This is a genomic window from Colwellia sp., from assembly GCF_013215345.1.
Classification (GTDB): Bacteria; Pseudomonadota; Gammaproteobacteria; order Enterobacterales; family Alteromonadaceae; genus Colwellia.
This window is the reverse complement of sequence record NZ_JABSOV010000023.1, coordinates 1-50,973: the sequence shown is the minus strand read 5'-3', so window position 1 is coordinate 50,973 and position 50,973 is coordinate 1. Positions and strand designations below refer to the sequence as shown.

Sequence of the window (50,973 nt, the reverse complement as noted above, 5' to 3'; positions counted from 1 at the left end):
CTTAACTCGGCAATACTCATTTAACTCAACTTCCGATAGTGTGGCGGTTTCCAGTACAACTGCAAACTTCTCCTCACTTGACCACTTATCTGACGAACTCTCTTTTGTCACGTTTAAACCCGAGGTATTAAATTGCTTTTGCCAACTATACAGGGTTGAGAGGTTAATGCCTTCTTGCTCTGCAAACTTACGGACTGACAAATCACTTTGACTGAGCTTGTTTAATATTGCTTCTTTAAATTGACTTGAATACCTTTGATAATCCACTCGCTTTAACTTACCGCCCTCTGTTTATTTATAAAATTAATTGAGGCGACAACAATCCTGACACAGGGGGCAAGCAAGCATTAGCACAAGCGATTAGACATCAACATGGTTTAGCTTTGTTATTTATTGATTTAGATAATTTCAAACCCATTAATGATAACTTCGGTCACGAAACAGGCGATGCATTACTACAAGAAGTATCCCATCAAATTAAACAATCATTGCGTAAGGAGGACATTGTTTGTCGTTTCGGTGGCGATGAATTTATTGTCTTATTGCCGGTTTTAGGCCAAAGAAAGAAAGCAGCGGTTATTGCAAGAAAAATTTTAGCCCGTTTTAAAGAGGTAGTTGAGATAACCGACCACCGAGTAACGGTTGGAGCAAGTATCGGTATAGCGAGTTATCCTGAAGATGGTAAAGATGACAAATCATTAATATCTCATGCAGACGATGCTATGTATAACGTAAAGAATTTAGGTGGTAATAATTACCTATTTCATTCTGGTAGGGAAAATCGTTGTGGTTAATCAGCTCGAGAATGAGAGTATGGGTGTCACTAAATCAAACACTTAACATGGTATATGAGAATTATGTTTCTCGTCAATTCTCACTCTAAATGTGAATTCAAAGTAATTGTTTGATCTATTTTAAGTACAATATTCTCGACAGATTAGCATAGTGTCCTCTGTACTTAATGGTTCTTGAGTTAAGCCACAGACAATACCTTCTGAGCTTTTTTGATTAAACTTGCAATTTCGACACACACCAAAAGCATTGCGTCCTGCTGTTCTTTGATAATTCCTCAGTATTTCAGACAGTAAGGTAGCGGTATTGCTCTGGTCTTTACCTGACAATTGAGTGACAGCTTCAGTAAACTTTTTCGGAGGACAAGTTTCGGCTAAAAAAATATTACCGACTTCTGTCACTTTTAAATGAGTTATGCGTTTATCACTTTTGTCTTTCTCTCTGACAATTAGTTTTTTACTTTCCAACACTTTAAGTGATTGTGAAACAGTGCCTTTGGTCAAGCCCAAAAACTCAGTAACGGCCAACGTTGTATCCGAATACCGATTGCAAGTAGACAGATAATAAAGAGCTTCTTGTTGAACCGGTTGTAAACCTAGGCTCAGCCCTTCTGCGCGAGTCTCTTGTCGAAGTAAATTAGCTAAGCGCTCGATTAAATTAAATAGTTCATCATTCATAGCTTAATAGTATCGAGTCAAAACATATTTGACAAGCATAGATTTAACATGTTTAAATAAATATAGTTTCGATACGAAACTATATTTATTTAAACATGTGGAGAATATGAATGAAAAACTCAAACCTAATTATAGCTACGGCATTAAGCACTGCATTATTTACTACCAGCGGGCTAGCCCATAATAAACACAGTGGCCATATACAGGCTCCTGTATCACCAGGCGTTGCCACTGAATTTGATATAGTACATGCAAAAGTCACTACGCAAGGTTCACACTTAATCTTCCAACAAGCGGTAAAAGGACAGGTAGGTGCAAAGCTGCCTGTAGCTAATGGAAAATTAGCTGGTGCTGATGTATTTAGCTATGTCTGGCCAACATCATTAAATAGTGCAGCGGTTGGTTTTGAGGCTGACCAAGGTATTTTAGCGTTAGCGTTAACGGTCCACCCAGACTTTGACGATACACCTTTATATGATGAAGATAATGATGGAAACAAAAGCAACGACGGTGATAAGTGGCATAGTCACTGGGTGGTATTAGTACCTGACAATGCTTGTGGCGAAGGAGCTTTGAAAGTTAAAGATATTGAAAAAGGTAGTTCACCAGCGCTTCCTAAAACATGGCCAAATTTGCCCATATTTATTGATAGCCCTGGCTTTGATTTTTCCTTAGAAGGTTCAGAAGTGTTAGTAAGGGTTCCTCTATCTGCTATTGGTTTTAGTGACAACTTCTCATTTGATGGGGTTACAGCAGGGTTGAAGATAAATCAGCAAGTACACGCACCATTGTTATGTGTAACGGATGTTTTTGACATTGCTTCAGGTGACTTAAGTTTACCCGGAAAAAGCCAATAATCACAAGTTGAATGAAAAGGAAATATTATGAAAATTCACGTTTATGACACTCATGTCTACACTGCTACTGGTGATTATGTTCATTTTGATGTTCTAGTTAATGATGAGAATATTAGTCAGGTAAAACAGTATGCTGAAGATTACTTAGCTACTTTTGGCATACAAAGTGAGAATATAGAGCAAAGTCGCTGCAATTTTTGTCATAGTGAAATAGCCAATCCAGTAGTTCAAAAAAACATAACAACTCAAGGGCACAGTATTATTCGACTTTGAATATTTATATCAAAAAGTGATTTATGATGAGAGGTGATTAATGAACAAGCGCATATCTTGTGACGCCCATGACTATTTTGAGATTGTATGTATGCGTCGTAGCCAAATTTTGGTTTCGACTAACAGCAACGAGAAATACCAAGGAATGGCGTTTGATATTAATGTTATTGAAGATAAAGAAGTTCTGCTGATCAAAGAGGATTACATAGTTCATTATGTGCTTTTAACCAAAATTAAAAAGTTACAAGCCGTAGACAGTAAAATAGAGCAGCATAACTTTTCTGTGGAATGGCCATAATCTTAAAAATTTAAGAACATGCCAAACATAGCTTAACTCAAGATGAGAATTTAACCCTAAATGAGAATATCGGCAATATTCTCATTCCCGACAAGATTAACCAGTTGAGCTATTAAAATAACTATAGTTATAACTTTTAGTGCAAAAACTTTACTATTTGGTATTGATCTTTCTATAAAAACTGTCAAAGTAAATGTGTTGCTTTATTCTCACTTTATATTATTTAACTATTTATTGAGATAAAAATAAACGACAGAGGTATGGTCAGGCTCCCCTCTTATAAAAAAACCGGCCTTACAATTCGGCTTAACTTGCTATTTCAGCTAAAAAGTTAACATAACAATATTAATAAAGGAGTAGCGCTTCAATGTGTTCGATCTTTGGTATATTAGATATAAAAACAGGTGCAGATGCACTTCGTCCTCAAGCGTTAGAATATTCTCGTCTTTTACGTCACCGTGGTCCTGATTGGTCAGGCATTTATCACAGCGAACATGCCATATTAGTGCATGAACGTTTATCCATTGTTGATACTGAGCATGGCGCTCAGCCACTATACAACAGCGATAAAAGCAATGTTCTAGCGGTTAACGGTGAAATTTATAACCACAAAGCATTAGCCAGTAACTTAACTGTTGATTACGATTTCCAAACAGCTTCTGATTGCGAAGTTATTTTACCTTTGTATGAAGAGTTTGGTGTTGAGTTTGTTGACAAACTACAAGGCATGTTTGCCTTTATTTTGTATAACGAAAAAGACAATTCTTATTTGATTGCCCGTGACCATATTGGCATTATCCCGCTTTACACTGGTTATGATAGCGATGGTAACTTTTATGTTGCCTCTGAAATGAAAGCCTTAATGCCTATTTGTAAAACTGTTGAAGAATTTCCCCCTGGGCATATCTTAGATAGCCGCGTTGGCAAGCTACAAAAATACTACAAACGCAACTGGCAAGACTATGCTGCAATTAAAGACAATACCACCAGTACCACTAAAATTCGTGAAGCATTAGAAGAGTCAGTAAAAAGTCACCTAATGACGGATGTGCCTTACGGCGTATTATTATCTGGTGGTTTAGATTCATCATTAATTTCTGCCATTACGCAAAAGTTTGCTGCCCGTAGAATTGAAGAAAACGATTTAAGCGAAGCTTGGTGGCCAAAAGTGCACTCTTTCGCTTGTGGTCTTGCCGGCTCTCCTGATTTAATTGCCGCAAAAACCGTTGCTGACAGCATTGGTACAATCCACCATAGTATTGTTTTTACTGAGCAAGAAGGTATCGATGCGCTTAAAGAAGTTATTTATCATTTAGAAACTTATGATGTAACTACTATTCGTGCTTCGACTCCTATGTATTTAATGGCCCGTAAAATTAAAGCTATGGGTATTAAAATGGTACTTTCAGGCGAAGGTGCTGATGAAATTTTTGGTGGCTATTTATACTTCCATAAAGCGCCAAACGCACAAGCCTTTCATGAAGAGCTAAACCGTAAACTCGATAGATTGCATAAATTTGATTGCTTACGTGCTAACAAGTCTATGTCTGCTTGGGGTATTGAAGCACGTGTACCCTTTTTAGATAAGAACTTTATGGATGTTGCCATGCGCATCAACCCTGAAGATAAACTGTGTGGCAATGGAAAAATGGAAAAAGCCATTTTACGTGAGTCTTTTGAAGGATATTTACCTAAAGAGATTTTATGGCGTCAGAAAGAGCAATTCTCTGATGGTGTTGGTTACTCTTGGATTGATGGTTTAAAAGCCCATGTTGCAGCGCTAGTGACTGATCAGCAGCTAGAAAGTGCTAGCTTTAGATTTCCGGTGAATACTCCTGATAATAAAGAAGGTTATTACTATCGTTGTATATTTGAAGAACGATTCCCATTAGCTTCGGCTGCGGATTGTGTTATGGGTGGCAAGTCTGTTGCTTGTAGTACCGAAGAAGCTTTAGCTTGGGATGAAAGCTTTCAAAACAATGCTGATCCATCGGGTCGTGCTGTATTAAGTGTTCATAACGAGAGTTATTAATACCCCCTGGTAACGAACTCGCCTAACGAGAAAAAGTAAAAGCCGATATTTTAAAAACATCGGCTTTTTTGATTGTCTGAACGAATTAACAACAGGTTATTAGCCAAGTGTTAACAAATTATAAAAGGGCTCAATTAACGCTTGATTCATTGTTAACTGAAAATACTTTTTTACCTGCTACCCATGTTTGTAACACCTGACTTTGCCATATTTGGCTTGCCGGCATAGTAAATATATCATTGGCCAGCAGAATGAAATCAGCTTTTTTACCTGTCTCTAAGCTGCCTATTAGCTTTTCTTGATGACCCGCATAAGCGGCATCGAGGGTAAAACTTCTCAACGCTTCAACAGGTGTCATTTTCTCATCCGCATACCAACCGCCTTGGGGTGAATTATTGTGATCTTGCCTAGTAATGGCTGCATGTAAACCATAAAACGGATTGGGCGACTCTACCGGAAAATCTGAGCCGGCAGCAATAATAGCGTTACTATCAAGTAACTTTCGCCATGCATATGCACCTAAAATACGTTGCTCGCCAAGACGAGTAACAGCCATGTTTTTATCGCTAGTGGCGTGTGTCGCTTGCATTGAGGCAATGACATTAAGTGAGGAAAAACGAGGGATATCTACTAAGCGCAGCACTTGTGCGTGCTCTATTCTATGGCGTAATAACTTAGTGTTACTTTTAGCAATGCTTTGCTGATAAAGATCCAATATCAATTTATTAGCATTATCACCAATGGCATGAGTGTTTACTTGAAAGCCAGCGTTCATGGCAAAGCTAATATAATGCTGTAAGGTTTTATTATCATGTAATAATAAACCTTTATGTCCCGCGTGATCGCTATAATCATCTATTAAAGACGCTCCTCTACTACCTAAAGCGCCATCCGCTTGAATTTTTACACTGTTAAAAATAAACATTTCATTGTCAGTTTTAAAAGGGCCATCGGCTAATTGTTGTTGCCAGTTTTCGCTGGGTAAATACAACATGCCATTAATACGAATAATCATATTATTTTCACTGGCCAGTTCTTTATATAAGTTAATATTCTTTTGATCTATGCCGGCATCATGGACACTTGTTAATCCCAAACTTGCCAATGAATACATTGCTTTTGTTAACGCTAGCTTATCTTCTGTACGTGATGGTTGAGCGATGCTTGCTGTAATTAATTCCATAGCATTATCAATGAAAATACCGGTAGGTTGGCCATTTTCATCTCTTATTATCTCCCCGCCAGCCGGAGATTGACTCGCTGAAGTTATTCCCGCTAACGCCATGGCTTTAGCGTTTGCCCAGCCAGCATGACCATCAACTCGTCTAAGCCATACCGGTTTGTCCGGAAAAGCTTTATCTAAACTTTTAGCATTAGGGTAAGCATTATTAGACCATTGCACCTGGTTCCAGCCCCGACCTAGAACCCAGCTCAATAATGGATTATCTTTGGCATAAACTATTGTACGGTTAACGGCATCATCTTCAGAAAACGTATTAACCAGATCAACGCGCAGCAAACTGTGTCCATAGCCGAGTACATGACCATGTGCATCAATTAATCCTGGCAGCATCGTTTTACCATGGCCATCAATAACCACCACATCATTCGCTAAATCAACGACTTCACCTGCTTGATATGTTTTATTGATGGTGTCATTAGTAAACGAGATGGCAGAAAATTTCATTAAGGTATCACCACTAAGGGTGTAACCGTTTACATTCTTTATTAAGGTTGTTTGCGCCATCAGCGGCGTAGTGATGAGTAGTGAAGTAATGGCACTAATAAATTGAAGTTTCTTCATGATATTTCTATTTTTATTCTTATTTAGGAAAGCTGGGAGCTAATTAACCTTATCATACCCCTGACAACATATAAAAAAAATGCTTAAGCCTCAAAATCCTATTAAAATATGTTTCCTTAAAAATATTAGAGCCCCTTTAAAAATTCCAAAAATGTAAGAAAAGCCATTAATATTACTTTAATAAGTCTATTTCTCTGGCCTAATTCAGCTGTAGGTTAACTAAGTTACTATCTATAAATAAACAGTAATTAACCCAAGTAACATTTAGCGACTTAACTTTACATAGTAACTTAGGGTAAAATAACATCCTAAATCACCACCCCCTTGGGCAATTAAAGGTTATCACGTGACAGAAAAACATCTTATTTGGGATTTACCCTTACGCATTTTTCATTGGAGCTTTGCCATCACTATTTTGGCTAGCTGGTATACCTCAGAGCAAGACGGAGAAATGGTTGAATTACATATGCAATTGGGTTTCGTTGCCTTAGCGTTAATTGCCTTTCGAATTTTATGGGGTGTTATTGGGCCAAAACATGCGAGATTTTCCCAGTTTATCCCCTCACCTAAAACTCTTATCAGCTATTTACACCCAGCAAAAGAGAATAAAAAAACCCCTGGGCATAATCCCTTAGGTGCATTGATGGTAGTAATGATGATTGTGTTAATCTCTTTACAAGCCATTAGCGGTTTATTTATCAATGATGATATATTTTCCTCAGGGCCATACTACGGCAGTATTGGTAATGATTTAGAGAAAGTAATGGCTTTTATCCATCACAACACCTTTGACTTTATGATCGCAGCTATTGCTTTACACATTGGCGCTATTACCTACTATTGGCGCATTAAAAAGCAAAACTTAGTTCTCCCCATGATCACCGGAAAAAAAGCCGCTGATCAGGTAAGCGCTGTTGATGCTATTCCACATTCCAAACTTATTCTTGGCTGTATTGTCGCCGTTTGTTGTGTTAGTTTTGTTTATTGGCTGGTGATCATTAATGCACCGGTACTTGAAGAGTTTTACTATTAAATTCTAGTTAAATACCAGTTGAATTATCGCTAAAGGCTTGCTTAAGACTATCGCAGGTAACTGTTTTAACAAAAAAGGTTAGCCGCTTGGCTAACCTTTTTTGGGTTTTTTACTATTTAAACTATTTACACCGTCCAGATTACATAGGCTTCTATAGCTTTATTTCATATCATTGTTAAAGAAAAATAAATTTAGAGTCATTAAAAGTAGTGGCGATATTCGAACTTGAACTCTTGAAAGCTACTGTTGGCATGATCCTTACTTTCAATACGATGAAATTCAGCAGAGACCCTCAAACTATCATTATCACCAAGTTGTATACTTTGTTTAAAACTCACTCGACTGCGTTGGGTTTGATCAAACAAAAACTGATAATGCTCGGCTTCAATCATCAAGGTGCTTTTAGACCAGTAATGTAAAAAACCTAACTGTACCCCTGGTGCAACGGCGGCAAAACTATCAAGCTTACGATTAAACTCTAACCTGCCCGTGGCAAAAGCAAAAAAATGGCTGTTAGCCTGTATTTGGTAACTAACACCGCCACCACCTGAGCCTTGAGTGATGAGCACTTCCTTATCAACTGTCCATTGTTGCTCTACACTGATATTGGCTTTCCATGACCAAGGAGAGAAATAGCTGTTCCTTGGTGATAAAGAAACAATATCAAGTAATTCTGCTTTCTCTAGTTTTATATCACCGCCTTCATAGGCTCTGATCATGATATTGACCATATTTAATGACATACCTTGGTAATAACCCGCAATAGGGTCAAGTAAGTCATGATAGCTACCTCGGTATTTCATCTCTACGAAAGATTTTTCTAGGTTTTGTCCAAAACTAACGCCGAGCATTGATGTTTTATGGCCAAGATCTGGCCTCAAAGGCTCTTCAATAGGAATGATTAACTTGGTTGGGTTTTCGCTTAGTCGTCTCAGTAATAAGAAGCTTCGGCGTGTAGTGTCTTTAGGGCGACCATTAAACGTATTTTGGTAACGTAAATACCGATAGGCACTATCAACAATAATTTGTTGCTGCTCAAGAGGAAGACTAATAAACGCTGGTATTGTTAATACCTTAATATCTTTAGATAAAGCCAGTGCCAAGGCATTTTCATTCTCGCTCAACATGGCTAACTGTGTTTTTAGCTCAGTTAAAATTGACGCTCGGTAATGAGTCTCTGCGATTAAGTCTGCATCTTGCACGACCCTAACAGTATCTAATGGCATTGCCGTTACCGGAAAATTATTCGCTAGATACAAGCCAGGTCTAGCAACATCAAGTAACTCCAGTAAACGAAAGGAGCAGTTTTCATCAAAAAAGTAATATTCAAAGTTGATACCTTGTAATTCCCATATATGGGCTAACATGGCATCAATTTCATGCTGGTTTAAATTTAATTTATATTCCCATAAGTCTCTGTTTTCCAGGCGGTTATACTCTTTAATTTTTTCAAAATAAGGATTAGCAGCAAAATTACCTGGGTAGCCCCCCGTTAATCCTTTGGCCGCATATAAAAAGCCGGCATCGCCTTCGGGTACGGTCGCACCAAAATTCAAGGCATAAGAAAGGTAAGTTGAGTCTTGCTCAACATTTTCAGGATCAAAACGGAAAAAAGTATGGCCATACATAGATGAGGGACTATTGAGTTGCGCTGATGCAAAAACCAATACCACACTGGTAGTGCTGAGTTTGTTGCGCCAGTCTCGATATTCCTGACAATAAAAGGGTTTAACTTCTTTGCTAAGACCTTTAATGTTTTCTAATAAAAATAGCGTTCTTGCCGGAAATTTACATTGAGTATCGTCTTGCTTTTTTAAAGCCGCAATAGTGGCTAATAATTCACTTTCCGGGTTTGTTGCGCCGTCAGTCGCTAAAAAGAAACTAGCGTCATCAACATAACTTTGAATATCACTGCCTTCTTTTTGTGTATTGATATGTAATAACGCACGCCATTGCTCAGTTTGTGCTAATTGAGAAATATTCGTTGGCTGCTGCGCAAACGCTTTTACAGTCAACATAAAAAATAAAGATAAAGATAATAGCGATGCTTTTAAGGTCATAGAGATTACTTGCTAGAAATGTAGTGGTATTAATGAAAGTTGAAAAATATAAATTAACTAATTAAAAAAGGCTACCTGAAGCAGCCTTTTATCATCAAAAGAGCTAGAAACTATACTGTATATTTAACTAACGTTTCGTCATTTTTCATTAAAGAGAACATTGAGCTAACTACATGCTCAGTGGTTACTTCTTCTGAAGGGAATAATGTATTGAAGTTGTTATGAAGTGTCGACTTGAATAAAGCACGGTCTGCTTCTGATACACCTAAAGAAACAGCAACGGCTGTTAATGCTTCACCATCACCACGAGCAACGTCTTCACTGAACTCATCCATAATCATGCTAACATCAATCATTTCCTTACCGCCGTAAGTCAATGTACCTTTAGTTGAACAACCGTTAGTACCGAATGTCATACCAAAAGTATTGTTACCAGTTGAGTTGTTTGTTGTTGCCGCTAAAACATGACTAGGAGTGCCTGTTTGACCAGCGAAAAGCATGTTGCCCCAACCACAAGATTGGCTACCCGGTGCATCTGCAAGTGCAGAAGTCGATACTAATAAAGCAGAAGCAATTAATAATTTTTTCATGATAAATCCCTATATTTTTGTTAAATGTTACTAACTGTTAAAATTAACCGTGGTAAGTTTAATACATGTGATCTTTTAATTCTAGCGATTAAGTCATTAATTACATGAGAAATTTATCAGTGACTATCTAGTTTCCTATTAGTTTTTAACCGTTAAAAATTTCTTGTTCACTGCTCAGTACTCCCTAATAATGGCCAACAAAAAAGCCCTTGCAGATGCAAAGGCTTTTAAAGGCAAAGTCATTTTAACGATAATGCTATAAATTAATCTTTCTTAAAATCGTTGTGACAACCACCACACGTTTTACCAACACCACCGATAGCTTTTTTAATGGCACTTTCATCGTTAGATTTTGCCGCAGCAATTAGCTTAGCAGACGCTAAGGTTAGCTTGTCGATATCTTTGTTGAAATGGTCAGTTTCTTGCCAAATTTTGGCTAAAGCTTCCGTTTTAACATCGAACTTTGAAGTATCAGTACGTGTGTAATCAGCAATCATCAAAGATAATTGGTTGATGCGAGTGGCATTTTTTTCAACAATTGTTGCATCAACTGGAGTTTTTCCTTTCGCCATAGCGCCCAATGGCCCCATGTTACTTCCCAATAGCTTAAAGATAGATTGGCGTAACTCGGTTGCATAGACAGCGTGTTTTTCAGAGCTTGCTGGTTGCGCCATAGCTGCAGTGGCGGCGACTAAACTCGTTGCAACGGTAATAGCTAATAAACTTTTTTTCAGGACATTCATCGATACTTCTCACTTACATAATTATTATTGTGATGATTTTTCTTTTGATGGTATTTACTCGGCTAGTGTAGCGTAACCGCACTGCTAGACAAGCAACACTTTGTAACAAAACACAAAATTAGAATACTACAAATGGCTACTTAGCATTTCATCACTTACAAGCCGTTAACTATATCTTTAACTAACGGTGGTCCTTGATAAATAAAGCCGGTATATACTTGTACTAAACTTGCGCCAGCAGCTAACTTTTCATTGGCATCTTCACTTGACGCTATGCCGCCAACACCAATAATTGGTAGTTTGTTATCAAGGGCTTCACTTAATATTTTGATAACCTGAGTACTTTTATCTTTTACCGGTTGACCGCTTAAGCCACCTTGCTCGCCGCCAAACTCAAGACCTTCAACGCCTTCTCGAGATAAAGTTGTATTGGTGGCAATAACACCATCAATACCATTATCAATTAAAGACTTAGCAATGGATTTAACTTCATCTTCATTTAAATCTGGCGCAATTTTAACCGTTAGAGGGATATACTTGCCGTACTTATCTGTAAGTATTTTCTGCTCAGCCTTTAAAGCAGACAATAAGTCATTTAAGGCATCACCGTATTGTAGCGAACGTAATCCTGGAGTATTAGGAGAAGATATATTCACCGTTATGTACGTTGCTAAATCGTAGACTTTACGCATGCAGTGTAGATAGTCATCTTTAGCATTTTCTTCTGGGGTATCTTTATTTTTACCAATATTAATACCTAAAACACCTTTAAAGTTAGCTGCTTGTACTTGTGATACTAAGTAATCAACACCTTTATTGTTAAAGCCCATACGATTTATAATCGCGTTAGCTTCAGGCAATCTAAAAATACGTGGTTTATCATTACCCGGTTGAGGACGAGGTGTTACCGTGCCAACTTCAACAAAACCAAAGCCCATAGCAGCGAAGGCATTGATACACTCACCATTTTTGTCAAGACCGGCAGCTAAACCAAGGGGGTTAGGGAATTTTATCCCCATAACGGTTACCGGTTTATCTTGTACTTGTTGTTTATAAAAAACATTAAGAGGTGATTTACCTGTGTTTTTTAAGCCCTTAATTGTCAACTCATGGATGGTTTCAGCGTCAAACTGAAAAAGAACTTTACGAATGGCTGGATAAAACATAATGCCTCGACTTGTAAATAATAAAAATAAAAAATCCCCGCTAGGCGAGGATTTTATCAGTTAAAGCGAGCATTACAATATGCTAGCTCTGTTTGACCAAAATAAACTTAGTTAACAGTTATTTTGGTTTTTATTTAGCTGAAACCGGTTGGCAATTTAGGCTCAATAACATTAATTCACGTAACGCTACTGAGAATTTAGCGAAGTCATGAGACTGGCCGACTTTAAAGTCAGCCAAAATGTGCTTCCAACGCTCAAGTGGTTGCTCATTTACGTCAATCCATTCAGTAAGCAGTTGCTCTAAGTCGGCAAACTGAGCGTCACATTGACAGCGTAATACCACTGACGTTAATGAACGTTGTTGCCAATCTAACTCTTCTCTAAATGAAGCTCGCGCAAGTGCTTGCCAGTGGTTTGCCACCGGTTGGCGAGTAATTTGGTCTAGGAACCAATGTAACTCTAAACGTGCACCCAATTTGAAGTATAAGTCTGCTGCTTGCTCAACTGTACAGTTATTTTCCTGAGCAACTTCAGCAATATCCATGGTCGAGAACAAAGTGCTTAACTGTGCTAGACGCGTAGCAACAACTTTAGGCACACCAGCCTCAACTAAATCAGCCGCAACACGCTCTAATCCTTCAACTTCAGTACCGATCATAAAGCTAAATAACTTTTCAGACAAAATGGTAAATGTTGGTTGATACAAGGCAATCGATTCTGCGATAGAAAGTGACTTGTTACGATGACGTAGGAACCAACGAGTTACGCGACGAACAGTTCTGCGGTATTGGAACAGCATTTCAGTTTGAATAGCGGTAGATATTTGATTATCTAACACCTCAATTTGCTGCCAAAAGTCACCTAGTTCAAACACTGCACTGGCAATAGTATAACAATTAGCAATCTCGGCAATACTGGCACCGGTTTCTTCTTGCATACGATTAACAAAGTTAAAGCCCATATCATTACCAATTTTATTGGCAAGTTTGGTGGCAATAATTTCTGCACGCAATGGATGCAATTGCATCTCGGCTTGATACTGCTCACGTAACTGACGTGGGAAAGCTTCAATTAATAAACTGTTGTGATAAGGGTTATCAGTAATTTCAACATGAACTAAATCATCTTTAAGTACCATTTTACTGTAAGCAAGTAATACCGAAAGTTCAGGACGAGTTAAGCCTTTACCTTGGGCTAACCTATCAGCAATTTCTTCGTCATCTGGAATGTATTCTAGAGCGCGATTCAATTTCCCAGCTCTTTCAAGCTCATGAATAAAGCGTACTTGCTCTTTTAGCTGATTAGCACCACGCATAGCGGTGATAGATAACGAATGTGTTTGGCGATAACAATCTTCAATAACAATATCACCGACTTCATCAGTCATATCATGAAGGAGTTTATTACGTTGCTTAATGGTTAAATCACCATTTTGCACCAAGGTATTTAGTAATATTTTAATGTTTACTTCATTATCTGAACAATCAACACCACCGGCATTATCAACAGCATCGGTATTAATACGACCACCGTTCGCTGCATATTCGATACGGCCGAGTTGAGTTAAGCCTAAGTTACCACCTTCGCCAACCACTTTAGCTTGCAGATCTACACCATTAATACGTAGGGTATCATTCGCTCTGTCACCTACTTCTAAATGTGTTTCTTTGCTACCTTTAACATAGGTACCTATACCACCATTCCAAAGTAAATCGACCTTCATACTTAAAATGGCTTGCATTAAGTCAGTAGGTGCCATGCTTTGTTTTTGCGTACCGATCATTTTTTTGATTTCAGGCGTGAGCTTGATGGATTTCACATGACGACTGAAAATACCGCCACCTTTTGAAATAAGCTCTTTATTGTAATCTTCCCAAGTACAACCGGGTAAATTAAATAAACGTTCACGCTCTACATAAGAACTAGCGGCTTCTGGACTAGGGTCAATAAAGATATGCATATGGTTAAACGCTGCTTGTAAGCGAATATGTTTTGACAACAGCATACCATTACCAAATACATCACCCGCCATATCACCAATAGCGATACAGGTAAAATCAGTATTTTGGCAATCAATATCCATTTCTCTGAAATGACGTTTAACTGACTCCCAAGCACCTTTAGCAGTAATACCCATGGCTTTATGGTCATAACCAACACTTCCGCCTGAAGCAAAAGCATCACCTAACCAGAAGTTGTATTCTTCAGATAAGGCGTTGGCAACATCAGAAAAAGTTGCCGTGCCTTTATCAGCAGCAACCACGAGATAAGCGTCATCATCATCAAAACGAACCACATCTTTAGGTGGTACAACTTCACCGGCAACAATGTTATCAGTAATGTCTAACAAGGCACGAATAAAGGTACGGTAACACTCTTTACCCGCTTCGAAGATTTCTTGACGTGAGCCATTAGGTAATTGTTTACAGACAAAACCACCTTTAGCGCCAACCGGAACAATAACGGTATTTTTAACTTGCTGTGCTTTAACTAAACCAAGGACTTCAGTACGGAAATCTTCACTTCTATCTGACCAACGTAAGCCGCCTCGAGCAACTTTACCGCCCCGTAAATGCACACCTTCAATTTGTGGTGAATAAACAAAGATTTCAAATTTTGGTACTGGCTGAGGCATTTCGCTTATTAGCTCAGGAAGGATTTTAAATGAAATGTATGATTTATCTCCTTTCACCGGGTCTGCTTGGAAATAGTTAGTACGGATAGTGGCATTAATCAATTCGACAAAACGGCGAATAATGCGGTCATCGTCTAGGTTAGCAACATCATCGAGTGAACTCTCAATTTCTGCTAACAGTTTATTGGTTGCTTTTTCTTTCGCAGATGCAGTTGATTTACTTTTTGGGTCAAAGCGTAAAACAAATAACTTAATCAGTAATTCAGCCATATCAGGATAGCGAGAGAAGGTGTTTTCAATATAACTCTGGCTAAAACGACCACCAATTTGGCGTTCATACTTAGCAAAAGCTCGTAAAATAGACACTGCACGACCTTCAATACCGGCACCTAAAATAAGACGGTTGAAACCATCGTCTTCTAAATCGCCATGCCATACTTTGGCAAAAGCATCTTGGAAAAGCGTTCTAACTTTGTAAACATCGAACTTACCTTCACCGGTAAGGAACATAGAAAAATCTAATATCCAGCTTGTTTCACCATCAGCCGTTTGGATAGCATAAGGTCTTTCGCCAATAACACGTAGACCAAAGTTCTCCAACATTGGCAATACATCACTTAAGTGAATAGGTTCGCCGGTATGAAATAATTTTAATCTAACAAAACGGCTATCCGGCTTCTCTTCAAGCGGTTGATAAAAAAGCATTTCCAAATCATTTTCTGCGGTGAGGTTTTCTAATTTTTCAATATCAACAATAGCAGAGCCTGGTAATACTTCATCTTTATAAGCTTGTGGAAATTTAACATATTTACGGCTCAGGGCTTTCGCTGCAGCTTCACCACGATTAGCTCCTAAAGCACTGACAAGTTTATCATCCCAATTACGGGCGGCTTCGTTCAAATTCTTTTCTATTTCTTTCACGTCTATATCTGCTTTAGTTGAGTTAACTCGAACAATGTAATGGGTTCTAGCATGAACCGACTCTGAGAAGAAAGTTGTAAATTCAACTTCTTCATTACTGTCAAACACTTCTTGAAGTAAGCTTTGCGTTTCCATACGTAATTTAGTGTTGTAGCGCTCTCTTGGTACATAAACCATACAAGAGTAGAAACGATCAAAAGCATCACGTCGAACAAACAAGCCAGTATAGTCACGTTCCTGCATCTGCAAAATGCCGGTAACATTGTGCAATAGCTCTTCTACCGAAGACTGTAAAATTTCGTCTCTTGGATAGGTTTCTAATATATTAATGAGCGTTTTGTAGTTGTGAGTACCTTTGGCAAAAGGAGACGCTTTACATACGGCCATCACTTTAGAGTTAATAAGCGGTAAGTCTAGTGCGCTATTGGTGTAATAAGCGGAGCCAAAAAGTCCAATAAAGCGTTCCTCACCAACGACATTGCCTTTATCATCGAAGCGTTTTACCCCAATGTAATCAAGTTGCGCAGGACGATGAACACGTGAGTTTGAGTTAGTTTTAGTTAAAATAAGGTGGTTTTGACCAAGTGCTACTTCTCGACCTGTTGCGCTAAGGCTTGATACAAGACGTGATTTATTTCCTGGTGAGTTTTTCATTAAACCAAGGCTAGATTCAACATTGGCTTCTAATGAAATATCGCCCTTAACGGCTTTTACGTCATATGAGCGGTAGCCCATTAAAGTAAAGTTATTAGCCGCCATCCAATTTAGAAAACTTAAAGTGTCTTCTTTATGCGCTTTGGTGCCAGGGTACTTAGCTTTTTTAACATCCCCAATAACCTTCTTTAAACAAGCTAACATCGGCTGCCAATCACTGACGGTTAATCGGATATCTTCAACTACAGAGAGTAAGGTGTTTTTAATGCTACTTAACTCTTCTTCGGTAGATTGACGATCAATTTCAATTAAAAATATGGTTTCTTCTGAACTGGCTTTTACAAGATTATCAACAATAGGTGCTAATTCGGTCACTTCCAATTTTTTATCGCGAGTTATTTTTAGTGGCGCATTTAACATCAAGTGTGGTGATAAACCTAAGCGGTTTAAAGCGATACGGATAGAGTCCACTAAAAATGGCATATCTTGAATAATCACTTCGATAATAGTATGGCTAGACTTCCAACCATTCTTACTTACCGAGGGATTAAAAACATGGATAACAGGTGCATCATCTTTATGCTCGTTAAGTGAACTCCACAAGCTTAATGCCGCACCATACATGTCACTCTCATTACGGTGATCGAGATCTAATGAGGACATGTTGCCGTAAAGTAATTGGGCAAACTTTTCCACTAAGGGAGCTGTTTTACCATCTACTTTCTGTTGAATAATTTTTGCTACATTGCTAAGAATAACCGAGGGTGAACCGTTTACTAACGCCATGGATGTTTCCTTTTCCTTTTAAAAAGAAAGCTTGAAATAATTACTTTTGGTTTTGATAAAGGCTATTACTGTTAAGTAAACAAGTTACTAGAATAGAATTTATGCTTTATTTTTTTATATTTTGTCTATCAGAATAGACTATACAGTGGATTTTATGAATAAACTTAGGCTATTGCGAGTGTTTTTTTGTATTTTATTCAAGAGGTGGATAAGTAAATGAACAGTTTATTTTACAGTTAACAGTGTTTATGCAGTAATGATAAATAGATACTGGTTAAACGGCTTTTTTATTGTTTATTTATGCAATATTCATTACCGTTAATTGTTTTATTTCAGCAAAAAAAAAGCACTTAATAATACAGTTTTGTATTTAATTAAGTGCTTAATGTCATCTTTAATATAGAGCTATTATTCTAAACCTAACATGAACAATGAATTGTTCCGTAAAAGTTTAGCTTTTAGTTTGAGTTTTTATCGTTATTTTTATTTGACCATAAAAAGGCTGACAGTGCCGGTAAAATAATAATAGCCGCCAACATATTAACCAAGAACATGAAGGTTAGTAATATGCCCATATCTACTTGGAATTTTAAATCCGAGAAGAACCATGTGGAAACGCCTATCGCTAACGTTAAGCCTGTGATTAGCACAGCACTGCCTCGCTCTTTTAATGCCGCTAAATAAGCATCATGAACATTCATGCCCTCTTTAAGCTTAGTACTCATGGTAGAGAGTATGTAAATACCATAATCAACACCAATACCAACCCCTAAGGCAATAACGGGCAGTGTGGATACCGTTAAACCGATATCAAGTACTGTCATCAACCACTGAGCTAATGTAGAGACAACATATAAAGGCACAACCACAACTATTGTTGCTCTAATGCTTCTAAAACTAAGTAAACATAACGCTATTACCGCACCATAAACATAAAGCATCATAGGTAATTGTGCTTCTGCTACCGCTTCATTCGTGGCTGCCATAACCCCGACAGGGCCAGAAGCTAGCTTAAATTGAACTTGTTCGTTGCCTAATTCTTTAGCTGCTGCTTTCACCGCAACAATAACCGTATTGATGGTGTTTGCTTTGTGATCTTCTAGGAATAAAATCACCGGCATAACACTACAGTCATGATTTAACAGGCCACTTGAAGATGGTACCCGTGCAATCGACTGTACTAATGTATGTTGATTACGTGGAATAACTCGCCACTTAGGATTGCCTTCGTTATAACCGGCATTCACTAATTTAGATATAGACGCTAAGCTTACCGCAGATTGCACACCGGCAACGTTTTCCATCTGCCACTGGAACCTATCGATCGTAGCCATGGTATCGTAGTAGGTACAGGCATTTTCAGTTGTTTCGATAATAACAGACATATAATCGACACTGATTGCATACCTATCGGTAATTAAGAAAGTATCTTGGTTATAACGCGATGATTCATGTAGCGCAGGAGCACCAGCGTGTAATTCGCCAATTTTTAATGCTTGCCCTTGATAAAACCCTACCGCAAATAAAATAGCCGTAAGCACTAATATCACTCTTGCCGGACCTTTAGTGGCAAAACTAGCCATGAATGTCCAAACAGCACTTTCTTCAGTTAACTGCCCTACTTTTGCCGTCGTTCTTATTTTGGTATAAGAAAGCAATACTGGCAGTAGGATAAGGTTAGTTAAAATGATCATCGCCACGCCAATAGAAGCGGTAATAGCTAACTCTTTAATAATGCCAATGTCAATGGATAATAAGGTTAAAAAGCCAACAGTGTCAGAAACTAAGGCAACACCGCCTGGGATCAATAAGGCTCTAAAACTTGCTTGTGCAGCTGATGCCGGTGTTAAGCCAATAGCGACTTTTTTAACGACCGAGTTTATCATCTGTACACCATGACTAACGCCAATAGCAAACACCAAAAAGGGAATCAAGATAGACATAGGGTCAAGACCAAAACCCAGAGTTGACAACATGCCCATTTGCCAGACAACCGCTACTAACGAACACAGAATAGGTAGAATTGTTAAACGAACTGAATGACAGAATATGTATACCATCACCGCAGTAATACCAATGGCAAGCGCGAAGAATAACACCACACCTTTCGCACCTTCGGCAACATCACCAACCATTTTTGCAAAACCAATGATATGAACCGTTATATTATCGCGCTCAAACTCTTGACGAATTTCTTGTTCGAGCTGGCCCGCTATTTCTAGGGTATCTAACTTCTCACCAGTATCGGGGTTAATGTCTAATAAAGCCGCCTTAACCATGGCACAGCTGTAGTCATCGGCAACAATACTGCCTACTATGCCGGCTTTTTCAATATTAGCTTTAACAACAGCTAAACCTTGAGTTGTTGGTTGAAAGTCAGCGGGAATAACGGGGCCGCCAGCAAAACCATCTTCAACCACTTCAACAAAGCGTGTACTTGGTGAAAACAGTGATTTCACTTGAATTCTATCAACACCAGGGATGAAGAATAGTTTGTCATGCACACCTTTTAAGGCATCAAAAAAACCAGGATTAAAAATATCACCACTACTATCACAAACCGAGATGAGTATAGTATTCGCGCCACCAAAATTCGCCCTATGCTTTAGATAGGTTTTCATGTAGCTATGATTTAGCGGTATGTTTTTGGTAAACGAGGCATCAAGCCTAATTTGTGTCGCTTGAAAAAGAAAAAATGCACTGGTGATGATGAATAACATTAACACCAGGAATTTATGACGAAATAGGCTTACTTCAATACGACTAGCCAGAGAAATTTTCATAGTGATACATTCCGAACTTTATTATATTTAATGATTAAATTGCTTTTAAACGATTGTGTTTGTTAATTGCTCGGTAAACTCAATACCTTAATACCAACATCTGAAACGGCCAATAAACGCCCTTTAAACCATACACCAGCAATTAAGGTTTTACCGTCTTGTTGAGGTCTTTGGCTGAAGCTTTCACCATCATCGCTACTAACCAGTAACATGCCATTATTCCCTAAAACAAATATGCGTTCATCATCAGCAAAAACAATATCATTGAGCAATGCCGTGGTGTTTGTGGCTATTTCTTGCCATTGCTGGCCGTTTTTTATACTACGAAACACATGTCCACGTAAACCAGCAACTAAAATGTTACCACTTTGTGTTCTAGCCAATGAGAAAAATGAGCCCTGATAAAAACCATCAAATTTCTGCCAAGTAAGACCAAAGTCATTGCTTTTAGCAAGCAAGCCAGTTTCACCTAGCAGGAATAAAGTCCGTCCATCTTGCACTAACCCGTTGAAGTGCGGCAAAATGAAAGCTATTTCATCTAGGTATGCTTCTTCATCTTCGGCTTTGAGTTCTTTAATGTAGTCGACATCGTCGGCTAAGAGAAACTCTTGATGAAATTCACTGTGCCAAGTTGTACCGCCATCATTGCTGCGAAAAACTTGTCCATAGGCCCCTACAGCAAGGCCTTGTTGGGCATTCTTAAAATAAATATCAAGCAAGGGTTTTTCAAGTTCTGGTAAATATTGTTGCACTTGCCAGTTAAGGCCGCCATCTTGACTATGTAATATAGTGGCATCGTGACCAACAGCCCAACCTAAGTGCTCATTTAAAAAATAGACGCTGGTTAATGTTGCCTGGACTGGCACATTGGCTTGCTGCCAATTTTCACCATCATTTGACAACAAAATATGTCCATGTTGGCCAACAGCAACTAATTTATCTTGGCCGATGGGGGAAATATCTAATAATAATGATTTACTGGCTAAAGCCGATTCGGTTGCAGACGCTAAGGTAGCAGAAGTTACAGCTGAGTCTGCAGCACGAACGGAGGAAAGGGAAATAATAGAAATAACTGCAAAAGCAACTAATAAACGCATAACAACACTCTTTCTTTTTGATTTCTGAAAATAAAAATAGTAATAAAAATAAAGGTAAACTTAACTAAATTAAACTATGAACTAAGTAAAGTATGTACTAAACAAACACTTAATACAGCGCTAAAAAAAACGGCTAACATCTGTCAGCCGTTTCCATATTACTGATTATCTACGACCTTCTCGTCTTAGGGCCGCGGGAGTAAAATCTCGCTCATTTAGTTTAGTTGAGAAATCATACATCTTCGTTTCGTTATCTAAGCCAATGGCAATATAACGACGCGACTGCAGATCATGATAAACATCAAGTGTTGACCAAAGTGTCGGTACATCATAATAGTTAATAGCATGGGCTACAGCTACGCGATAAAGCTCATCACGATTATCATAAATATCAGTCACCGCTATTTGCCAGCTATCTTCATCGATATAAAAGACACGCTTTTTATAGATATGACGAGTATTTTCTTTAAGGTTAGCTTCTACCACCCAAACACGATGTTTTTCATAACGCACTAGGTCTGGGTTGATATGACCTGGCTGTATAATATCTTCATATTTAAGTTCATCACTATGAAGACGGTAGTCATTATAAGGGATCAACAATTCTTGCTTGCCTTTTAATGTCCAGTTATAGCGATTTGGCGCGCCATTATACATATCAAAATCATCAGTAGTTCTTAAACCATCTGCTGCTGTTCCAGGTGCATCATAAGCAACATTTGGCGCACGACGAACACGACGTTGACCGGTATTGTAAGTCCAAGCCTGACGAGGTGTTTTCACCTGGTCCATGGTCTCATGTACTAACAATGCAGTACCGGCTAAACGTGCTGGCTCGGTCACTTTCTGTTTAAATTTAAATAAAATATTAGTATTTTCTAGTTCCTCAGGTGAGGCGCCCTTAATACTGTAAGGTAATAATAATGTTTCTTTTAAACCAATATAAGTAAAGTTACCTGATGCAGTAGGTGCCGCTTGACCTCCAGAACGGGTGACTGATTCACCACGATAACGCAGGGTATGGTTCCAAATCGCTTCTAAACCATTGGCTGGCATAGGAAAAGGAATACCAACAGCAGCCCCTTGAATACCATTACCTTCTTTAACCAGCTCTGCACGTGAAGCATTAATACGCACAGCCTGATAAACATGTTCAGGGTAAGAAGCACTACGACGTGTTTGATAAATATTCATTTTATAAGTATCAGGATAGGTCTCAAATAACTTGATTTGACCTGGTGTTAACAGCCCTTTGTACTCAGCAACATTACTTGCAGTAATGGTGAATTCTATTTTATCATTAGGAAAAGGATCAATATGGTGATCACCAACCGTATATCCCGCAGGAGCTTTAGTAATACCGCCAGTCCACTTAGGAATTGAACCGTCTTTATTCGCTGCACGAGTTGCACCAACTGGCGTTAATTCCGATGACAATTTTGCCACTTGATCGCTAGGTACTTTAGCTAAAGCACCTGTTGATATGACCATAGAGATGGTCAATGATAATAATGTGACTTTATTCATGTTATTTCTCATGATTACTGCCTTAAATTAGATTGAATAACTTACGCTGAAAGATACATAGTCACGATCTTCCATCTGGTTGGTAGTGCCGACACCACCGAAGAAACTGTTGTAGTTTATATCTGCTGACCATTTACTTTGGTAATCAAATTTCAAACCTAAAGACATTGATTTTCGGTCTTCAATAAACATAAACAGTGGATCTGGTGTAATACCTTTAACATCATGAGCAAAGACAATACGTGGCGACATATTGATACCAGCAAAAACATTGGTATAGTCCATTTTAACTACCGCACGATAGCCCCAAGCAAATTCTGTTGGGAATGGGTTAGTTTCAGTACCACCTTGTAATACCTGCATAAGACCACCGGTGCTACCACTTCGCGCAGTACCTGGACCATTTAAACGTAATTCACTTTGCTCAGGCATATCATTAATATTGATGCCACCAATTTCAATTAGACCAACAAATTGACTTGCACCTAAAGTAGGACCAAACAAATGTGTTAAGGTCGCTTGTGCTTGCACGGTATCGGATAAAATATATCCTTGTGATGTTTGACCTGGTTGGTATGGCGTGCCATCAGCTTGTACCATTTGCGAGACACCGTCTAAAGCGGCATATGCTGGGCTACCTGTATTAGCAAGTTGCTGTGGTACCGCTGCAAAAAGCAATTCAACATCGTCAATTTGCATTGGTTCATCTTGACGATAGCTCACTTCACCAGCAAAGGCAGTCGTGCCGATAGTGGTGTTAAAGCTCATCGCATACATTTTGATGTCTTCTGGATAATCCAGTTCAACACGAGAAAAAGTATTTAATTCAGTATAATTATCTTCGGTAATTTCATTAACCGCTAAATAACCAATATCCCCCGCGACAGCACCAAAATCTGCGGTGACGCCTGAAAATATTGGACGACGGCTATGATAATTTACATGATACAAACTAATTTCAGTATCATTCAGTTCAGGAATAAACCAAGATAAACGCAAACCATATTGGCCACCATCATCTGGTTCATTTTCAGCTTTAGAGCCTGGCGCTCGGAGCGTCATGCTGCTAGCATAAGCTGAATACATTGCTCCAGCTTGAGCTTGAGCCGTAGCAAGCGCTTCAGGATCACCGCTAGCTGCAGCTGCTCTGACCATATCACCGATATCATTTAAGCCACCTATTAGGTAATCTAAATTCACATCAGGATTACCGCCAAAACCTAACTGAACATTATTATATTGTCCACCATCACCGGCAAAATCATTGGTTGAAAAATAGCTACCTGGTGGTGGTAGTATGGTCTTTTCCCAAGAGTACTGATAATAGGCTTCAACGTTGAAGTTATCAGTTATGCCCAATGAGCCCCACAAGGTACCAACCGGAATAAAAGCTTCTTTTAATTCGGCGCCGGGCGCACGTAAACGCGCAATATCAACAGCATTTATCTCACTAATGCCATGAGAAATTAAGGTACTTTCACCCCAGCTAATCACTTGATCACCAAGACGTACAGAGAAAGGCATTTCAGCTATTTCAAAGTCGCCATAAACATAAGCATCAAGTAGACGAACATCTTTACAGACCTGCTTTTTAGCTTCACTGTCACGGCAAGGGTCGAAAACATTCCCCGTAAGCGCATTAGATGAAGCTCTATCGTCATCCATCATGGCATAATCATAAAAATACATACCACGAACAAAAATACCGACATTTTGATAATGAATATCTAATTCATGCACACCTTTGAATATTTTAGAGAAACTTTCACCGGCATTATAGTTTAAGTTGCCAGCATCACCATTGGTAGAATAGCCACCAGCACCAGGCCAGACATCTTCTTTTATTGGGTTTGGCGCATAGACTTTGTAATTACTGAAATCTACATCATTGTTGGCATTGTTAGACTTACCTACATTGTCATTCCAGTTTCTATTTTCTGTGCGCCAGCTTGAGCCGATGCTAAAGGTAGAGTCAAAACTGATCTCTACATCACCTAACTCAAATCTTGCTGCTTGAGCAGTACCAACTAATGAAGTTAATACTGACAATGAAAGCGCGGCAGCAATACCTACAGCTAAAGGTTTTTTGGCAAAGCCATGTTGAGGCTTGTGTTTCATCTATTCTCTCCCCTATTCAAAACATGATACTAAAAGATAAAAGTTCCGTGAAAGTTCATCTCTATAAATGTAATCAAAAGTTAGTTTTTGTTTTATTGTTTATCTAACGGCAACAATAATTACATCATTTGACTTAGGTAGCAAGCGTAAAGGTGAGAGTTAAAGCGCTATATTTTAATGACTTGCATTGAAACTACCGAAGGTTTAAATACCATGTTTAAAACTAGCGTTTAAAAACAAATCATTACAAAACGTTCATTGTTTTATAAGTTGATGAAATAACGCTGATTTGTTAAAGCTATGACAGCAAAGACACAAACAAAATGGTCAGACCACTGTTTCAAGTGTTTACTCTATTTAAGCAGGTCAAGCTTAAATTATTTAACTTTGGATAAGGCTAAAAACTTGTTCTGCTGGGTTTGTAAACAAAAGTGGCCTTGGATACCGTTTGCGGTAAGGTACTTTCGTAGATGCATGGCTGGGAATTGAACTTTAATGCCCTGGGTTGTGGTTACCACGACATTTTGTACTTTGCCTTGATAATAAGGCAGGAATTCTTGAGTGGTTATATTGACAGAGAAGTAATATTTCATAGAGTTATAATTTAGTAACGTGCTCACCGGTAAAAATGAGTACGCTACTATACAGTGATAGCCTTAGATTTCAGATTGCTTAGTCATTTAACGCTGCATCAAGTTTTTCTTTTAAGTCATTTGATAACTTAGGCAATGATTGCAATTTAACTAGCTCTGCCCTCATTAATTTCTGATGGTTGGCTGCAAAACTTTTAAATTGGATGAGCGGCGTGATCAGTCTTGAAGCAACTTGCGGATTAATTTCATTTAATTTTGCAATTTGCTCGGCTAAAAATTGATAACCTCGTCCGGTCGGACAATGAAAATACTTAGGGTTATTCATTGCAAAGGCACCAATTAAAGAGCGAGCTCGATTTGGATTTTTTAAACTAAATTGTGCATGGGTCAATAAGTTATCAAGTTGCACAAAAATATCGTTACTGACAACACCGGCATTTAAAGCAAACCATTTATCCATCACTAAAGTCGTTTGCTGCCACTTATGTTCAAAGTGTTGTAGCTGCTTATGCAAGTCGGTTAAGTTATGCTTTGCTGAGCAGGTTAATGCAGCCAAACTATCGGTCATATTCTCTTGTAGAATGTCATCATTATCGGTAGCTTGCTGATATTGCTGTGTTACCAAGTATTGATATTCAGGTAAAAGACTTAGGAACGTTAAACAAACATTTTTTTATGCGCGATTAGCAACCCTATTGTGTGGCGACTTATTTGGTAATTTATCGGGTAAATCATCTGCTGGATTTTGTTGTAAATCTAACTGCTGGCATGCTTGATAGCTAGATAGTAATTCTTGCTGACTGCCTTGGGCAATAAACAGTGACAATGCCGTTATAGCACTGGTAAGCGCCATGGGATCAACATCTATCATCAAACTAGCCACTTCATCAAAACTAGGTAGAAGTAATTGCTCTGCAATGAATGCTCGATCACCCTGACCCGTTAATAGCTCATTGATGGCGGTGATTAACTCATTGGGGATAACATAATCAGGGTCAAAGGTTAATTGTTGTATATATGACATTAACAATTTCTGCCCTGCGTCCCAACGACAAAAGCTATTATCAGCTTGCTTGATAATGGTCAGTAAACTGGCATCATCTTGTTGAAAAACCAATTTAACCGGCGCGCTAAAATCGCTAAGCATGGCTAAAGTCGGTTTACTGTTAAAACCACTGAACTGCCAACTTTGCTCTGTTTGGGTTAATTCTAATAACTCACTTTGAGTAGCATTGTCATTACTTTTACTGATCAATTCAATTTTAATAGGTATATGTAATGCTTGCGGCTCTGGCTGGCTCTTAGTTACCGGTGATTGCTGAGCTAAGGTTAAGCTATATACCTTGGTTTGTGGATCATAGCTTTCTACTACTTTGATGACAGGTGTACCCGACTGGCTATACCATAACTTAAATTGAGATAAGTCCTTACCACTGGCATCGCTCATCGCATTGATAAAGTCATCACAGGTAACAGCCATACCATCAAAACGAGCAAAGTATAAATCCATGCCCTTTCTAAAGTTAGCAACACCAATTAACGTATGTAACATTCGAATAACTTCTGAGCCCTTTTCATAAACAGTTAGGGTGTAAAAGTTATTCATTTCCACTACTTTTTCAGGTCGTATTGGATGCGCCATAGGGCCGGCATCCTCAGCAAACTGCTGTGAACGTAACACTCGCACATTTTGAATACGAGTCACTGCACTTGAATGCATTTGCGCACTAAACTGTTGATCCCTAAAAACCGTTAAGCCTTCTTTTAGACTCAGTTGGAACCAATCCCGACAGGTGACACGATTTCCGGTCCAGTTATGGAAATATTCATGAGCAATAACAGCTTCAATATTAAAATAATCTGTATCTGTCGCACATTGGCTATCTGCCAAGACATATTTGGAATTAAAAACATTTAAGCCTTTGTTTTCCATCGCGCCCATATTGAAAAAATCTACCGCGACAATCATGTATATGTCTAAGTCATATTCAAGACCAAAAGTTTCTTCATCCCAAGCCATGGATTTTTGTAATGACACCATGGCATGCTCAGCTTTGGCCAAGTTGCCTTTATCAACAAATATCTCTAAGGCAACTTCACGACCTGACGACGTAGTGAAATTATCTTCAAGTAAGTCAAAGTCTCCTGCAACCAAGGCAAATAAATAACAAGGTTTTGGGTATGGGTCGTGCCAAGTGACAAAGTGTTTATTATCCGCTAATTCGCCTGCCGCTACTTTATTACCATTGGATAATAAATAAGGGTACAGGGCTTTGTTAGCGATTACTTTAGTCGTAAACGTCGCCATTACATCAGGTCGATCAAGATAATAGGTAATGCGGCGAAAACCTTCGGCTTCACATTGAGTACAAAAGGCATCACCCGACTTAAATAGTCCTTCTAATGAAGTATTTTCTTGCGGGTTAACCTCTGTGGTAATAGTCAGAGTAAACTCATTACTCTCCGGTAAACTACTTGCCGGAATGGTCAGTAAAGTATCACTGAGCTGATAATGATCTTTACTCAAGGCCTGGTTATCAAGCACTAATGATACTAGCGTCAACTGCTCACCGTTTAACTGTAAGCTTTGCTGGCTATCACCCTGTCGCACTATGGTCAGCGCGCTAATAACCTGGCTACAGCTATCATCCAAGCTAATAGTTAAGTTTACTGTCTTAATCGTAAAGTCAGCTGGACGGTAGTCCGCTAAAAATCTTGGTGCTGTGTCTGCTAAAGTAGATGACATAGTAGAGCCTTACTTTGGGAATGAAAATGGCAATTAAGCCGTCTCTTTTTTACTAACGGTTTCGCTTACTTTTGTCGATAGCGTTTTAATATTAAAACCAATAAAACCATAGATAACCGCCAAAATAGGGTTAATCCAGTTAAAGAAACAGTAATAAATATAGTCTAATGGATTCACTAAAAGCACACCTGACATGTACACTGCACAGGTATTCCATGGAATAAGCGGTGAAGTAATGGTACCTGAATCTTCTAGGGTACGACTCAATACAAGTGGATCTAATCCTCTGCGCTTGTATTCTTCTTTATACATACGACCTGGCATTACTATAGCCATGTATTGATCAGCGGTTAATAAGTTAGTACCGATACAAGTTGCTACTGTACTCGCTATCAGGCTACCCGTTGTTTTAGCTGACGCTAAAATTACGTCAACAAACTTTTTCAACATACCTAAGTGCTCTAAAACGGCACCAAAACTAAGCGCACACATAATTAACCAAACAGTATTTAACATGCTCGACATGCCACCACCGCTAAGTAAATCATTCAATTCGCTGTTTCCTGTTTCAATACTAACGCCATCAAAAAATGCCGTCCAAACCACCATTATATTGGCAGTTATGACATTAGTTTCACCATTGGCCAAGCGTAAAATGAGATCTTGTTGAAAGAGTACCGCCCATAAACCACCAACCAAAGCACCAATAGCGACAGCTGGGAATGCCGGTACTTTTTTAATAGCTAAAACAAGTAACACCAATAACGGCACTAAGTTAAATAAAGATAAGTTGAACTGCTCGGCAAGTTGGGTACTTAATAAATCAATTGATTCGTTGTTAGTACTCGTTGTCTCGGTAAAACCTAAAAAGAGAAACAATATTAATGCTGTAGCGATAGACGGCATAGTAGTCCAAAACATATATCGAATATGAGCAAATAACTCACTACCAGCAATTGCAGGCGCTAAGTTGGTGGTCTCTGATAAAGGCGATACTTTGTCGCCAAAGTAGGCACCTGAAATGACAGCACCCGCCGTGATAGCAGGAGATAAGCCTAAACCTTGCGCTATACCAATTAATGCTACACCGATTGTTGCCGCTGTTGTCCATGAACTACCTATGCTCATGGCAACAACAGCACACATTACACACGCCGCCGCATAAAACCAAGCGGGATCAAGAATCATCAAACCATAATAAATCATGGTAGGTACTGTGCCTGATAATAACCAAGTACCAATAAGAGAACCAACGGCGAATAAAATTAACACTGCACCTAATGATAAGGAGATACCCTTAACGATAGCTTGTTCAAGATCATGCCAACCATGACCATTTTTTATGCCAATAACAACGGCAACACCCATAGCAATAAGCAAGGCAATTTGATTTGGACCATACGATGAATTATCACCAAAGTAACTTACCGCTAGGGTAAGTAAGGTAACCAAGGTAATAACGGGAATAAAAGCATCTAACATGCTCGCTTGTTTAATTGGCTTTAACTCTGACATTAAATATAAACCTTCTCTTATTATAGTTATATGTAGGCAATTGAATAAATTGGCTTAGTCGTAATGAATAACAAAGCCGCCTCTATGGGCGGCTTTGCTTTAATTTTGTAGATTATTTTTTAGCTATTTTACCTAAGGAGATAAAGTCGAAGGTGATACGTGCCGCCTCATCTAAAAACGGGTCAAGATCATCTAGTTCATCAGATAAATCATCTAAGTCGGTGATTTTATCTTTACCTAATAAGGCTAGTTGTTCGTTAACACGGACAAGACGTTTACTTTTACGTGTTTCACGTTCAGCTTTGCGGGTAGCAAGATTTAATGAAATGGTTTTATCATCTTTTTCTGCTTGGTAGATACTAATATCTTCAAGGAGATAATTAAACTCAGGGTTATCTTTAATACGCTGCTGATACAACGAAGTTAAATAGTCGATATCGGTATTTAATTCATTCAACGGTGTATATTTTGCTTTTTGAATTTGATCCCAAGGCAAAGCATTTTCTTCTTTACTCTCACCCCAGTCTTCTGGGTCTATGGCAGTAGGAAATGCTATATCAGGTAAAACACCACGATGCTGTGTACTACCGCCATTGATACGATAGAATTTTGCGATGGTATATTGAATGCTGCCTAATGGTTTTTCGTATAAGTCATAAACTCGACCTAAACCACGGTGTTGCTGAACGGTACCCTTACCAAAAGTATGCTCACCAATAATAACACCACGACCGTAATCTTGAATGGCAGCAGAGAATATTTCAGAAGCAGATGCACTGTAGCGGTCAACCATAACAGTTAATGGCCCGTCAAAATAACTCACGCCATCTCTATCACTTTGTACTTGAATACGGTTGGCACCATCTCTAATTTGAACAACGGGACCTTTATCAATAAACAAACCCGTTAACAAAGTCGCTTCGGGTAATGAGCCGCCGCCATTGCCACGCAAGTCAACGATTATTCCCTCAACGCCTTGCTCTTTAAGAGTGGCAATTTCTTTTTTAACATCTTTAGACAAGTTGTTATAAAAACTTGGAATAGTGATAACGCCCAATTTTTTGCTGTCAGCATCTTTTGGATTTTCTAAATAAACTTCCGACTTTGCCGCTCTGTCTTCTAGCTTAATGATATCGCGAACAATAGAAACAACTTTAATATTCGCTTCGTCATCCCCTGATAATATTTGTAAGCGTACCGTGGTACCCTTTGAGCCTTTGATTAACTCGACCACATCATCCAAACGCCAGCCAATGACATCTTCAAAGTCTTTTTCACCTTGAGCAACACCAACAATTTTATCTTTTGCTTTTAACTGCTTGGATTTATCTGCTGGGCCGCCGGTAACAATACGGTGGATAACAGTATAATCTTCAATTGAACGCAGCTCGGCACCTATGCCCTCAAGCGATAAATTCATATCAACTTGAAAACGTTCGGCATTGCGAGGTGATAAATAAGACGTATGAGGTTCAACGACACGAGCAAAGCTATTCATCAATAGCTGAAAAGCATCTTCACTTTCACTCTGCTTTAAACGTTTTATCGCGTAGTTATAGCGTTTAATTAACACTTCCTTGATTTTTGGCCATTTTTTCTTGGTTAATGTCAGATTTAACACATCTGACTTCACCTTTAAACGCCACAACTCATCCAAGTCAGCTTCACTTGCTGGCCATGGCGCCTTTTCACGGTCAAAAGAATAAACTTCCTCTTTGGTGAAATCGAAAGGATTTTTATCACCTTTAACGGCCAATAAGCTAAGCGCATATTCGTAACGTTCTAAACGTCTTTGCATATTTAAATTATAAATATCATAAGCTTGGTCTAGTTTTCCACGGGTCAGTACTAAGTCGAACTCTGAACGGTGTTTTTGAAAGCCATCAATATCGGTTGCTAAGAAAACATTACGAGCATAATCGAGTTGTTTAATATAGCGGTCGAATACTTCACCTGACAAGGCATCGTCAATGGTAACTTTCTTATAGTGTGCACGGGTAAATCGTGCCGTAATGCGCTTGCTTGCTGTAGCATGCTGAGATTCAGGCATGAGTACAGGGAGTTCTTCCGGTGTATGCGGCTTCTCAAAAGCGATTGCGCTAACTGACAAACCTAACGATAAAGATACGGCGAGTGCGATACGACAAAATTTTTGCATGCATTAACTTCCTATTCAAATTCTATATGACTTGGCAATTTTACTAAGCCTGCCGCCACGTTAACAGTGACGACTTTTATACTTTTTATAAGTAGATATTTTTTAGTTGCGTCTTAATAACCATACCAGAGTCAAGTTGCACACTGATATCTTTACCAGATATTTCAGTGATAGTAGCTTTCATTGGTGTATTACCTAGTTGCACTCTAACGTTACCACCTACTTTGATTGTAGCTGACTCAACAGGTTTAAGTGGTGCAGCTTCTTTTTTAGCAACAGGTTTGCTTGAAGACTTAACCGATTTAAATTTAGCTGAATCACGCTTTTTATCAGCGGGTTTATTACTACCTGCTGATGAGCTTTGCTTACCTTTATAAGGTTTTTTGCCATCGCTGTCTGCCGCTTTTTTGTTACCAAACTTTTCTTGGCTTTCTTTAAGCGTTTTGCTGGCGTAAGTTGCTTGCTCTTCATCAATTGCAGCAACTTCATTACCATCAATATCAACACGAGAAGTGCCAACCTTGATGGTTTTCAGGTAACGCCAACTGCTGGTGTAATGCCTAAGTGCTTGACGTAAACGTGTTTTACTAACCGTTTCATCTTCACTAAGCTTTTCTGCTAGGTCTTGGAATATACCAATTTTTAGCGGTTTAACCGGACCTTTAATTGAAAAACACCCTGGGAATTTTTCAGTTAAATAAGCAATAATATCTTTTGTACTTGTACGTTTAATTTCAGTTTCCATAACTACACTTTTTTTTTACAATTTAATTGATTTAAGCTGACTTTACTTTTAAACAAGAGTCACTCTATGTAAGAGCACTCTAGCAAGAATATAGCGCCAAGGGTTATCTTTCTTTATTCTTCAGATTGGAGATGTTGCTCAGGATTCTCAAGCACATTTTTACACCAATCATATATATCGTCTGTTTCTATATCAGCTATCACTTCTTGGCCTATCCAGGTATCCCAAATAAGGTCCAATAACTGCTCTAAAACTTCCGTATCTATATCTTCATCCGCTAAGTCGTACATTGTATGATAAAACTCATTCATACGCTCAGCAACTTCTTCTTCTTGACCATCCCAGTCGCCAACAACTTCTTGGCTAACTAGATAATCATGAATGACCACAAATTCTTTCATTCAAACTTCACTTTTCTGTTTTTAATTTTCGGTATGACTTATGCTTTAATATCATTCTGAGCCGCTATGTTTTGCTCAAATACTTTAACAATCGAGCGAATGCCTTGTTCATCTTGCTCATCAAAACGGCCAAACGCAGTGCTATCAATGTCTAAAATAGCAACCACTTTACCGGCAACTTTTACAGGAACAACCAGTTCGGCATTACTACTGGCATCACAGGCAATATGGCCATCAAATTGATGAACATCAGCAATACGCTGTACGTCTCCTGTTGAAACACATGTGCCACAAACGCCTTTCCCTACTGGAATGCGAATGCAAGCGACCTTACCTTGAAAAGGACCAAGGACTAACTCATCATCGATAAGACGATAAAAACCTACCCAATTGACTTCTGCTAAACGCTCAAAGAGTAAGGCGCTAATATTTGCCATATTAGCAATAATATCAGATTCATTGGTTATTAGCGCTTTAGTTTGCCCTAATAGCTCATGATAAAGTTCAGCTTGGTTACTCATTAAAAGGTACCGTTGAAGAAAGCTATATTAAAAAGCGCTAACATACCTAAAAACACGCGGTAATTAAAGCTTTTATCGAACAATTAGCCAACTATTGCCAGTTAATCGTTCATTTATCAATCTTTAAGGCAAATTTCACCAAAACACGGGCCGTAATGGTTTGGCTACCGATTAATGAAGTATGACCTCGAGGGCTTGCATCACTCATCATTGCTTCAGCATACATAGGTTGATAATGATTACTTGATACTTCTTTCACTAAGAGCAATTTACCTAAACCACGCCCTGCTTGTTTGGCCATTCGCTGTGCTTTTTGCTGTGCGTGACTAATAGCGTCTAATAACGCTTGCTGATAAGACTCGTCTCTTGCTGTTACGTTCATAGATAGCGATGAGATACGGCTGACATTTATTTTAATAATTTGCGCTAAAAAGCTATCGTAATCGGCTAATTTGTCGAATTCCACCGTAATTTGACGACTTAATTCAAATAATGGCTGTTTATGAGTATTAACACTATTGGCTTGTTGATTAATACTTTGACCATCGATATAAACACTGCCTTGCCTCGCTTTGTGTAATTCGACGCCTTGCATTTGAATTGAAGGCCTTTCAGTGACAATACGTAAATTAACCCGTGCAGAAGAAATATTACTCTCTTTTATCGCTAAGCTTTTAGCGGCATTGACTACTGAGTTACTTTTTTTATCCACTAACGTTTTTAATTTACTTGGCACTCGACCACGTTCAGTAATAGTTAAGGTTAGTGAAAATTGATCAGGGATAACCACGACACTGCCTTGGCCCGTCACCTCAATGCCAACGTCTTCAACAGCAAAAACCTGGCTTGGCAACAACAAACACATGAACAAAGTAAAATAAGACGGTATCCCTGTTCGTGTTAGTAAATGACTTTTTGGTAAACAGATAAAAGATAATAAATTCATCTTGGCTCCTTAAATTAAGCGGTAAGAAAGAGATTATTGAACAGGGGGTAGCCCTATTCTAATGACTTAGTTTGTTTGATAAACTCAATAAAACTGGCTTTTTCAGCATGGCTGGCCTTTTGCCACCAGTATTTAAGCATGGGCACAGCATTAAGGTTTTCGATAACTTTATTATTGAAAACTTGCTCGTTTGTAGTGACATTGATTGCTGTGTTATTACTCTGCGTGGTAACAACTGGCTCTGACAACGTAGTAATCACCTTGGTTACCTGTTTAGCTAACTTATAGTCACTTAACGTTTCTAACGCCAAAACGACTTCTTGTTTTTTTTCATCAAGCAATATCACTTCCGGTGCATTAGCAAAGCGCTCGGCTGCGGCTAAGCCACGAATGTTACTGGTCGATAAAAATAGTGCTTGCTGCTTATCAAGGGTAAATTTAACAACAAAATAATCGGATGTTACTAACCTTTCTTCGGCAAAATCTAAGTCTTCAAAAACATCTTTGTATTTAATAACTAAAGTATGCTCGCCTTGCGTTAAGTTAATGCTTTGCTTTTTTGACAAGAAACCGTGCTCAACGGCTTTATCATCAACATCGTGTAATATCAGATTATCAGCAAGGGTTAGCTTTGTAGCATTCACTTTAAAGGTAAAAAAACTGCATAACAATACGCTGAAAATCAGGTAAGTCACAAGTTTTGCGTTCAATGAAGGCGTACGAGTGGTAATGTCTGACAAGCTTGGCTCTCTTAATGACGATAATAAGTAATGACTCTTTATAAACTGCCTAGCGAATAATTAAAAGTAAAAAGATGTGATTAAGTTAGACATTTACTCAGTGCCATGGTTATTATCGAGTTAAGTTAAAAAGTAACGAGCAAACATGGATGGCAAGAAACTCGAAATTAGCAAAGCTATTTATTAGCACCAAAAGAAATATCAGTTACTTAATTAGTCATATCGTTAAGCCAGACGATATTGATGATATCGTGCAAGAAACTTTTGTTAAAACTTATGAAGCTGATTTAAAACAAGAAATTAAATATGTGCGCAGCTATATGCTGAAAACCGCAAAAAATCTTGCCTTAAATCATGTCACTAAATGGGATAATAAATATAAAGACTCTCTAGAGGATTTTTCTGAGCCACCTGTTCAATTAACTAGCACTAAAGTTGAGGACGATTATGAAAGCAAAGAGCAATTTTTGTTTTTTTGTCGAGCAACCGATCAATTATCGGCTTCAGTACGAAAATGTTTTATACTGAAAAAAGTCTATGGTTTAAGCCAAAAAGAAATTGCTAGCTACTTAAATTTAAGTGAAAGCACCGTAGAAAAGCATGTAGCGCAAGGTCTGCTAAAAAGTGTACAGTATATTAAACGAATGAACCAAACTCATGGTCAAAGTGCTAAATATACAAAAGCAGAGCATCAAGCACAAAGCTGGCAAGTAAAAACCTCGGTCAGTAAATAGAGATAAATGAATGGGTAATGTTAGCCAACTATTTAGCAAAGAAAGTAAACACCAAGAAGATAATAATATCCAAGAACTCGCTTGTCTTTGGATAAGTCGTATGGATCGTGGTTTAACTGGTTTAGAAAAAAAACAACTGGTTACTTGGTGCAATCAAAATTCTCAGCACCATAGGTCTCTGCTTGAAATGGCTTCGTATTGGGATGATTTAAGTGTCTTAAATGAATTAAGCGCTTTATTTCCGTTAGCCCAGGCCAAACAACAAAGTAAACGCAATAAATTTATGACGGTTGCCCTAGCAGCCAGTATTGCTGTTGTCTCTGTTATCAGTATCAATACACTTGTTAATGAATCTTTCTTACCCTACTTGCCGTCATTGCACGAACAACAACTCAGCCAAACTCAGACCTTAAAAACCCAAATAGGCCAACAAACAAGTTTTACTTTAAAAGATGGCTCACAAATTCAATTAAATACCAATAGCCATATCGAAGTAAAATATAGCGCCAAACAACGTCTACTCACTTTAGTACAAGGTGAAGCCCGTTTTGATGTTGCTAAAGATAGCAATCGCCCTTTCACCGTAATCGCAGGGAAAAAATCATTTACCGCACTTGGCACTATTTTTAATGTACAAAAGAAAGAAAACCAAGCGATGGAGTTGGTGGTTACCGAAGGAAAAGTACTGATCAGCAAAGCAAGCGCTTCAATTAACGATATTAAAGAAACCTTAATACAAGCTAGCATTAACGATATACCTGACATTTTAGCCGCAACATTAGTTGTGTCCGGTGAAAAAGCGGTTATAGCTGATAACTCCCAGCCAACGAGCACTACCCCGGTAGAGAAAGTATCTCTAGATCAAATTCACCGTGATCTGGCGTGGCAACAAGGCATGTTGATTTTTGAAGGTGAGCCTTTATCCATTGCCTTAGCAGAAATTAGTCGCTATACCACCAGTGATTTTGAGATTATTGATAGCGAGCTAGCTGATATAAATGTCGCGGGTTATTTTAAAGCCGGTGATATTGACGGTTTACTGATGTCATTACAGAGTAATTTTGGTATTAATTTCAGTAAAACAGCTGATGGCACAATTCTACTTACTGCTGCCCACTAGCCCTTCGAAGTAAATTATTAGTCTAATTTTCTCTCCCTTTATTTCTCTTTATTTATCCAACAAATAGCCACTATATATCGCTGGCTATTTCGCCATACATAGAACAATATAAAACTCATATTAAAAATAATAAAATAAAATAGAGGATTCCCCCTGCTTAGCTGTTTATTACTATTGCGCAGTTGGCGAAATAAATTTCGTCAGAATCAAGTCCCAGTTAGATATGTATTGATGGTGAAGTACACCCTAGTGGTGATGCTATTCTCAACAAGCCATGTTAATGCTGAAGATTTTTTTCGCTTTGATATTAATAAACAACGAGCTGATAAAGCCTTAATTGCATTTGCCCAAAAGGCCAACCAAACGATTATATTTTCTTTTGATTTGGTTAAGCAACACCAAGCAAATGCTTTAAAAGGTTATTACCCTGTTAACTCGGGCCTAAAAAAATTATTATATGGCTCTGGTCTAGTCGCTGTTGTTAATAACTCTGGTCAACTGAGCATTCAAGTTGATTCACATAATAAGAGAGATACAACAATGAAACATAAAAGCATCCATGCCGCGCTAGTACCTATTTTATTTGGTGCAGCCAGTCAAGCCGCGTTAGCTCAAGGAGCAGAAAAAGTACAAGAGGAAGAAGTAGAGAAAATAGCTATTATTGGTAGCCGAGTAGCAGGTCGCTCTGCCGATGACTTACCAGTGCCCGTTGATATTCTTACTGCAGAAGCACTAGCGAATACCGGTCAAACAGAAGTTGGCCGTATGCTACAAGCTATTGCGCCATCATTTAACTTCTCTAGCTCATCAATTAGTGATGGTACCGATGCCTTACGTCCCGCAACATTAAGGGGTCTAGGACCAGATCAAACTTTAGTACTCATTAATGGTCGTCGCCGTCATCAAGCCAGCTTAATTCATATTAACACCTCTGTTGGCCGTGGCACGGCGGGTACGGATATGAATGCTATCCCTGCCGCATCAATTAAACGAATTGAGGTATTACGTGATGGCGCCGCCGCACAATATGGCTCTGATGCCATTGCTGGTGTTATCAACATCGTACTTAACGATGCCAGTGAAGGCGGTAAAGTAGCCGTTTCATATGGTGAATATTCAGAAGGTGATGGTGAAACAACCAACGTCGATATTTCAAAGGGCTTTGCCTTAGGAGACAATGGTTACTTAAATACCACGCTAAACTTTAGAGACCGTGGTTTTACTAATCGCGCCGGCTTACATGGTTCATGTCAATTTTCAGACTGTACTGACTTAGCGAACGGAAATTCATTATTAGGCGACCCTAGAGAAGCAACAGCGACCCGCTCAACCTTCAGAATTGGCGATGCCGATTCAAGCCAGTTCGGTGTTGTCATTAATACCGGTTATGAATTAGCTGATGGTGAATTATACGGTTTCCTGACCTACTCAAAACGCGATAATGAATCTGCCGCATTTTTCCGCCATAACAATAACAATGGTGGTAATGCGCCACTGCAAGATGGTGATGCGACTATTCCGGCAGGATTTTTACCGAAAATTAATACCGATATCAAAGATATGTCTTATAACTTTGGTTACCAAACAGAATTCTCTGATGGCTCAAGCTTAGATTTTTCTTATACCTACGGTAAAAACAATATTGATTATGTGACCAGCAATACCATTAACTCGTCTTATGCTAATTCACTACGCTATGAATCAAGTTTATCTGCAGATGAAATTCGTGCCTCTATTCCACGTCAAGCGTCTGCTTACGGCTTAGAGTTATCACTGCAAACGTTAAACCTTGATTACACCCAAGACTTTGATTTATTTTCATTAGCTATGGGCGCAGAAATTAGAACCGATGAGTTTAAAGTAACCGCGGGTGACGAATATTCCTATCGTGACTATGATACCAATGCAGACGGCACCAGCAAATACGCTGATGATCGCTCTGCCGGTACACAAGGGTTTGGTGGTACTGCCCCCATGCAAGAAGTTGATGAATCTCGTGATGTTATCTCATTTTATATGGATGCTGAAACTGAAATAGTTGATGATTTAATTGTTAGCGGCGCGGTCCGTTATGATGATTACCAAGGTTTTGGCGATAGTACTAACTTCAAACTAGCAGCTAACTGGTCAATTACTGACAGTATCGCCATTCGTGGTGCTATGAGTACCGGTTTCCGTGCTCCATCAATGCAACAATTGTATACCGATAACATTAGTACTCAGTTCCAAAACGATCCCAATAACCCAGGCGGCGATCAAATTGCTGTACAAGTAGGTACTTTTCGCAATGACTCAAACCTAGCGAAAGCCATCGGTATTCCTGAATTGAAAGAGGAAGAAGCGACCAACTTTAGTTTAGGTACCGTTATTCACATTACTGACGAGATAAACCTAACCGTGGATTGGTATTCAATCGATATCGAAGACCGTATCGTCTTGAGTAACTCTTTAGGACAAGGCTTATCACCTGCATTAGATGCAGCGCTAATTGCCTCGGGTGCTGGTGCTGGCCAGTTTTTTCTTAACGGTGCTGACACTGAAACCAGAGGTATAGATATCATTGCTACCTGGAATACTGAGTTAATGGGCGGTGATTTTAACTTAACCGCTGCAGCCAACTTTACCGAGACTGACGTGGTCAATATTTATACCCCAGGTGATAGTGCTCTTGGTAGCATTGACCCAAGCGACGTTTTTTCAGAGCAAGCTATTTCAATTATTGAAGAATGGCAGCCACAAGACAGAATCAGCTTAAGCGGCTTATATACTATCGGTGACCTGAGTATTAACTTAGCCTTTAACCGTTATGGTGAATATACCGTGACTGATGGTGGCAAACAAACCTACGGCGCTGAAGTATTAACGGATTTGCGTATCAACTATCAAGTCACTGAGAGCTTATCGTTCAATATTGGTGGTAATAATATCTTTGATGTTTACCCTGATGAAAATACCATAGGTAACTCACGTTCAGGAACCATAGAAGATGCCGATGGCAATATAATTGTTAGCAGCCCGGGAGTATTTACTTATTCACGTCGCTCAGCACCTTTTGGTTTTAATGGTGCCTTTTACTATGCTGGCGCTGAATTTAAGTTCTAGATCTAACCGCTAATGTAAAATGAAAACACAAAAAAGCGCAGCGAAAGCTGCGCTTTTTCATTTTTGTACTCGTTATTTTATCTTTAACTAACTCTATCAACAGTGAAGGTTCACACCATTAATCACTAATGGTTAGCCTAAGCAGGCTTGAGCCTATTCAGCTATTGTCGGCACCCTCACCCAACCTTCCATCAATACGCGAGCACTTCGGCTCATAATGACTTTTTTCACTGTCCATTTATCATTATCTAATAATGCTTCTGCCCCCACTTTCAAGGTACCCGATGGATGACCAAAAGTTACCGAGCTAATATCAGCCTGATCTGTGGGATGACCTGTAGCAAGAGCGACTAAAGTTCCTGGAATTGCTGCAGCAGAGGCAATGGCGACAGCAGCGGTGCCCATCATCGCATGATGTAATTTACCCATAGATAAAGCACGCACCTGTAAATCTATGTCTCCCGCAGCAACATTTTTACCGCTTGAGGTAACATAGTCTTGCGCCGGTGCAACAAAAGCAATTTTTGGTGTGTGCTGACGAGATTCCGCTTCTGATATATCACTAATCAAGCCCATTTGAACCGCACCATAGGCACGAATAGTTTCAAATCGCGCTAGCGCTTCTTCATCATTATTAATAGCATCTTGCAGCTCTGTACCGGTATAACCAATGTCATCCGCATTTAAGAAAATGGTTGGAATGCCAGCAGTGATCATGGTCACTTTAAAGGTGCCAACTCCTGGCACCTCGAGCTCATCGACAACATTTCCTGTTGGGAACATTGCCTCCGAAGGATCCACAGGAGAAATAAACTCTACCGGCACCTCAGCGGCAGGGAAAGTCACGCCATCGAGCTCAAAATCACCGGTTTCTTGAACTTGTCCATTAGTGATAGGTACATGGGCAATAATGGTTTTTCCAATGTTCTTCTGCCAAATACGCACAGTACAGACACCATTTTCCGGAATACGGCTTGCTGCCACCAATCCTGAACTGATGGCAAAAGAGCCCACAGCTGCCGTTAAGTTACCGCAATTACCCGACCAATCGACAAAGGGTTTATCTATAGCCACTTGGCCAAATAAATAATCAACGTCGTGATCTGCTTGTTCACTGGTTGATATAATGGCTGTTTTACTGGTACTTGAAGTTGCCCCCCCCATACCATCGGTTTGTTTACCGTAAGGATCTGGACTACCAATGACACGTAATAATAAGACATCACGAGCACTACCCGCAACCTGACAATCTTTTGGTAAATCCGTTAAATTAAAAAATACACCTTTTGATGTACCACCGCGCATATAGGTAGCTGCTACTTTTATTTGAGGTTTATGTACTTGAGGAACATGAGACATCGCATTATCCTTTTATTTTTCTATAAAAAAGCAGCAAACTAGCTCTCTAAATTGCTGCTTTCAATTATATAATTATACTGAGTTGATTTTCATATGAAAAACTTTAGTGTTTTAACAAGGCGGAAGCGCGGAGTTGACGAACGTCAATGAGCACTTCTAACGCAGCTAAAACGCTAAAAATCAATTATGAATTCGACTCTAAGAAATCATTGGCAAACTTTTGTAACACCCCGCCGCCATCGTAAACAGTAACTTCTTCCTCAGTATCTAAACGACACTTCACCGGAATTTCAACAATTTCACCATTTTTTCGTGTCATTATAACAGTCATCTCTGCACCTGGAGATGTCTTACCAACAACATCATAGGTCTCACTGCCGTCAATATGATAAGTATGACGTGTTTCACCGTTAACAAACTCGAGTGGTAAGACGCCCATTCCGACTAAGTTTGTGCGGTGAATACGTTCGAAACCTTCAGAAACGATGACTTCCACACCAGCTAAACGAACACCTTTTGCCGCCCAGTCACGTGAAGAGCCTTGACCGTAGTCAGCACCGGCAATAATAATTAATGGTTGCTTGCGCTCCATGTAAGTTTCAATGGCTTCCCACATGCGTGATTCAGTGCCTTCAGGCTCTATACGAGTGAGAGAGCCTTGCTTCACATCGCCGTTTTCATCACGACACATCTCATTGAACAATTTCGGGTTAGCAAACGTTGCTCGCTGGGTTGTCTCATGATCGCCCCTATGAGTTGCGTATGAATTGAAGTCAGCCTCAGGCAAACCCATTTTAGCTAAGTAAGCACCGGCGGCACTGTCTAATTGAATAGCATTGGATGGTGATAAATGATCTGTGGTAATGTTATCGCCAAGCACGGCTAACGGACGCATGCCTTTCATGGTACGTTCAGCCGCTAAAGCACCTTCCCAATATGGCGGACGACGAATATAAGTACTGGTTTCATCCCAATCGTATAATGGGCTTTCTGCCGGTTCAAACGCTCCTAAATCAAACATGGGTGCATAAACTTTCTTGAATTGCTCAGGCTTGACACATGAAGCGACGATTGCATCGATTTCTTCATCCGATGGCCAAATGTCTTTCAAGGTAATGTCGTTGCCTTTTTGATCTTGACCTAAGATGTCTCTTTCAATATCAAAACGCATGGTACCAGCAATGGCATAAGCAACCACTAATGGTGGCGATGCTAAGAATGCTTGTTTTGCATGCGGATGAATACGACCATCAAAGTTACGGTTACCCGATAATACGGCGGTAGAGTATAAATCGCGGTCAATAATTTCTTGCTGTATTTTTGGATCTAACGCGCCGCTCATGCCGTTACAAGTAGTACATGCGTACCCGACGATACCAAAACCTAATTTTTCCATTTCAGCGAGCAGGCCTGCTTCTTCTAAATACAGTTTCGCTACTTTAGAACCCGGTGCAAATGACGATTTAACCCAAGGTTTACGTACTAAACCTAATTCATTAGCGCGTTTAGCAACAAGACCCGCCGCAACAACGTTACGTGGATTTGAGGTATTAGTACATGAAGTGATCGCAGCAATAATTACCGCGCCATCAGGCATTTGACCCTTTGCTTCTTGTGCTTTACAAGCATCCAAATTTTTAGCTATATCTTTTGAAACCAAATCAGCTGTTGCTAAACGACGATGTGGATTAGAAGGTCCTGCTAAGTTACGACAGACTGTTGATAAATCAAATTCGATAACACGAGGGTATTGTGCTTCAACTAAATCATCAGCCCAAAGACCTGTGTGTTTAGCGTAAGTTTCCACAAGCTTTACTTGCTCTGGTTCACGGCCAGTGATTTTCAAGTAATCAATGGTTTGTTCATCGATGTAGAACATACCTGCTGATGCACCGTATTCCGGTGTCATGTTTGAGATAGTTGCGCGATCACCAATAGTTAAGTTTTTAGTGCCTTCACCGAAAAATTCTAAATAAGCAGATACCACTTTCTGGCTTCGTAAAAACTCGGTGATTGCTAAGACCATATCTGTAGCCGTAATACCGGGTTGACGTTTGCCAGTTAACTTAACACCAATAATATCAGGTAAACGCATCATAGAAGGTCGACCAAGCATAACCGTTTCCGCTTCTAGGCCACCAACACCAATAGCAATAACCCCTAGGCAATCTATATGCGGTGTATGAGAGTCGGTACCAACACAAGTATCAGGGAAAGCAACACCGTCACGCGCTTGGATAACCGGCGACATTTTCTCTAAGTTGATTTGATGCATGATACCGTTACCAGCAGGGATGACATCAACATTTTTAAACGCTGTTTTAGTCCATTCAATGAAATGGAAACGCTGTTCATTACGACGGTCTTCAATTGCCCGGTTTTTATCAAAGGCTTTAGGATCTGAGCCCGGAGCCTCTACTGCCAAAGAATGATCGACAATTAATTGTGTCGGTACCACTGGGTTTACTTTTGATGGATCGCCACCTTGCTCTGCAATAGCGTCACGCAGACCAGCCAAATCAACTAAAGCGGTTTGTCCTAAAATATCATGACAAACAACACGAGCGGGATACCAAGGAAAATCAAGCTCTTGCTTAACCTCAATAATTTGTTTTAACGAATCGGTCAGTGTCGCAGGATCACATCTACGTACTAATTGCTCTGCCAGTACGCGAGAGGTGTAAGGTAATTTAGCATATGAGCCTGGTTTAATGGCTTCGATAGCTTCTCGCGTATCAAAAAAATCTATAGTCGCGCCCTTATTTTTATAGCCAGGCAACGGTTTGCGGTATTGGTAATTCATAAGTTAATCCAGGAAACTCTTTAACAAATAATGGTTTAATATCTTGAGTTTATTAAATATTTAAAATGCATAATCAGACGACGTAATTTGCCACTAATTCAAGGAAGAAAATATGAGCACATAAGTATGTGTGATTACTTTCTGACGATGAAGTTGTGGCAAATAACAAGTCTCTCCTATCGCTCAGAAATAGGACAAACAGTACGTGGTTCAGAGCCCGTATAATCCGCACTTGGTCGGATTATACGGTTATTTGAGCGCTGCTCCATTACATGCGCTGCCCAACCCGTTAAACGTGAACAGACAAAAATAGGGGTAAATAATTTTGTCGGAATGCCCATGTAATTATAGGTTGAGGCATGGAAGAAATCAGCATTACAGAAGAGTTTCTTGCTATCCCACATATATTCTTCACACGCGACAGAAATATCATAAAGTGATGTATCACCATTCTGTTTAGCAAGCTTTTCAGACCAGGCTTTGATGATGACATTTCGTGGGTCGCTGGTGCGGTAAATTGCATGACCAAAACCCATAATCTTTTCTTTGCGTACTAACATGCCCGCCATTTGCTCTTTCGCATCACTAGGAGAACTGAAGCTTTGAATCATATCCATCGCTGCTTCATTAGCACCGCCATGAAGTGGTCCACGTAAAGTGCCAATAGCAGCAGTAATACAAGAGAACATATCAGATAAGGTTGAAGCACAAACACGGGCAGTGAATGTTGAGGCATTAAATTCATGCTCAGCATAAAGAATGAGAGATACATCCATAACGCGCTGATGTTGCTCTGAAGGACTTTCACCGTTTAATAAACGTAAAAAATGCCCGGCAATAGAAGTCTCGGAAGACTGACAATCAATTTCTACGCCATCATGGCTGTATTTGTACCAATAACACATGATTGCTGGGAAAGCTGCTAATAAACGATTTGCCGCATTGTTTTGTGTGGAAAAATCTACTTCAGGCTCTAAGTTACCTAAAAATGAACAACCAGTGCGCATAACATCCATTGGATGGACATCTTTAGGAATAAGCTTTAATACCGCTTTTAAAGCCTCGGGTAAATCACGTAACGACTTAAGCTCATCTTGATATGCAGTTAATTGCGCTTGAGTGGGTAACTCACCGTTAAATAATAAATAAGCAACTTCTTCAAAGGTAGAGTTTTCGGCTAAATCAGCAATATCATAACCACAATAGGTTAAGCCTGAGCCTGATTGACCTACGGTACAAAGGGCAGTTTCTCCGGCACTTTGACCTCGTAATCCTGCGCCACTGATAGTTTTTTTCGCAACACTTTTTTCTGCTGATGTATCTGACATGATACTTTCCTCATTTAATAATATATTAGCAATTTTTATGTACACACTGCTGACATTATTGGTGTTTATAAACACTCTTTAGTCAGACCTTTACTTAGTAAAAGTGTGGGTAATTAATTCTTAGTTATTTCTTAGCTTTTTCTTGAGCAAAGAGCGAATCAAGCTTTTGCTCATAATCGTGATAGCCAAGATAGTCGTATAAATCCATGCGTGTTTGCATGTTGTCTATTTCTGCCTTTTGATCGCCATCTGCTAGCAAGGTTTTATAAACCGATTCAGCCGCTTTATTCATGGCACGAAAAGCTGATAATGGGTAAAGCACCATCGCACAGCCCCACTCACCTAATTGCTCTTTATTCCAAAGCTCTGTTTGACCAAACTCGGTAATATTGGCAAGAATCGGTACATCAAGTGCTGCTGAGAAAGCACGGTAATGCTCCTCTGTTTTAACCGCTTCAGCAAAAATTCCATCGGCTCCTGCGGCAACATAGGCTTTAGCACGTTCAATAGCAGCTTCTAAACCTTCTTGAGCAAAAGAGTCAGTGCGAGCCATAATAAAAAAGTCACTGTCAATTCTAGCATCAACAGCAGCTGTGATACGGTCGACCATTTCTTGAGTAGAAACGATTTCTTTATTTGGTCGGTGACCACAGCGTTTTTGTGCAACTTGATCTTCAAGGTGCACAGCAGCAGCGCCAGATTTTTCCATATCACGAATGGTTTTAGCAATATTAAATGCCCCGCCCCAGCCGGTATCAATATCGACTAATAAAGGTAAGCTAGAAGCGCTAGTAATTCTTTGTACATCAGCAATAACATCATTAAGCGATGTCATACCTAGATCTGGTAAACCGTAAGACGCATTTGCCACGCCACCACCTGATAAATATATAGCTTGGTGGCCAAGTTGCTCTGCCATCATGGCGCAATACGCATTAATCGTACCGACCACTTGTAAAGGTTTATTATTTTCTAGGGCCAGACGAAATTTTTTACCCGGTGAAACTGTTTTTGTTGATAAACTTTCTGACATCTTAGGTCTCCTGTGATTATTGCTCTGCTTGTTGCAGAGCAATTTTGTTTTCAATGTTTTTTCTCGAAGCAGCAATATGGCGACGCATTAATAGCTCCGCAAGTTCCCCATCTCGATCACTGATTGCTTGAATAATGTTTGAGTGTTCAGTAAAAGCACGAGTAGCTCTTGGGCTATGCATACCAAATTGACAACGGTACATACGCACTAAGTGATACAACTGACCACATATAAGGTTGATTAGCTGCTGATTATGACTACCCAAAATAACTTTATAGTGAAAATCAACATCGCCTTCTTCTTGGTAGTAAGCCACACCATCTTGCAGTGCTTTATCACCGGCGTGTTGAGCAAGCATATCTTGCATATGCGCTATCTCTTCATCGGTCATATTTAGGGCCGCTTGCCTACACGCCATACCTTCAAGTGCTTCTCGAGTGATATAGAGTTCAAGTAATCCTTCGATAGTACAATCAACGACGCGTGAGCCAACATTGGCTTTACGTTCAATAAGGTGACATTTCTCCAGGCGATTTAAAGCTTCTCTTAAAGTAGAACGACTAACTTCATAACGCTTAGCAAGCTCTGGCTCACTTATTTTGCTACCTGCGGCCATATCCCCTTCAACAATAGCGTGTTGCAACTGTTCAAAGACCTTATCGGCCGTGGTTACTGCGGCTTGTTTTGTTGGGTTTTGTAAAAGCATAGTGTCTCGTATAAACCTAAATATGAACTTTAAGGGCGTTTGTCGAATCAAGCAATATTGTCGACAAATTAAACAACATAAATCAATAATATCCTAATATTGAGAATATTCAAGTGGAATCAAGTTTAATTGTCGACAATAAAAAGCACTAACTAGGATTAACTGTAAACTTTTCTGATCAGGACTATCTACAGGTGCGGATTATCGCTAAGGAAAGAATGTAGGAATTAATAAATGGCTGTTGAGTAAACCCCTTGGCTCAATTGGGCTTTATTTATATTTTGATAAGTGATTGCATTGTGTAACATTTGTGCAAACAAGACCCTACTAATAGCGGTAGGACCTTGCTTCTGGTTATTGGTTATTGGTTATTGATATGAAATTATTGATATGAAATTATTGATAGTCAGCAAGACTTAATTTTTCTTTCCGACATACTGTGATAATAGCCTGCTGTTTTGCTAAGTGCTTTAAATATCGTCTAAGGTGCACATACCTTAATGGTGGTTCCTCTAGTTCATCAGCCCAAATGAGTAACATAAATAAAAAGTAATCACATACGTTTATTTTATTACCAACTAAATAGTCTATATCGGCTAGTTCATTTTTTGCTAATTGATCATTTAACAATGACAGTGATTGGTGAATAAGCTTTTGCTGGGCTTTAATAATTTCTGCTGTAGCATTATCACTTTGACAATGTTTTTCAGGATAAAAATAGACCATCAACTCAGCTTGCAGGGTATTAGTAAGATACATCATCCATTGATGATGTAATGCCCTACTGTCATCACCTATTGGGGGGATTAATTGCGTCTTTGAATGCATTTCAGCAAGATGAAGGCAAATTGCTGCACTTTCAAACAGAACAAAGTCTCCCTTAACTAACGTCGGTATTCTACCTGCTGGATTAAGGGCTAAATACTCTTTCGACTTTTGTTCTTGGTTTTTTCTATCGACTTTAATTAAACGATAATCAACTTGTAGCGCTTCAAGTATCATATGAGGTGCCATACTGGCATTCAACGGATAATAATATAATTGGTACATAAATCCTGCTTATTATTGACATTAATATAGTTAGAATGAGGAATTAGGTTGGCTTAAAAATTCAATTTCTTCAGCCGTCGACTGTCGGTTTAAAATACTATTTCGGTGCGGATAACGACCAAAGCGCTCAATAATTTCTTTATGTTTTATTTCAAAGTCAACATTGCTATCGATGCCATTAGCCTGATAAAGCGCTAGTGCTTTTTCGTGGATGACTAATGACTCGCTATGCATAAAAGGCATATACAAAAAACTCTTCTCTACTGGGTTGAGGGCTTTATCGGCACCGACCGCAATCGCTTCTTGCGCTAGTACTAAGGCAATACCATCACAGGCAAAGGCTTGGGGCGTATCTCGATACATATTTCGGGAAAATTGGTCTAAAACAATAATTTCAGCCAATCGTCCATGTGCTGTTTCTCGCCAAGATGCTAATTCACAGTGTTTTGCAGCATTATGAATACTAAGAAATTTTTCCGTTATGGTATTGTCAAAAGCACTATCTTTAACCCACCAATTAGCAGGTTCTATTTCTTTAAACCAAAAATTTAGCACTTCTTGATAGCTCATCTAAATATCCTTTTTATTTTACTATTAGAGGGGGTATGAACACTTAATTGTTTCTTCTGCAAAGTGGTAAGTATTATGTACTGCCACATAAACTCCGGAAACGATAGCCGAGGTAGGGACTGTTATTACTGCTAATATCTCATCATTCCAAGCATAAAAACTATTATCATTTTCAAGTAAGTTAACAAACTTCAAAACTTTTTTATCCGTTGATAAGCCACACTTGTATTTTGCGGTAAAATCTTTTTCTGGAATGACCACACAGCCTGATGTTATCAATATAACGACAATCATTAGCGTCACTAAATTCTTAATCATAACCATCCTTGTTGTTTTGTAGTAACGTTTTACACTGCGAAGTATGCATGCTGATCATGCATACTTTACATATTTAAATTAAGTTAATTGACTTAATTTATTTGAAATAGCTTTGCTGATATAGCTCTAACGGTAAACCATCGGGATCACTAAAGAAAGTAAACTTTCTATTAGTATATTCATCCACTCTTATCGGCTCAACGTCAATACCTAAACCTGTTAAATACTGACAAACCTGTTCGACACTCTCAACATTAAAGGCTAAATGCCTAAGTCCTTGAGCTTCAGGAAAGCTTGGCCGGTTAGGAGAATTAGGAAAAGAAAAAAGCTCTATTTGTGTGCCATCAGGCAAGGCTAAATCAAGTTTATAAGAATCACGCGCTGCTCGATAATTTTCAGCTAGCACTTTTAAGCCTAAGATACGGGTATAAAAGTCTTTCGATTTTTGATAATCGGAGCAAATAATTGCTACATGATGCATGCCATTTAACATAATTACTTTTCCTTAACACTCGAGTTTGATATCGCAATATCATTAGCAACTAAAGCTGACAAACTTTCCTTTGCAGTATCGTAACCAAGTTTGATCATTTCATCTGCTCGATGAAACTCTAAGGTACCGCAGGCATTACGCGCTATTTCGACAAAATGATCGGCCGGGTATGCCGCCAACTTTTGCCGAGCAATGGTACTTTGCATGGCATCAAATGCTTGGTTAGCAATATCGTATGCGCCCCACTCGTTGGCATTATGTTTCACAATCTTATTTTTAAAGCGCGCTAAGAAGTTACTTACTTTACTTGTTGGCTGATTAGCCATAACAGCGGTATCTTTATCAGCAGTATTTACGATTTTGACGCTACCACCTAAATTTACCGCGATAGAGTAATCAGTATGATCACTAAAGATCGGTGCAATAGGTACTGGATTAAGCACACCACCATCAATAAGATCTACACCATTGTAATGAAAAGGAGTAAAAAATAGCGGTAAAGAAATAGAGGCCCTAATAGCATCGAATAAACGACCAGAGCTTAGCCACACTTCTTTTTCATTAGCTATATCAGCAGCTACGGCGGTATATTTTATCGGCAGATCTTCAATAGCGATATCACCCACTAACTCGGTGAGCGTAGCAATTATTTTATCACCTTTAACGAGACCATTTTTTTGCCAAGATAAATCAAGTAAAGTTAAAATATCGACTTTATTGATGTCCCTAACCCATTGTTCAAAAACATCAAGTTTACCCGCAGCATATATACCGCCAATCAAAGCTCCCATGGAGCAGCCAGAAATAGAGACTATGTCAAAGCCATGCTCTTCTAACCAGTGAATAACACCAATATGGGCTAAACCTCTAGCACCACCACTGCCTAACACCAGTGAAATAGATATCTTTTTATGCTCAGTCATAACTAACCCCTTCGATTTTTAACTTTACACCACAAACACAAAATTACAGTTAACCATTAAACGGCTAAATAATCAAAAAGGCTGCTTTTCATGACAAGGTAAATCTGTTGGTAAGGTAAACCATGCTTGTTTTTCACTGGGCCAAATATGCATATTTGGCTTAATTACCTGGGTATCTTCTAAAGTACTGGGCTTTAATTTTATTTTACTCGGATCATCTGGA

The 50,973-nt window shown here is 39.0% G+C and carries 38 protein-coding genes and 2 pseudogenes; 9 read left to right on the top strand and 31 right to left on the bottom strand.

Translation table 11 applies throughout. The features are described 5' to 3' along the window. Positions 1–267 (bottom strand): transposase (locus tag HRT50_RS05180; RefSeq protein WP_291612034.1); only part of this gene is annotated, 267 nt, incomplete at its 3' end. An 83-nt stretch (positions 268–350) separates the two neighbouring features. Between HRT50_RS05180 and HRT50_RS05175 the strand changes: the two are divergent. After that, a pseudogene (locus HRT50_RS05175) lies at positions 351–794 on the top strand (diguanylate cyclase); the annotation flags it as partial. A gap of 120 nt (positions 795–914) precedes the next feature. Here the strand turns inward: HRT50_RS05175 and HRT50_RS05170 are convergent. Next, entirely contained in the window at positions 915–1,469 is a 555-nt protein-coding gene (locus HRT50_RS05170) for a MarR family winged helix-turn-helix transcriptional regulator (RefSeq protein WP_291612033.1), read from the bottom strand. Between the two features lie 110 nt (positions 1,470–1,579). On the opposite strand from HRT50_RS05170, the gene HRT50_RS05165 reads away from it, so the two are divergent. The 4 genes from HRT50_RS05165 (at position 1,580) to asnB (ending at position 4,929) form a co-directional block, all read left to right on the top strand. Further along, entirely contained in the window at positions 1,580–2,326 is a 747-nt protein-coding gene (locus HRT50_RS05165; protein WP_291612030.1) for a hypothetical protein, read from the top strand. A gap of 27 nt (positions 2,327–2,353) precedes the next feature. Further along, positions 2,354–2,599 carry a DUF2024 family protein gene (locus tag HRT50_RS05160; RefSeq protein ID WP_291612029.1) on the top strand — a complete coding sequence of 82 codons (246 nt, stop codon included), beginning with the start codon at positions 2,354–2,356 and terminating at the stop codon, positions 2,597–2,599. A gap of 40 nt (positions 2,600–2,639) precedes the next feature. Next, positions 2,640–2,897 carry a Rho-binding antiterminator gene (locus HRT50_RS05155; RefSeq protein WP_291612027.1) on the top strand — a complete coding sequence of 86 codons (258 nt, stop codon included), beginning with the start codon at positions 2,640–2,642 and terminating at the stop codon, positions 2,895–2,897. A 367-nt stretch (positions 2,898–3,264) separates the two neighbouring features. After that, positions 3,265–4,929 carry an asparagine synthase B gene (asnB, locus tag HRT50_RS05150; RefSeq protein WP_291612024.1) on the top strand — a complete coding sequence of 555 codons (1,665 nt, stop codon included), beginning with the start codon at positions 3,265–3,267 and terminating at the stop codon, positions 4,927–4,929. Between the two features lie 130 nt (positions 4,930–5,059). On the opposite strand, the gene HRT50_RS05145 is transcribed toward asnB, so the two are convergent. Further along, on the bottom strand, positions 5,060–6,733 hold the full coding sequence (locus HRT50_RS05145) for an amidohydrolase (RefSeq protein ID WP_291612022.1): 1,674 nt from the start codon (positions 6,731–6,733) through the stop codon (positions 5,060–5,062). A gap of 346 nt (positions 6,734–7,079) precedes the next feature. Between HRT50_RS05145 and HRT50_RS05140 the strand changes: the two genes are divergently transcribed. After that, positions 7,080–7,766: a cytochrome b/b6 domain-containing protein gene (locus HRT50_RS05140; protein WP_291612020.1), complete on the top strand. Its 687-nt coding sequence runs from the start codon at positions 7,080–7,082 to the stop codon at positions 7,764–7,766. Between the two features lie 200 nt (positions 7,767–7,966). Here the strand turns inward: HRT50_RS05140 and HRT50_RS05135 are convergent, their stop codons facing one another. From HRT50_RS05135 to HRT50_RS05050, 18 genes and pseudogenes are all read right to left on the bottom strand, one after another. Further along, the gene (locus tag HRT50_RS05135; protein ID WP_291612018.1) at positions 7,967–9,826 is read right to left on the bottom strand and encodes a DUF4105 domain-containing protein; all 1,860 of its coding nucleotides are present in this window, start codon (positions 9,824–9,826) and stop codon (positions 7,967–7,969) included. A gap of 110 nt (positions 9,827–9,936) precedes the next feature. After that, on the bottom strand, positions 9,937–10,416 hold the full coding sequence (locus tag HRT50_RS05130) for a DUF3015 family protein (RefSeq protein ID WP_291612017.1): 480 nt from the start codon (positions 10,414–10,416) through the stop codon (positions 9,937–9,939). Positions 10,417–10,679: 263 nt separating this feature from the next. Then, positions 10,680–11,159 carry a cytochrome c gene (locus tag HRT50_RS05125; RefSeq protein ID WP_291612015.1) on the bottom strand — a complete coding sequence of 160 codons (480 nt, stop codon included), beginning with the start codon at positions 11,157–11,159 and terminating at the stop codon, positions 10,680–10,682. Between the two features lie 155 nt (positions 11,160–11,314). Next, entirely contained in the window at positions 11,315–12,325 is a 1,011-nt protein-coding gene (gene pyrD, locus HRT50_RS05120) for a quinone-dependent dihydroorotate dehydrogenase (RefSeq protein ID WP_291612012.1), read from the bottom strand. 130 nt (positions 12,326–12,455) lie between these two features. Continuing rightward, positions 12,456–17,321: an NAD-glutamate dehydrogenase gene (locus tag HRT50_RS05115; protein ID WP_291612010.1), complete on the bottom strand. Its 4,866-nt coding sequence runs from the start codon at positions 17,319–17,321 to the stop codon at positions 12,456–12,458. 458 nt (positions 17,322–17,779) lie between these two features. Next, entirely contained in the window at positions 17,780–20,104 is a 2,325-nt protein-coding gene (locus tag HRT50_RS05110) for an MMPL family transporter (RefSeq protein ID WP_291612008.1), read from the bottom strand. Positions 20,105–20,166: 62 nt separating this feature from the next. Next, complete coding sequence (locus HRT50_RS05105; RefSeq protein ID WP_291612006.1) at positions 20,167–21,201, bottom strand: YCF48-related protein; 1,035 nt, start codon at positions 21,199–21,201, stop codon at positions 20,167–20,169. Positions 21,202–21,366: 165 nt separating this feature from the next. Next, positions 21,367–22,728 carry a DUF1329 domain-containing protein gene (locus HRT50_RS05100; protein WP_291612004.1) on the bottom strand — a complete coding sequence of 454 codons (1,362 nt, stop codon included), beginning with the start codon at positions 22,726–22,728 and terminating at the stop codon, positions 21,367–21,369. Between the two features lie 27 nt (positions 22,729–22,755). After that, positions 22,756–24,846: a DUF1302 domain-containing protein gene (locus HRT50_RS05095; protein ID WP_291612002.1), complete on the bottom strand. Its 2,091-nt coding sequence runs from the start codon at positions 24,844–24,846 to the stop codon at positions 22,756–22,758. Between the two features lie 377 nt (positions 24,847–25,223). Continuing rightward, positions 25,224–25,439: a DUF2835 domain-containing protein gene (locus HRT50_RS05090; protein ID WP_291612001.1), complete on the bottom strand. Its 216-nt coding sequence runs from the start codon at positions 25,437–25,439 to the stop codon at positions 25,224–25,226. A 79-nt stretch (positions 25,440–25,518) separates the two neighbouring features. After that, a pseudogene (gene pepN, locus HRT50_RS05085) lies at positions 25,519–28,185 on the bottom strand (aminopeptidase N). A gap of 33 nt (positions 28,186–28,218) precedes the next feature. Beyond that, entirely contained in the window at positions 28,219–29,700 is a 1,482-nt protein-coding gene (gene nhaC, locus HRT50_RS05080; protein WP_291611999.1) for a Na+/H+ antiporter NhaC, read from the bottom strand. A gap of 112 nt (positions 29,701–29,812) precedes the next feature. Further along, on the bottom strand, positions 29,813–31,858 hold the full coding sequence (gene prc, locus HRT50_RS05075) for a carboxy terminal-processing peptidase (RefSeq protein ID WP_291611997.1): 2,046 nt from the start codon (positions 31,856–31,858) through the stop codon (positions 29,813–29,815). Between the two features lie 85 nt (positions 31,859–31,943). Beyond that, a complete protein-coding gene (gene proQ, locus HRT50_RS05070) occupies positions 31,944–32,603 on the bottom strand; it encodes an RNA chaperone ProQ (RefSeq protein WP_291611995.1) in 660 nt (219 codons plus the stop codon). Between the two features lie 113 nt (positions 32,604–32,716). Then, entirely contained in the window at positions 32,717–33,004 is a 288-nt protein-coding gene (locus tag HRT50_RS05065; RefSeq protein WP_291611993.1) for a hypothetical protein, read from the bottom strand. A 38-nt stretch (positions 33,005–33,042) separates the two neighbouring features. Continuing rightward, positions 33,043–33,525 carry a GAF domain-containing protein gene (locus HRT50_RS05060; RefSeq protein ID WP_291611991.1) on the bottom strand — a complete coding sequence of 161 codons (483 nt, stop codon included), beginning with the start codon at positions 33,523–33,525 and terminating at the stop codon, positions 33,043–33,045. 109 nt (positions 33,526–33,634) lie between these two features. Continuing rightward, positions 33,635–34,471: an SIMPL domain-containing protein gene (locus HRT50_RS05055; RefSeq protein ID WP_291611989.1), complete on the bottom strand. Its 837-nt coding sequence runs from the start codon at positions 34,469–34,471 to the stop codon at positions 33,635–33,637. A 53-nt stretch (positions 34,472–34,524) separates the two neighbouring features. Continuing rightward, positions 34,525–35,211 carry a DUF2057 family protein gene (locus tag HRT50_RS05050; protein WP_291611987.1) on the bottom strand — a complete coding sequence of 229 codons (687 nt, stop codon included), beginning with the start codon at positions 35,209–35,211 and terminating at the stop codon, positions 34,525–34,527. 149 nt (positions 35,212–35,360) lie between these two features. On the opposite strand from HRT50_RS05050, the gene HRT50_RS05045 reads away from it, so the two are divergent. From HRT50_RS05045 to HRT50_RS05035, 3 genes are all read left to right on the top strand, one after another. Then, entirely contained in the window at positions 35,361–35,945 is a 585-nt protein-coding gene (locus HRT50_RS05045; RefSeq protein WP_291611985.1) for an RNA polymerase sigma factor, read from the top strand. Positions 35,946–35,955: 10 nt separating this feature from the next. Then, a complete protein-coding gene (locus HRT50_RS05040) occupies positions 35,956–37,065 on the top strand; it encodes a FecR family protein (protein ID WP_291611982.1) in 1,110 nt (369 codons plus the stop codon). 255 nt (positions 37,066–37,320) lie between these two features. Further along, positions 37,321–40,167: a TonB-dependent receptor gene (locus HRT50_RS05035; RefSeq protein WP_291612036.1), complete on the top strand. Its 2,847-nt coding sequence runs from the start codon at positions 37,321–37,323 to the stop codon at positions 40,165–40,167. 153 nt (positions 40,168–40,320) lie between these two features. On the opposite strand, the gene prpF is transcribed toward HRT50_RS05035, so the two are convergent. The 10 genes from prpF to HRT50_RS04985 form a co-directional block, all read right to left on the bottom strand. Next, positions 40,321–41,526, bottom strand: a complete 1,206-nt coding sequence (gene prpF / locus HRT50_RS05030) for a 2-methylaconitate cis-trans isomerase PrpF (protein ID WP_291611981.1) — start codon at positions 41,524–41,526, stop codon at positions 40,321–40,323. A 184-nt stretch (positions 41,527–41,710) separates the two neighbouring features. Further along, complete coding sequence (acnD, locus tag HRT50_RS05025) at positions 41,711–44,329, bottom strand: Fe/S-dependent 2-methylisocitrate dehydratase AcnD (RefSeq protein ID WP_291611979.1); 2,619 nt, start codon at positions 44,327–44,329, stop codon at positions 41,711–41,713. Positions 44,330–44,505: 176 nt separating this feature from the next. Further along, a complete protein-coding gene (gene prpC / locus HRT50_RS05020; RefSeq protein WP_291611976.1) occupies positions 44,506–45,657 on the bottom strand; it encodes a 2-methylcitrate synthase in 1,152 nt (383 codons plus the stop codon). A gap of 124 nt (positions 45,658–45,781) precedes the next feature. Beyond that, positions 45,782–46,690 carry a methylisocitrate lyase gene (gene prpB, locus HRT50_RS05015; protein WP_291611974.1) on the bottom strand — a complete coding sequence of 303 codons (909 nt, stop codon included), beginning with the start codon at positions 46,688–46,690 and terminating at the stop codon, positions 45,782–45,784. Between the two features lie 16 nt (positions 46,691–46,706). Beyond that, a complete protein-coding gene (locus HRT50_RS05010) occupies positions 46,707–47,396 on the bottom strand; it encodes a GntR family transcriptional regulator (protein ID WP_291611973.1) in 690 nt (229 codons plus the stop codon). 396 nt (positions 47,397–47,792) lie between these two features. Further along, positions 47,793–48,446: a glutathione S-transferase family protein gene (locus HRT50_RS05005; protein WP_291611971.1), complete on the bottom strand. Its 654-nt coding sequence runs from the start codon at positions 48,444–48,446 to the stop codon at positions 47,793–47,795. Positions 48,447–48,476: 30 nt separating this feature from the next. Continuing rightward, complete coding sequence (locus HRT50_RS05000) at positions 48,477–49,016, bottom strand: DUF924 family protein (RefSeq protein WP_291611969.1); 540 nt, start codon at positions 49,014–49,016, stop codon at positions 48,477–48,479. 24 nt (positions 49,017–49,040) lie between these two features. Beyond that, entirely contained in the window at positions 49,041–49,334 is a 294-nt protein-coding gene (locus HRT50_RS04995) for a hypothetical protein (RefSeq protein ID WP_291611968.1), read from the bottom strand. Between the two features lie 97 nt (positions 49,335–49,431). Beyond that, positions 49,432–49,827: a VOC family protein gene (locus HRT50_RS04990; RefSeq protein ID WP_291611966.1), complete on the bottom strand. Its 396-nt coding sequence runs from the start codon at positions 49,825–49,827 to the stop codon at positions 49,432–49,434. Between the two features lie 2 nt (positions 49,828–49,829). Beyond that, the gene (locus HRT50_RS04985) at positions 49,830–50,750 is read right to left on the bottom strand and encodes a patatin-like phospholipase family protein (RefSeq protein ID WP_291611964.1); all 921 of its coding nucleotides are present in this window, start codon (positions 50,748–50,750) and stop codon (positions 49,830–49,832) included. Positions 50,751–50,973 lie beyond the last annotated feature (223 nt).

Bases quoted from the DNA above. Each gene is read 5' to 3' on its own strand.
- HRT50_RS05040 (WP_291611982.1), top strand. From the start codon at position 35,956: ATGGGTAATGTTAGCCAACTATTTAGCAAAGAAAGTAAACACCAAGAA.
- HRT50_RS05145 (WP_291612022.1), bottom strand. From the start codon at position 6,733: ATGAAGAAACTTCAATTTATTAGTGCCATTACTTCACTACTCATCACT.
- prc (WP_291611997.1), bottom strand. From the start codon at position 31,858: ATGCAAAAATTTTGTCGTATCGCACTCGCCGTATCTTTATCGTTAGGT.
- HRT50_RS04985 (WP_291611964.1), bottom strand. From the start codon at position 50,750: ATGACTGAGCATAAAAAGATATCTATTTCACTGGTGTTAGGCAGTGGT.
- HRT50_RS05010 (WP_291611973.1), bottom strand. From the start codon at position 47,396: ATGCTTTTACAAAACCCAACAAAACAAGCCGCAGTAACCACGGCCGAT.
- HRT50_RS05170 (WP_291612033.1), bottom strand. From the start codon at position 1,469: ATGAATGATGAACTATTTAATTTAATCGAGCGCTTAGCTAATTTACTT.
- prpC (WP_291611976.1), bottom strand. From the start codon at position 45,657: ATGTCAGATACATCAGCAGAAAAAAGTGTTGCGAAAAAAACTATCAGT.
- HRT50_RS05060 (WP_291611991.1), bottom strand. From the start codon at position 33,525: ATGAGTAACCAAGCTGAACTTTATCATGAGCTATTAGGGCAAACTAAA.
- prpF (WP_291611981.1), bottom strand. From the start codon at position 41,526: ATGTCTCATGTTCCTCAAGTACATAAACCTCAAATAAAAGTAGCAGCT.
- HRT50_RS05105 (WP_291612006.1), bottom strand. From the start codon at position 21,201: ATGCGTTTATTAGTTGCTTTTGCAGTTATTTCTATTATTTCCCTTTCC.
- HRT50_RS05125 (WP_291612015.1), bottom strand. From the start codon at position 11,159: ATGAATGTCCTGAAAAAAAGTTTATTAGCTATTACCGTTGCAACGAGT.
- HRT50_RS05005 (WP_291611971.1), bottom strand. From the start codon at position 48,446: ATGTACCAATTATATTATTATCCGTTGAATGCCAGTATGGCACCTCAT.
- HRT50_RS05115 (WP_291612010.1), bottom strand. From the start codon at position 17,321: ATGGCGTTAGTAAACGGTTCACCCTCGGTTATTCTTAGCAATGTAGCA.
- nhaC (WP_291611999.1), bottom strand. From the start codon at position 29,700: ATGTCAGAGTTAAAGCCAATTAAACAAGCGAGCATGTTAGATGCTTTT.
- HRT50_RS04990 (WP_291611966.1), bottom strand. From the start codon at position 49,827: ATGTTAAATGGCATGCATCATGTAGCAATTATTTGCTCCGATTATCAA.
- acnD (WP_291611979.1), bottom strand. From the start codon at position 44,329: ATGAATTACCAATACCGCAAACCGTTGCCTGGCTATAAAAATAAGGGC.
- HRT50_RS05100 (WP_291612004.1), bottom strand. From the start codon at position 22,728: ATGAATAAAGTCACATTATTATCATTGACCATCTCTATGGTCATATCA.
- HRT50_RS05035 (WP_291612036.1), top strand. From the start codon at position 37,321: ATGCTATTCTCAACAAGCCATGTTAATGCTGAAGATTTTTTTCGCTTT.
- HRT50_RS05000 (WP_291611969.1), bottom strand. From the start codon at position 49,016: ATGAGCTATCAAGAAGTGCTAAATTTTTGGTTTAAAGAAATAGAACCT.
- proQ (WP_291611995.1), bottom strand. From the start codon at position 32,603: ATGGAAACTGAAATTAAACGTACAAGTACAAAAGATATTATTGCTTAT.
- HRT50_RS05090 (WP_291612001.1), bottom strand. From the start codon at position 25,439: ATGAAATATTACTTCTCTGTCAATATAACCACTCAAGAATTCCTGCCT.
- HRT50_RS05045 (WP_291611985.1), top strand. From the start codon at position 35,361: ATGGCAAGAAACTCGAAATTAGCAAAGCTATTTATTAGCACCAAAAGA.
- HRT50_RS05095 (WP_291612002.1), bottom strand. From the start codon at position 24,846: ATGAAACACAAGCCTCAACATGGCTTTGCCAAAAAACCTTTAGCTGTA.
- HRT50_RS05135 (WP_291612018.1), bottom strand. From the start codon at position 9,826: ATGACCTTAAAAGCATCGCTATTATCTTTATCTTTATTTTTTATGTTG.
- HRT50_RS05130 (WP_291612017.1), bottom strand. From the start codon at position 10,416: ATGAAAAAATTATTAATTGCTTCTGCTTTATTAGTATCGACTTCTGCA.
- HRT50_RS05065 (WP_291611993.1), bottom strand. From the start codon at position 33,004: ATGAAAGAATTTGTGGTCATTCATGATTATCTAGTTAGCCAAGAAGTT.
- HRT50_RS05155 (WP_291612027.1), top strand. From the start codon at position 2,640: ATGAACAAGCGCATATCTTGTGACGCCCATGACTATTTTGAGATTGTA.
- HRT50_RS05165 (WP_291612030.1), top strand. From the start codon at position 1,580: ATGAAAAACTCAAACCTAATTATAGCTACGGCATTAAGCACTGCATTA.
- HRT50_RS04995 (WP_291611968.1), bottom strand. From the start codon at position 49,334: ATGATTAAGAATTTAGTGACGCTAATGATTGTCGTTATATTGATAACA.
- prpB (WP_291611974.1), bottom strand. From the start codon at position 46,690: ATGTCAGAAAGTTTATCAACAAAAACAGTTTCACCGGGTAAAAAATTT.
- HRT50_RS05055 (WP_291611989.1), bottom strand. From the start codon at position 34,471: ATGAATTTATTATCTTTTATCTGTTTACCAAAAAGTCATTTACTAACA.
- asnB (WP_291612024.1), top strand. From the start codon at position 3,265: ATGTGTTCGATCTTTGGTATATTAGATATAAAAACAGGTGCAGATGCA.
- HRT50_RS05110 (WP_291612008.1), bottom strand. From the start codon at position 20,104: ATGAAAATTTCTCTGGCTAGTCGTATTGAAGTAAGCCTATTTCGTCAT.
- HRT50_RS05160 (WP_291612029.1), top strand. From the start codon at position 2,354: ATGAAAATTCACGTTTATGACACTCATGTCTACACTGCTACTGGTGAT.
- pyrD (WP_291612012.1), bottom strand. From the start codon at position 12,325: ATGTTTTATCCAGCCATTCGTAAAGTTCTTTTTCAGTTTGACGCTGAA.